Raw genomic sequence first — 56,440 nt, 5'->3', positions numbered from 1 at the left:
GCGCGTGAATCATCGATGATCAGCACTTTGTACGGTTCGTATTGGGCGACGCAGGTCAGGACTTCGATTTTTTCCAGCAGGCTCGAGGCTTCGAGGGTACCCGTCAGAAATTCCTGGCCGCCGGCACGCACGGCCGCGAGACGGGTCGGGGTGTCGGTTTCGAGCAGGCTGAAGAACAGCAGCGGCAGTTTGTGCTCAAGGCCTTCTTGGGCTTCGGCCGCCAGTTTCAGCCCCATGCCGGTGCCACAGAAGTCGACGTCCATGACGATCGCTGCGGGCAGCCGTTCGACCAGCGAGGAGCGAAATGCCGCGACACTGTCCAGCGACTGAGCGCTGAGGCCAAAAAATTCAAGCTGCTTGGCCAGCCGCTCGGCACGGTCGTGATCTTGCAACATCACGTAGATCGGCTTGCGCAGCGGTGGCAGGAAGGTTTGTTCGAGTTGGTCGCCATGGCGCAGGCCGGTGCGGGACAAACGTTGCATCAAGCGATTGAGGTCGGTAATCAGCCCGCTGCTCAGACGCCCGCGGTTGGCATCCACCGCTTCCAGCGATTGGCCGATGCTGCGCGCCAGCAGACAGTGTTCGGGTTGTTCAAACCGTTCGGCGAACCGCAGCAGGCGCAAGTTGGCCTCAGCGAGTTCCGCCATGTCGGTGGGCGACCATTCGATTCGTTGCAGGCGTTGCCATATCTCAAGAATCTGACGTGCCTGATGAATTACCCGCTGGGCAAAGTGGTGCTTGAGGCGCTCACGGCTGGGGTCTTCTGGCTCGGTCATATCCTGACTACTAGTTAGGGTGCATGCTGAGATCGACTGGTGGCCCTATGCTAGCACCTCTTTTCGATTGCACGAGTGCCGTAGGTCAATAAACTGCACAGCCACGTGATTCATTTTCTGACTGCTGGGTCGCATGGCAGGATAGCTGTGCTTCATTGATAGTGCCCGCTTGATGCGCGACTATTATGCGGCGCTTCGTTTTGCGGCTGATTTAATCCGCTCAAAACGAAGCACGATGGGGTAGGGTTGTGGTCGAACCGATGAACTCAAGTGATTGAAAGGATATAGCCATGCTGGACTGGAAGAACCGCGCAGGCAGCGCGCCTGAACGTGCCGCTGAACCCAAGTCGGCAACCCGCAGCTATCTTGGTGGCTTGCTGTTCAGCCGTGCCTTGGCCACGGTGGTGGGGCTGTACCTATTGGTGGCTATGGCCGTGGGTTGGTACTGGAGCCGCGAGCCGGCACTGTTTCCGGTTCAGCAGAACGCTCAAGTGGCTGCCGAGAAGGAAGGCAAGCAGATGGTCGTCGGTTACACCACGGTGGAAACCCTCAAGACCGTTGCCGGTACGCTGCTGCACAAACCCGGTGGCTACCTCTCCAATGATCGCTTTCCGCCGGGTATCTGGCTGGACGATATCCCTAGTTGGGAGTATGGCGTGCTGGTACAGGTCCGCGACCTGACCCGAGCCCTGCGCAAAGACTTCGCCCGCTCGCAATCGCAGTCCGCTGAAGACGCTGATCTGGCCAAGGCCGAGCCGCGCTTCAACTTCGACAACAAAAGCTGGGTGCTGCCTTCCAGTGAGTCCGAGTATCAGGAAGGCATCAACTCCCTGAGTCGCTATCAGGCGCGCCTATCCGATCCGAGTCAGAAAAACGCGCTGTTCTATGCCCGCGCCGACAACCTGAACAACTGGTTGGGCGATGTAGGCACCCGTTTGGGTTCGCTGTCGCAGCGCCTGTCGGCCAGCGTTGGCCGGGTCAAGCTCAACACCGCGCTGAAAACCGAAGTCCTGGCGCCGGGTCAGGTGCCGCAGGTAGATGAAGAGGTGGTGGAAACCCCTTGGCTGCAGATCGACAACGTGTTCTACGAAGCCCGCGGTCAGGCCTGGGCGTTGTCCCACCTGCTGCGTGCCATCGAAGTCGACTTCGCCGATGTACTGGCGAAGAAAAACGCCACGGTCAGCGTGCGTCAGATCATTCGTGAGCTGGAAGCATCCCAGGAGCCGGTATGGAGCCCAATGATCCTCAACGGCAGCGGCTTCGGTGTGCTGGCCAACCACTCGCTGGTCATGGCTAACTACATTTCGCGGGCCAACGCGGCGGTTATCGATTTGCGTCAACTCCTTTCCCAAGGCTGAGTCATGGTCGAGACCTCTATAGAGGCTGCGCATCGCGCGGCCTCGGATGCTGAACTCATCGCTTGGGTCGATGAGCAAGACAACTTGCTCGGCGCCCTGGTCCGGTCCGATCTGCGCGAGCGTGGGCTGATCGGGCGCGGCACTTACATCATGCTGTTCAATTCCGCCGGCGAGCTGTGCGTGCATCGGCGAACCCTGAGCAAAGCCATCTATCCAGGTTTCTGGGACGTGGCGGCAGGCGGCATGGTCCTGGCGACAGAGACTTATGCTGAATCGGCGGCCCGTGAACTGGAAGAAGAGCTGGGGGTGAGCGGTGTGGAATTGACCGCACATGATCACTTTTTCTTTGAAGATACCGGCAATCGCCTGTGGTGTTCGGCGTTCTCGGCGGTCTGGGACGGGCCATTGCGTTTGCAACCTGAAGAAGTGCTGGAAGCGCACTTCATGCCGATCGACCAGGTGATGCAGGAAATTGCGCAAAAGCCCTATTGCCCGGACTCTTTGGCTGCCTTGAAACGTTATCTGCGCTCACAGGGCGGACACGTCGCAAAAGATGCATAAATTGGCGCCGATTGGCTCTTAGCAAGTGCGCTTTTTGCCGTTACACTGCGCGACCTTTTCAAGCTGGACCGGAATTGCCCGGTTCAGTAGCGCTGCCCCTGCCTGAGTGGGGCTTCGCGGTCGATGGCACTTGCCAAAGTGCTTCGACCAGTCTTTGTCCTCCCAAGAGGATTGCCGGTGGCCAAAAAAGCCGCATCCTTCGCCGCCCTTGGTGGCCTGGTATTTTCCACCGACGCAGGTCGACATTGCCCGGACTGTAGCCAGCCGGTGGATGCCTGCATCTGCAAACAAACCGTTATCCCTGCCGGCGACGGCATTGCTCGCGTGCGTCGCGAAAGCAAGGGCCGTGGCGGCAAGACGGTGACCACCATCACCGGCGTGCCGTTGGCCGAAGATGCGCTCAGTACGCTAGCCACTACGCTAAAGAAGCGTTGCGGCACCGGTGGCACGTTGAAAGACGGCGTCATCGAGATCCAGGGCGAGCATGTCGAGCTACTCTTGGCAGAGCTGATCAAACTCGGTTTCAAAGCGAAGAAGTCCGGCGGTTAGCAGCCTCTGTGAAGACCACCCCGACTTGATGCAGTCCTGATCCGATTCAGGTTTGCCGTCGTCTCCATGGTTTTCACAGAGCCTGTTCAAACCGGTTTCTAAACTCCGTGCTGTAAGCGAGGTCTATCCCCCTCGAATGCAGGCTAATCGTCATTTTCATTCTTTAGACTGCGCCAGCCTGATCTCAGGTGACGCTCTATGACTTCATTTATAGGGGACTTCGATGTCCGTACGACGCACACGCAAAGACGATGGCAGCCAATGGACAGTTGCGGACAGCCGCAGTGTTTATGGGATTCGCCATTGGGGGGCCGGGTATTTCGCGATCAATGACGCCGGTCGCGTCGAAGTTCGTCCGAACGGCCCGAGCAGCGCGCCTATCGATCTGTTCGAACAAGTCGAGGAACTGCGTAAAAGCGGCCTGTCGTTGCCGCTGCTGGTGCGCTTCCCGGACATTTTGCAAGACCGCGTACGTCAGCTGACCGGTGCGTTCGACGCCAACATCGAGCGTCTGGAATACCAGAGTAAGTACACCGCGCTGTACCCGATCAAGGTTAACCAGCAGGAAGCGGTGATCGAGAGCATCATCGCCACCCAGGACGTTTCCATCGGTCTGGAAGCCGGCTCCAAGCCGGAATTGCTGGCGGTACTGGCGCTGGCGCCCAAGGGCGGGACCATCGTCTGCAACGGTTACAAGGACCGCGAGTTCATTCGTCTGGCGCTGATGGGCCAGAAGCTCGGTCACAACGTGTTCATCGTGATCGAGAAAGAATCCGAAGTCGGTCTGGTGATCGAAGAAGCGGCTACGCTCAAGGTCAAGCCCCAGGTCGGTCTGCGAGTGCGTTTGTCGTCCCTGGCCTCGAGCAAGTGGGCTGACACCGGTGGTGAGAAATCCAAGTTTGGTCTGTCCGCGGCGCAACTGTTGTCGGTGGTCGAGCGTTTCCGCGCGGCCGGCCTGGACCAAGGCATTCGTTTGCTGCACTTCCACATGGGCTCGCAGATCGCCAACCTGGATGACTACCGGCACGGCTTCAAGGAAGCGATCCGTTACTACGGCGAATTGCGCAACCTCGGTCTGCCGGTGGATCACATCGACGTTGGCGGTGGTCTGGGTGTCGACTACGACGGTACCCACTCGCGCAATGCCAGCTCGATCAACTACGACATGGATGACTACGCCGGTGTCGTGGTCGGCATGCTCAAGGAATTCTGCGACGCGCAGAGCCTGCCGCATCCGAACATCTTCTCCGAGAGCGGGCGCTCTCTGACCGCCCACCACGCCATGCTGGTGGTTCAGGTGACTGACGTCGAGAAGCACAACGACGACGTGCCGCTGATCGACAACAAGGAAGAACTGCCGGAAACCGTGCAATGGCTGGTTGACCTGCTGGGCCCGACCGACATCGAGATGGTCACCGAGACCTACTGGCGCGCCACGCACTACATGAGCGACATCGCTACCCAGTACGCCGATGGCAAACTGACTCTGGCCGACAAAGCCTTGGGCGAACAGTGCTATTTCGCGGTCTGCCGTCGCCTGCACAACTCGTTGAAAGCCCGTCAGCGCTCCCATCGTCAGGTGCTCGACGAACTCAATGACAAGCTCGCCGATAAGTACATCTGCAACTTCTCGGTGTTCCAGAGCCTGCCGGACACTTGGGCGATCGGCCAGGTGCTGCCGATTCTGCCATTGCACCGTCTCGACGAAGAGCCACTACGTCGTGCCGTGCTACAAGACCTGACCTGCGACTCCGATGGCAAGATCAAGCAGTACGTTGATGAACAAAGCATCGAAACCAGCTTGCCGGTGCATGCGCTGAACGACGGTGAAGATTACCTGCTGGGGGTTTTCCTGGTAGGCGCCTATCAGGAAATTCTCGGGGATATGCACAACCTGTTCGGTGATACCGACTCGGTGAACCTCTACCAGAACCCGGATGGCAGCGTGTACAGCGCCGGTATCGAAACCCACGACACCATCGAAGACATGCTGCGTTACGTGCACTTGTCCCCGGAAGAGCTGATGACCCACTACCGGGACAAGGTTGCCTGCGCGAATATCAGCGCCGCCGAGCGTACCCAGTACCTCGACGCCCTGCGCCTGGGTTTGACTCGTTCGTCTTACCTGTCTTCTTGAGGTCATAAGCAGTTGCTTCAGGCTGTCTGAAAATGCACTGTAACCCGTGTGTTTTTTCAGATGGCCTGGTGCGATGTTTCCTTTTCAGAAAGAGCGCCTCAATAGCTTGCGCAGTAGCTGGCACGAGATCTTCTATTGAAGCGTTGCACATTCAAGTGGCTGTCCGGCCTGGCGCTTACAGGGTTGCTGTTGGCGGCAGTGACGGCGTGCTCGCCCCTCAAACTGCTCAACTCGCTGACCCCCAGCAGTACGTTCAACAAAACCTCAGGCATTGCTTACGGCAGTGATCCGCGGCAGAAACTCGATGTCTATACGCCAAAACAGGGTCTGAAAAGCGCCCCGGTCGTGGTGTTTTTTTATGGCGGTAGCTGGAACAGCGGTTCACGCGACGACTACAGCTTTGTCGGTGAGGCACTGGCTTCCAGAGGGATAGTGACGGTTGTGGCCGACTATCGACTTTATCCACAGGTACGCTATCCATTGTTCCTTGAGGATGGGGCTCAGGCAGTGGCATGGACCCATGAACATATTCACCAGTTTTCCGGTGACCCGCAGCGGCTCTACTTGATGGGGCACAGCTCAGGCGCATACAACGTCGCCATGCTGGCACTCGACCCCGATTTTTTGGGCGCGGTTGGAATGACACCGCATAACCTCAGCGGCTGGATTGGTCTGGCGGGGCCTTACGATTTTTTACCCATAGTGAATCCCGAGGTCCGTCCGGTGTTTTTTTATCCAGACTCACCGCCCGATTCGCAACCTATCAACCATGTCAGTCGGGGCGCGCCGCCGGCCTTGCTGATGGCCTCGCGCGACGATGATGTGGTCAATCCAACACGCAATACGGGTGGTTTGGCGCGCAAGCTTCGCCTGGCCGGTGTTCCGGTACAGGACCTCTATTTTTCCCACACCAGCCACGCGACGCTGGTGGCCGCGATGTCCCGTCCACTGCGTCGATTGGCGCCGGTGCTGGATGAGGTCGCTGCTTTTATCAATGCCACGCCTGTTCAGTGAGTGGCGCTGGACCAGCCATCGCTCTTGTTTATGTGCCAGGCAAATGCCCCGAGGGTCAGGCTTCGCAGCAGCATGAACAACAGAAACGCCAGCCACAGACCATGATTGCCAAAGCCCCGTAGAGCCCAGGCAAACGGCAGCACGATGATCACGGTCAGCAGCATGCCGTTGCGCATTTCCCTGGCGCGAGTGGCGCCGATGAACAGGCCGTCGAGCAAGTAGCTCCAGACCGCAATCAGCGGCAGCGCCGCGAGATAAGGCAAATAGATGAACGCTGTTTCGCGCACGCTCTGGATGTTGGTCTGCATTTCAATGAACAGATGACCAGCCAACAGAAACAGCACGGCGAAGCCCACACTGGCCAGCAATGACCAGCCACAGGCCACCACCAGCGAGCGGCGCAGGGCCTGGCGGTCATGGGCACCGATGGCATGTCCGCACAGGGCTTCCACGGCATGGGCCAGACCGTCGAGGGCATGGGCTGTGAGCAGTAAACCGTTGAGTAGCAGGGCATTGGCCGCAACCGTCGCGTCACCCAGCCGTGCACCCTGTACGGTGATCAGGAAGAACACCGACTGCAGCGCCAGGCTGCGAATGAAAATGTCCCGATTGACCGCCAGCAGCGGTCGCCAGCTTTGCCACAGCGCCAGCGCGGCCCAGACAATATGGCCGGGGTAGGCGCGCAAGGCTTTGCGGGTCATGGCCAGACCGATCAGCGCGCCGGTCCATTCGGCGATGACCGAGGCCCGTGCCGAGCCGACCACACCCCATTCCAGACCGAGGACGAACCACAGATTCAGCGCGATGTTCACCAGGTTGGTGCTCAGCAGGATCGCCAGCGGTGCGCGGGCGTTTTGGGTGCCGAGGAACCAGCCCACTAACGCAAAACTGGCCAGCGCCGCCGGCAGGCCGAACAGCCGGGTATGGAAAAAGTCCCGGGTCATTTGGTCGAGTTCAGCAGAGGGTTGCATCAGGCTCAGGGCGACACTGCTTAGCGGTACGCCAATGGCACCGAGCAGCAGCGCCAGGCCCATGGCCAACAGCAAGCCTTGTAGCAGGACTTGTCGAAGTGCTGTGCCATCCCCGCGTCCGGCAGCCTGAGCGGCAAAACCGGTGGAGCCCATGCGCAGAAAACCCATGGCCCAGGCCAGAAATAGGTACAGGTTGGCACCGATAGCGACAGCGCCGAGCTGGTGGGCATGGGGCAGATGGCCGATCACCGTGCTGTCGACCAGAGCCACTAGCGGAACGGAAATGTTCGACAGAATCATCGGCGCCGCGAGCGCCCAGACACGGCGATGAGTCAGGCGGTGGCGCCAATCGGTGATCAGGGTGGACATGCAGGCTCCTTGTTGAGCCGGCATTGTAGCGGCAGATCCAGAATTGGCGTTGTTCCCTTCGCGGGCAAGCCACGCTCCCACAGGATGTGCGCAATCCCTGTGGGAGTGGGCTTGCCCGCGAAGACTGCAGTACAGGCGCCACTGTTTTCAGAGCCCCCCCTCCCTCTATCGGTCAATGTGACCGGTGTGACAGGCGGTTTGGCACCAGTGATATATAGTTCAACCCTTCGATACTCCTGCCAATGAGTGCCTCATGCTTAACAAAGGATTGTTTCTGGCCTGTGCGCTGGCGCTGCTAAGCGCTTGCGATTCGTCGACTTCCGATAAAGCGCCGTCCACTGCCGCACCCGCAGCGGCGGTCACAGCACCCAAGGCCAAAACGGTACAGGACGTTGCTGTTCTGAAGCAGCGCTACGCCGGTCGCGAGTTAAGCGTGGTGGACGTTTCCGAAGTTCAGCTCGATGGCGCCAGCACGCTGTCGGTGAGTTTTTCGGTGCCGCTGGACCCTGAGCAGAAGTTCGATGAAAAACTGCACTTGGTGGATAGCAAGAGCGGCAAGGTCGACGGTGCCTGGGAGCTCTCCGATAACCTGATGGAGCTGCGCCTGCGTCACCTTGAGCCTCAGCGCAAACTGGTGCTCACCGTCGATGCCGGTCTGCGCGCGGTGAACGACACCAAACTCTCCGCCGACTACGTCAGCCGACTGGAAACCCGTGACCTGCAGTCCACCGTAGGCTTTGCCAGCCGTGGCACCTTGCTGCCGACCCGTTTGGCCGAAGGGCTGCCGGTGATCGCGCTGAACGTCAACAAGATCAACGTCGAATTCTTCCGCATCAAACCCGAAGCCCTGCCGGCCTTTCTCAGCCAATGGGGCCGCAACACCAGCCTGCAAAGTTATGAGTCGCGCGAACTGCTGCCGATGGCGGATCTGGTCTATGGCGGCCGCTTCGACCTGAACCCGGCGCGCAATACCCGGGAAACCCTGTTACTGCCGATCGCGGGCCTCAAGCCGTTGCAACAACCCGGCGTCTACCTGGCGGTGATGCGCGCTTCCGGCACTTACAGCTACTCGCAACCGGCGACCCTGTTCACCCTGAGTGATATCGGTCTGTCGGTGCATCGTTACCAGAATCGTCTGGACGTCTTCACCCAAGCGCTGGAAGGCGGCAAGGCACTGGATGATGTCAGCCTCGAACTGCTCGACAGCGACGGCCATGTAGTGGGCCAAGGCAAGACCGAGAAGGGCGGCCATGCGCAATTGCCGTTGCCGAAAAAAGCCGAAGTACTGCTGGCTCATCAGGGCGAGCAGACCAGCCTGTTGCGTTTGAACAGCGCCGCACTGGACCTGGCCGAGTTCGATATCGGCGGGCCGCAAGCCCATCCCCTGCAATTCTTTGTATTTGGTCCGCGCGACCTGTATCGCCCCGGCGAAACTGTGCTGCTCAACGCCTTGCTGCGAGACAAAGACGGCAATGCGGTCAAACCGCAACCGGTGAGCGTCGAAGTTCGTCGCCCGGATGAACAGGTCAGCCGCAAGTTTGTCTGGGACGCTGATGCGTCGGGTCTCTATCAATATCAACTGCAACTGGCCGGCGAAGCGCCGACCGGGCGCTGGCAGCTGGTGTTCGATCTGGGCGACGGCAAGCCGCAGCTGTATGAATTCCTCGTCGAAGACTTCCTGCCTGAGCGTCTGGCCCTTGAGCTCAAAGGCAGCGATGGCCCGATCAAACCGGCCGATACCGCCGAAATCAGCGTCAACGGCCGCTATCTCTATGGTGCACCGGCCTCGGGCAATCGCCTGAGCGGCCAGGTGTATGTGCGGCCGCTGCGTGAGGCGGTCAAAGCCTTGCCCGGTTATCAGTTTGGCTCGGTCACAGAAGTAGAGTTGAGTCAGGATCTGGAACTCGACGAAACCGCGCTGGACGCCAATGGTGAAGCGGTTATCTCCCTTGAAAGCAAATGGGCCGAAGCCAAATCGCCGCTGCAACTCATCGTTCAGGCCAGCCTGCAAGAGTCCGGCGGCCGGCCGATCACCCGTCGCGTGGTGCAACCGGTATGGCCGGCGGATCGTCTGCCGGGACTGCGAGGGTTGTTCGAGGGTAAAGAAACCAACGGCGACGGCCCGGTCGAGTTCGAGCTGCTGGTGGCCAACAATGAAGGCCAGAAACTGGCGGCGGATAACCTTAAGGTCCGCTTGGTGCGCGAACGCCGTGACTATTACTGGAACTACTCGGAGAGCGATGGCTGGAGCTATCACTTCAACGAAAAATTCCTCAACCTTGACGAAGAAACCGTCAGCATCAAGGCCGGCGACACCGCGAAAGTCAGCTTCCCGGTGGAGTGGGGCCCTTACCGCGTCGAAGTCGAAGACCCGCAGACCGGTCTGGTCAGCAGCCTGCGCTTCTGGGCCGGTTACCGCTCCCAGGACAACGCCCAAGGCGGCGCAGTGCGTCCAGATCAGGTCAAATTGGCGCTGGACAAGCCGGCCTACGGCGATGGCGATACGGCCAATGTGACTGTCACCCCGCCGGCTGCCGGCAAAGGTTATCTGTTGGTGGAATCGGCCGACGGTCCATTGTGGTGGCAGGAAATCGACGTGCCGGCCGAGGGCAAAAGCTTTGCGGTCACACTCGATCCGAAATGGTCGCGGCATGATCTGTATGTCAGCGCGCTGGTGATTCGTCCCGGCGAACGCAAAGCCAATGTCACCCCGAAACGCGCGGTCGGTGTGCTGCACCTGCCGCTGGATCGCACCCAGCGCAAACTCGGCCTGACCCTGAATGCACCGGAAAAAATGCGTCCGAAACAACCGCTGACGGTGAAGATTCAAGCGAAAAATGCCGACGGCAGCGTACCGAAACAGGTGCACGTGCTGCTGGCCGCCGTGGACGTGGGCATCCTCAATATCACCGAATACCCGACGCCGGATCCGTACTCCAGCCTGTTCGGTCGCAAGGCGTATGGCGCCGACCAGCTGGATGTTTATGGGCAACTGATCGAGGCCGGTCAGGGGCGTTTGGCCAGCCTGGCTTTTGGTGGTGACGCGGCGCTGGCCAAGGGTGGCAAGCGTCCCGACACCAGCGTGACCATCGTTGCCCTGCAAAGCGCTCCAGTGACTTTGAACGAGCAGGGCGAAGGTGAAGTCAGTGTCGACATCCCCGACTTCAACGGCGAACTGCGTCTGATGGCCCAAGCCTGGACTGACGATCGCTACGGCATGGCCGAAGGCAAAACAGTGATCGCCGCGCCGCTGATCGCCGAACTCTCGGCACCGCGTTTCCTCGCCGGTGGTGACCAGACGAAACTGGCGCTGGACCTGTCGAACCTCTCGGGCAAGGCCCAGAACCTGACGGTGCAACTGAGCGCTGAGGGCCAACTGAGTTTGCTCGGCGAGGCGACTCACAGCGTGCAGCTGACTCAAGGTCAGCGCACTACTGTGCAGATTCCGGTGCAGGCACTGGGCGGTTTCGGCCAGGGTAACGTCAAAGTGCTGGTTGACGGTCTGGACCTGCCGGGCGAGAACCTGCCGCCGTTCACTCGCGAGTGGACCTTGGGTGTGCGTCCGGCCTATCCGGCGATGCTCAAGCACTACCGCGCGGTGCTCAAGGATCAGCCGTGGAACTTGCCGGAGGGTGAGTTGGCGGCTTTCGAACCGGCCGGGCGTGAAGCCTTGCTCAGCCTGTCGAGCCGACCGCCGTTGAACCTGGGTGAGCAGATCCGTGCGCTCAAGGCCTATCCCTATGGCTGTCTAGAGCAAACCGCCAGCGGCTTGTACCCTTCGCTGTATGCCGACGCTGCGAGCCTCCAACGCCTTGGTCTTGCAGGCGAGCCGGACGCTGATCGCAAACGCAAGATCGAGCTGGGCATCGAACGCCTGTTGGGCATGCAGCGCTACAACGGCAGCTTCGGTTTGTGGGGGGCGGACGGTGAGGAAGAGTACTGGCTGACCGCCTATGTCACCGACTTCCTGCTGCGCGCTCGCGAGCAAGGTTTCACAGTTCCGCCCCAGGCACTGAAAAAGGCCAACGAACGGCTGCTGCGTTACGTTCAGGAGCGTAACCTGATCGAAGTGAACTACAGCGAAAACGCCGAGCACACGCGCTTCGCGGTGCAGGCTTATGCCGGTCTGGTATTGGCCCGCAGCCAACAGGCGCCACTGGGTGCGTTGCGCAGTCTGTTCGAGCGTCGCACCGATGCCCGTTCCGGTCTGCCGCTGGTGCAACTGTCCATCGCCTTGCAGAAAATGGGCGACCAGCCACGTGCTGATCAGGCATTGATCGCAGGGTTGGCGGCGTCACGCAACAGCAAGGACTGGCTCGCCGATTATGGCAGTCCGTTGCGCGATCAGGCGCTGATTCTGGCACTGCTGGAGGAGAACGACCTGGCCAAGGGCAAGCGCGAAGAGCGTCTGTTCGAGCTGTCCGATCAACTGGCGGCCAACCAATACCTGTCGACTCAGGAGCGCAACTCATTGTTCCTCGCCGGTCGTGGATTGCTGGGCAAGCCCGAAGCCAACTGGACTGCGCAACTGAGCAGCGGCGGTGAAGTCCGTGAGCTGAGCAATAACCAACCGGGTCTGAAACTTGAAGGTGCGCTGCTGGCATCGCCGCTGTCCTTGCACAACGAAGGCAAGGAGCCTGTGTATCAGCAACTGACCATCTCCGGTTATCCACAACAGGCGCCGATAGCGGGTGGCGAGAACCTGAGCATTCGCCGCGAGTACCTGGGCATGAACGGCCAGCCGTTGGACCTCAAGGCCTTGGCCAGTGGCGATCTGGTGTTGGTGCATTTGGCGGTCAGCGCCAAGCAGCGAGTGCCGGACGCGTTGGTGGTGGACTTGTTGCCCGCCGGTCTGGAGCTGGAAAACCAGAATCTGGCACAGAGCGCCGCGAGTCTGGAAAACGCCAGTAGCAAGGTCAAGGAATGGCGCGTGTCGATGCAAAACGCCAGCCTCAAGCATCAGGAGTTCCGCGATGACCGCTACGTGGCGGCGATGAACCTGGACGGTTACGGCACCACGCACCTGCTGTACCTGGCGCGCGCCGTCACCCCCGGCACCTACCGCGTACCACCGCCGCAAGTGGAGTCGATGTACCGGCCGAACTGGCATGCCGTAGGCGAAACACCGCCGGAGATGGTGATCAAAGGGCGGTAGGGGAGATGATCGTTCCCACGCTCTGCGTGGGAATGCCTCACTGGACGCTCTGCGTCCGCTCTTGTGACGCAGAGCGTCACGGGCTGCATTCCCACGCGGGAGCGTGGGAACGATCGGTGTCAGAGAGGGATGCGCTCATCAATGAATAATCCAGCTCAACAGCCACAATCCCAGCAGTAACCAGATGATCCCCATGATGATCGAGGCGCTCATAAAGGCGCGGATCGCCGAGTACAACAGCATCAGGCCGACGATCAGTGCGAGGATGTTGATGATCGAGGTGTCCATGCCCAGCGTGCGGGAAAGCCCTTCGACAAAATTGCTGCCGGCGTGCGTCAGGATATTGAACAACCCACTGAGCCCATCGACGATAAACCGGATGACTGAACCGAGCGCCTGGCCGAGCCATTCGAAAAAGCTTTCTACCTGCATGTGTGCGTCCTGATGAAAGGGGTGGCTTGGGTGCCAGACCTGAGCCTTGGGCCATTATTTACGCTGGCGAGTTCCCTTAAAGCATAGAGGTTCGTGGGTTTGAGTTTTAGATTAGTTATGCAGCGCCGCTGGGTCAGAATCCTGCGAGGGTCGGTCATGACCTTGCTGCTTCTGATCGCGCTGCTCTGGCTCGCCGACCGCCTCTGGCCCTTGCCCTTGCCCAAGGACGATCTGGCGCGTGTGGTGCTGGCCGAAGACGGCACGCCGCTGTGGCGCTTTGCCGATGCCAATGGCGTTTGGCGATACCCGGTGGAGACCCATCAAGTTTCGCCGTATTACCTGGACGCATTGCTGACTTACGAGGATCGCTGGTTTTATCGGCACCCCGGTGTGAACCCCTTGGCGCTGGGGCGCGCCGCGTGGCAGAACCTTACCGGCGGGCGCGTGCTGTCGGGTGGTAGCACCTTGTCGATGCAGGTCGCGCGGCTGCTTGATCCGCACTCGCGCACGCTGTTTGGCAAGCTGCGGCAGCTCTGGCGCACTGCGCAGCTGGAATGGCACCTGTCCAAAGATCAGATCCTCAACCTGTACCTCAACCGCGCGCCGTTCGGTGGCACCCTGCAAGGTGTCGCGGCGGCCAGTTGGGCGTACCTGGGCAAATCACCCCAGCAATTGACCCACGCCGAAGCTGCGCTGCTGGCGGTTCTGCCCCAGGCGCCGAGCCGTTTGCGCCCGGACCGCCACCCGGCGCGGGCGCAAGTGGCGCGCGATAAAGTCTTGCGACGGTTGGCGCAGTTCCAGGTCTGGCCGCAATCAGCGGTGAATGAAGCGCTGGAAGAACCCTTGCTGCTGGCCCCGCGTCTGGAGCCAAGTCTCGCGCCGTTGCTGGCGCGGCGGCTGAACCGTCCGGACAGCCCGCCGTTGATCCGCACAACCCTCGATGCCACGTTGCAGCGACGCCTCGAAGACTTACTACTGGGCTGGCGTGCGCGCTTGCCGGAGCATACGTCTGCAGCGATTCTGGTGGTCGAAGAAGAGACCATGGCGGTACGCGCCTACCTCGGCTCGGTGGATATCAACGACACCCGACGCTTTGGTCATGTGGACATGGTCAGCGCCATGCGCTCGCCCGGTTCGACCCTCAAACCGTTCCTCTACGGCATGGCCATGGATGCCGGGTTGATTCATTCCGAATCACTGCTGCAGGACGTGCCGCGACGCTACGGTGACTATCGGCCGGGTAATTTTTCCATGGGTTTCAGCGGCGCAGTGTCGGCCAGCACCGCGCTCGCTACCTCGCTGAATCTGCCGGCGGTGCAGTTGCTCGAAGCCTACGGGCCGAAACGTTTTGCCGCCCAGATGCGCATCGGCGGTGTGCCGCTGACGCTGCCGCCCTTGGCCGAACCGAACCTAGCGTTGATTTTGGGCGGGGCCGGCAGTCGTCTGGAGGATCTGGTCAGTGGCTACAGCGCTTTCGCCCGTGGCGGCAAGAGCGCCAACATTCGTTTGCAGCCCGACGATGTGCTGCGTGAACGACCGATGCTATCGCCGGGCTCGGCGTGGATCGTGCGGCGGATTCTCAGCGGTCAGGCGCGACCGGATCGTGACCCGCGCGCCGAGCTGGTGCAGCGCCCGGTGTTGGCCTGGAAAACCGGTACCAGTTATGGCTTTCGCGATGCCTGGGCGATTGGCGTCGGCCCGCGTTACCTGATCGGCATCTGGATCGGTCGTCCAGACGGCACGCCGGTGCCGGGGCAGTTTGGCCTGGCCTCGGCAGCACCGCTGATGTTGCAAGTGCACGACGTGCTGATCAACCGCGACAGCCAGCGGGGAATCACTCCCCCGGTACAGCCGGTGCCGACGAACATTGGCGTGGCGGCGATCTGTTGGCCATTGGGCCAGCCGATGAGTCGTAGCGACCCCAATTGCCGTCGCCAGCGTTTCGCCTGGACCCTGGATGGCACCACACCGCCAACATTACAGGCCCTGGACCAACCGCTGGGCGTCGGCTTGTTGGAGAAAATTTGGGTCAACGCCAAGGGCCTGCGAGTCGACGCAAAATGCCCGGGTGCCATGGCCCGTGAGATTGCATTGTGGCCGGCGCCGTTGGAACCGTGGTTGCCGAGGGTGGAACGTCGGGAAGCGCGTTTGCCGGCCAACGACCCAGACTGCCCTGGGCCGATGCTGTCGGCCGCGTCGCCATTATCGATTGTCGGCGTGAGCGAAGGCGATCAACTGCGCCGCCCGGCCGCCAGCCAGGAACTGCTGCGCTTGAAACTCTCGGCCCTGGGCGGCAGCGGTCGGCGCTGGTGGTTCGTCAACGGCGCACCGTTGGGCGACAGCGCGAATCAGGACAGCATCAACGCGACCTTCGATCAGATCGGCCGCTACCAGCTCAGCGTGCTGGATGAAGGTGGGCAGACGGCACGGGTCGAGTTCAGCGTCGTTGATTAGACTGCTATCGCGAGCAGGCTCGCTCCCACAAGAGCGCTGCGGTACCTGTGGGAGCGGGCTTGCTCGCGATCTGTCGCGAAGCGACAGCAATGTTCGGTGCTTGCCTTCATTCGCCATCCACCCGAAGCTATACGCCTTCAGGAGAGCCCGATGAACCTTGACGAACTGACCAAACGCCTACACTCCATCCGCGACCGTAACGACTGGCGCCAATTCCATAGCCCGAAAAACCTGGCCATGGCCGCCAGTGTGGAAATGGCCGAGCTGGTGGAAATATTTCAGTGGCTCAGCGAGGACCAATCGCGGCAATTACCTGCCGACAAACTCGCCCATGCCGGTCAGGAAGTGGGTGACATCGTGCTTTATCTATTGCTGCTGTGCAGCGAGCTGGGGCTGGATATGGAACAGGTGGTGCGCAGCAAGCTGGCGGACAGCGAACGGAGGTTCAGCTAATGAGTGACCGTCATTTCGACCAGTTGGCGACCCGTTTCGCCGAGAAAATCTACGGTGGTGCCAAAGGGGCGATTCGTCTCGCGGTGCTCCAGGCCGATTTGGCCGAGACCCTGCCGGACCGACCGCTGCGCGTTTTGGACATCGGCGCTGGCCTTGGTCACATGTCGCTCTGGCTGGCCCAGCGCGGGCACCAGGTAACGCTGGCAGAGCCTGCCGAACCGATGCTCGAAGGCGCCCGCCAGCGTTTCGCCGAGGCCGGGCAAACCGCGACCTTTATTCAGGCACCGTGGCAGGATCTGCTCGGGCAGCTCACCGAACCTTACGACCTGGTGCTGTGCCATGCGGTGCTGGAATGGTTGGCCGAACCCCATGCAATTTTGCCGGTGCTGCATCAGCTGACGACCAAGGACGGCTGGCTATCGCTGGCGTTCTACAACCGCGATGCGTTGATTTATCGCAACTTGCTCAAGGGCCACTTCCGCAAGATGCGCAAGAACGACATGGCCGGTGAAAAGCAGAGCCTGACGCCGCAGCGGCCCCTTGATCCGCGGGAACTGGCGGCGCAACTTGAGGGCCTGTGGACGGTCGAAACTCAGAGCGGGGTGCGGGTTTTTCATGACTACATGCCGGTGGAATTCCAGGCCCGCGCCGAGATAGTGGACCTGCTGGAAATGGAGCTGGCCCACCGTCGTCACCCAAGCTTTATCGGACTTGGACGTTATTTACACTGGATCTGCCGTCCGGTTTAAGCGGCCCAGTCAGTGGAGAGTGAAATGAAACCGCGCGTTGGATTAGTCGTGTTGTGCCTTGTGCTGAGCGCTTGCCAGGGCAGCAATCCGTATGTCGCCAGCTCCAACCCGATTCCGCCGGCGCCACCCCAGGCGGCCAACACCTTCGACCGCAGCGCCTACCCGGCGCCGCAGCGAGACTACGGTCGCTACCGCAATTGGGCCTGGCTCAATGGTCGTTTGCCCACAGGCTCGGCCTGGGCCGACTCGGCGCAGATCGCCGAAGCGGTCAGCAATGGACTCGACCAGCGTGGCTTGCGCCCGCTGCATGACAATCGCCCGGCGGACCTGTGGGTCAGCGCCGATGTGCATCTGGAAAAACGCCTGCGTCAGGTACAGGATGACTATGGGTACGGCGGTTATGGCAATGGCTACGGCATGTACAACACGGTGCCCGTTGTTCGTACGTACGAGGTCAATGTGGTGGTCGTTCGAGTCGATTTGTTCGACGCCAGTAGCGGGCAGCCGGTGTGGAGCGCCAGTGCCGAAACCAGCAGCCAGGGCAGTCTGAGCGAGCGCTCCGATGCATTACGCGAAGCTGTGGGAAAGGCCATGTCGGCGTATCCTCCTAGTTAGCAACACGCCATCAGGTTCATGTCTTCGTCCGGAGAAAAATCATGTTCCGCCGTTTCGCTTTACTGGCTTTGGCTGCGCTGCTGAGTGCTTGCGCTTCCAACCAGGTCAACCACGACTTTGATGCCAGCCGCGACTTTGCCGCCTATCGTAGCTGGAGCTGGAAAGAACCCGCCCTGCAATACCGCCCCGATGATCCACGGATCAAAAGTGACCTGACCGAGCAGCGTATTCGCCAGGCAGTCAGCGAACAGCTGGATCAACGCGGCCTGCGTCCGGCGACTGCCGGCACCAAGGGCGACCTTAATGTGCAGACTTATCTGATCGTCGAAAATCGTCAGCAACAAGTAACCACCAGCTACGGTGGCAGTGCCTGGGGTGGCCCATGGAATGGCTATTGGGGCGGGCCGATGTACAACGAAACCCGTAACGTCAGCTACAAGGTCGCGACCATTCAGATCGACATGCTCGATGGCAAGGACGGCAAGCTGGTCTGGCGCGGCAGTGACGAGCAAATGCTTAGCAGCACACCGAACCCGGCAGACCGCAGCGCCGCTATACACGCGACTGTGGGCAGGATTTTGGCGAATTATCCGCCGCGGTAATCGAAATCCCGACAAAGATCGTCCGAACGCGGCCCGAATCTGCGGCCTCGTTCGGACGATCTTTTTTTACCTCCCACCGATACTCCGCCAGTCGTCTACCCTGACAAGTACTACGTCATGCCAGCATAGAATCATTCAGCCAAAAGGGACGCTTTTTACCTGATGCAGAGCTTTCTCCTATTTATTTGGTTGGCTGTCTGCGCAGTGCAGGATATTCAGCAACGCCAAATTGCCAACAGCTTGACCCTCGGTGCGACCGTCGTGGCCCTGGTGTATTTATTGTGGAACGGCGCAACCTGGCTCGGCTCCAGTTCGGAGCAGGGGGTTTGGGCGTTTTTCCTGGCGCTGGCTTTCACCTTGCCGGGCTACGCGATGGGGCGCCTGGTGGCTGACGATGTGAAACTGATGGCAGCATTGGGGCTGGCGACCGATAACATGCACCTGCTGGGAACCTTCATTGGCGCGGGCATCGCCAGTGTGGTCTGGCTGCTGATTGCTCCCAGACTCTGGCCGCTTATGAACAAAAAGCTTAAAGCCTATTTGCAATACTTCGACCCGAAAGAGTCGAAACAACAGCCCTTTGCACCGTTCATTTTGGTCGGCATGCTCCTGGCAGTTGCCTGGATACCCTAGAAACTCTGAGCTGCCAGCGTCAATGTCATGGCCACCGACCTGGCCTTCGACATCGGGCGACGTTCGCTTGCCCGCAAAGGCGGCCAGTCATTCAAAAGAGATCCAGCGTCTGACTAAAAGATCGCAGCCTGCGGCAGCTCCTGCATTGGGGGCATTGCCCTATAATGCGCGCGCCCTTTCCTCTGCTCCTCTGCTGGAGAACACTATGCCCGCCCCTGTCTGGTGGTTGCTTTGCCTGCCTTTTATTGCCGGTGCTTTTCTTCCGTTGCAGGCGGGGATCAATGGTCAATTGGCTAAACAGGTCTCCAGCGTTCTGGCGGCAGCATTGGTTTCGTTTTTTGTCGGGACTGTGGCGCTGCTGATTCTGGTCATGGTTCAACGTGAAGTTCCGACGTTGAGTGCATTGAAAAGCCTGACCTGGTGGCACTGGAGCGGCGGTCTGCTTGGCGCTTTCTTCATCACCACGGCCGCGTTTGCCGGGCCGCGAATCGGCGCCATGCTGTTCATGGCGCTAGTGCTGGCCGGTCAATTAGGCATGGCGCTGGCGCTGGACCATTTCGGCTGGGCCGGTTTTCGCGAAGCACCGATCAGTGTCGGAAAAGCCGCCGGGCTGGTGTTGATCCTGGCGGGCGTGTTCATGATCCGGCGTGGCTGAGTCGCGACCTCAGGCGATCGGTCGCCAACTACCGATCATATGTTCCAGATCCCCGGCTCCCATCAACCGAAAATCTCCACTTGAACCCGCCGCGCTGGTCAGCAGCGTCACCTCGCTGGGCAAGCGCACCGGTTTCTTGAACTCCACGGCAATGTCTACATTGGCCGTCGGCAGGTGTGTGCTCAGGGCTGCGAGGGTGCGAGCCTTGTTCCACAAACCATGGGCGATGGCCCGGGGGAAACCGAACAGTTTGGCGCTGACCGCACTCAGGTGAATCGGGTTGTAGTCGCCGGAAACCCTGGCGTACCGCCGGCCGATCTCGGTGGGAGCCCACCAGCGTGTCAGTTCGTTTAAGGCTACTGTCGGGTTTTGCGGTTCGGTAATGGGTTCGCCCGGCAACTTGACGCCTTTACACAGCATGCGGCTTTCGGCTTCCCACAGCGGGCCGAGCGGATCTTCGAGTGCAGTGATCAGGTCGAACACAACACCTTTGGCGTGAGGCTGCAGGTTCTTCATCTGGACACTGACTCGCACGCTGCCAACGCCGCCCATGGGCCGAAAAATCTGAATGCGATTGGCCAGATGAATCAACCCTAGCAGCGGGAAAGGAAAGTCCTTGGCGGTGAGCAGTTGCATCTGCAAGGCGAACGCCAGCACATGAGGATAGGTCGGCGGCAGCAAGCCGTTTTCGACAAAACCGCAGACTTTGCAATACGCCGCCAGCCGTTTGGGGTCGACATCGACCCAGCAACGCAGCCCGTCTTCGGGCAGCGTGGTGCCGGTGATCTTGCGCCGCGTGGCCGCCCGAACATACAACTCGGTCAGATGCGGGGCGCGGTTCAATGCGTGCCAGTCCACTGCCATGGTTATGCTCCCAATACGCTTTGCCCGCAGACGCGCAAGGCTTGCCCGGTGACTGCGCCACTACCTGGCTGACTGAGCCAGGCCACCGCTTCGGCGACGTCCTGAGGCAAGCCGCCCTGGCCCAGAGAACTCATGCGTCGCCCGACTTCGCGCAGGGCGAAGGGAATGTGCGCCGTCATCTGGGTTTCGATAAAGCCTGGCGCCACCGCGTTGATGCTGATGCCGCGTTCATGCATCAGCGGCGCCCAGGCCTGAGCGAGGCCAATCAGCCCGGCCTTGCTCGCGGCATAGTTGGTTTGCCCGCGGTTGCCGGCAATGCCGCTGATGGAGGCCAACAGAATGACTCGACCGTTGTCGCGCAGAGTGCCGCTGTCCAGTAACGCCTTGGTCAGCACTTGTGGCGCATTGAGATTGACCGCGAGCACCGCGTCCCAGAATTCCGGGGTCATGTTGGCCAGGGTCTTGTCGCGGGTAATCCCGGCGTTGTGCACCACGATATCGATGCCTTCGGTCAAGTTTTCGATCAACTGCGCGGCGGCGTCTTCGGCACAAATATCCAGCGCGATACTGCGCCCGCCCAAGCGTGCGGCGAGGGCATCGAGATCAGCTTTGGCGGGCGGCACGTCGAGCAAAATGACGTCGGCGCCATCACGGGCCAGGGTCTCTGCGATGGCTGCACCAATGCCGCGTGCAGCACCGGTGACCAAGGCTTTACGCCCGGCCAGCGGGCGGCTCCAGTCCTGAACCTGGGTGTCGCAGGCGTTCAGGCGCAGCACTTGCCCGGACACGTAAGCGCTTTTTGGCGAGAGGAAAAACCGCAACGCACCTTCGAGCTGCTCTTCGGCGCCTTCGCCCACATACAACAACTGCAAGGTGCCGCCGTTGCGCAGTTCTTTGGCCAGCGATCGACTGAAACCTTCCAGCGCCCGCTGGGTACTGGCCGCGAAGGGATCGCTGAGGCTTTCCGGTGCGCGCCCGAGAATCACCACGTGAGGGCTGTGATCAAGGTTTCTCAGCAGCGGCTGGAAGAATTCGCGCAGTTGCTTGAGTTGATCGGTCTGGACGATGGCGCTGGCATCGAACACCACGGCCTTGAGCTTGGGGCCGTGGCCGGGAATCCAGGCGGGCGCCACCAGAGGTTCTGGGCCGTAGCTGTAAACCGCATCGGTGAGGCGGTTGGCCAGATCGCTGACGTTCTGTGCCAGTGGCCCGCCGCCAATCAGCAGCGCACCTTCGATGGGCCGCAGGCGCCCGGCCTCCCACCGCTCCAGACGTACCGGTGACGGCAGGCCAAGGGCTGCGACCAGGCGGTGGCCGATGGCCGAGTTGGCGAAGTCGATATAGCGGTCAGACATGGAACGCTCTCCAGCAGCTGGGGTTCAAACTGTGGACCATTGATGGTCATCAGTCGTTCGATCGACGAGATACGGCCTACGCTTGTGGGTTGTACCACTCACAGAATAGGGAGCTTTTCATGACTCAGCTGCGCCGCGTTGCAATTATCGGCGGTAACCGCATCCCCTTCGCTCGCTCCAACGGTCCTTATGCCACCGCGAGCAACCAGGCGATGCTGACGGCAGCGCTCGAAGGGCTGATCGAACGCTATAACCTGCACGGTCTGCGCATGGGTGAAGTGGTTGCCGGCGCGGTGCTCAAGCATTCGCGCGATTTCAACCTGACCCGCGAATGCGTGCTCGGCTCGCGGCTGTCACCGACCACCTCGGCCTACGACATTCAACAAGCCTGCGGAACCGGCCTTGAAGCGGCGCTGCTGGTGGCGAACAAAATTGCTCTGGGCCAGATCGAGTGCGGCATCGCTGGCGGCGTCGATACCACGTCCGATGCACCGATCGGTGTGAATGAAGGGCTGCGCAAGATTCTATTGGAGGTCAATCGCAGCAAGACCACTGCCGAAAAGCTGAATGCCCTGTTGCAACTTCGCCCTCATCATCTGAAACCCGAACTGCCGCGCAACGGCGAACCGCGCACTGGGCTGTCCATGGGCGAGCATTGCGAGTTGATGGCACAGACCTGGAACATCCCCCGCGCCGAGCAGGATCAGCTGGCGCTGGAGAGTCATCAGAAAATGGCCGCCGCCTACGCTGAAGGTTGGCAGAACGACTTGATGACGCCATTCCTCGGCCTGACCCGCGACAACAACCTGCGCCCCGACCTGACTCTGGAAAAACTCGCGTCGCTGAAACCTGCGTTTGAACGCAGTGAAAAAGGCACGTTGACCGCGGGCAACTCGACGCCGCTGACCGATGGTGCGTCACTGGTGTTGCTGGGCAGTGAGGCGTGGGCGAAGGAGCGCGGGTTGCCGATTCTGGCTTATCTGCGTGACGGCGAAGCGGCGGCGGTGGATTTTGTCAAAGGTGCGGAAGGCCTGTTGATGGCGCCGGTGTATGCGGTGCCGCGCTTGCTGGCGCGCAACGGTCTGACGCTGCAGGACTTCGATTACTACGAAATCCATGAAGCCTTCGCCGCACAAGTGCTGTGCACCCTCAAGGCCTGGGAAGATCCAGAATATTGCAAAACCCGCCTCGGCCTGGACGCGCCGCTGGGCTCAATCGACCGCAGCCGGCTCAACGTCAAAGGCAGCTCGTTGGCCGCCGGGCATCCATTTGCGGCTACGGGTGGGCGGATCGTCGCTAACCTGGCCAAGCTGCTCGATGCGGCGGGGCAGGGCCGAGGTTTGATCTCGATCTGCGCCGCCGGTGGTCAGGGTGTCACGGCGATTATTGAGCGCTGATCGCAGCGCGCTGTTGCTGCTCGGCGATCAACCGATTGCGGTTGGCGTAACTTTCGGCCATCACCGAGCAGACGATCAACTGCAACGGGTGATAGATCATGATCGGCAGCAGGATCAGCCCCAGCCCCGGGTTGGTGCCGAAGATCAGCGCGGCCATCGGAGCACCGGCGGCCAGAGACTTTTTGCTGGAACAGAACACTGCGGCAATTTCGTCGGCCGGGCTAAACTTCAAGGCGCGGGCGGTACGGGTGGTCATCCAGAGGATGATTGCCAGCAGGATTGCGCTGCCGACCAAGGCACTGAGAATCACTGAGTTGCCCTGCTGCTGCCACATGCCGGAAACCATCGAGTTACAGAAGGCGGCGTAGACCAGCAACAGAATCACCAGCTTGTCGACGATATTGGTGTAGCGCTTGTGCCGAGCGAAAAACTTGCCGAACAGCGGCCGCAGTAACTGGCCGAGCACCAGCGGCAGCAGCAACATCGCGCAGAGGTCCAGCAGGGTTGAACCCAGGTCAATCCCGCCCGCGCCACTTCCCACTACAAAACTCACCAACAACGGCGTGATGAAAATCCCCAGCACGCTGGACAGACTGGCATTGAGAATCGCTGCGGGGACGTTGCCACCGGCGCTGCCGGTCAAGGCCACAGAGGACGAGATGGTCGAGGGCAGGGCGCACAAATATAAGAAGCCGAGCATCAACAACGACGGGACATGGGACCCCAACAGTTTGTCGCTCAACAGCCAGATCAGTGGAAACACCACGAAGGTGAAGCACTGCACCATGACGTGCAGGCGCCAGTTCTTCAGGCCATGGCTGATTTGTTCGCTGGACAGATTAACCCCGTGCAGAAAGAACACCAGAAACACACCTATGTTGATCACCCATTCGGCATGCATCGATCCGCCCGAAGCGCCAAAGCGTGGAAACAGGTACGACAGCAAGGTCGCCACCAGCATGCCGCACAAGAACCAGTCGGTGACCACGCGTTTGAGGTGTTTGAAGGCATGCATATCTGGCACCGCCAAGATTGTAAGAATTGATGACTTAGCCTAACGTCGGTGTAATCAGCCGTCTTGCGACATAAGGCCAATCAATGCCGACTAACGGACAACGTGGACTCGAACGGCAAATTCCCGCCCTCACGGCATTGCCACGTCCGCTGTATGCCCGTGCTGAAAGCCTCAGCGCCGGCTCCTGGACGCCGCCTCACCGCCACGACTGGGTGCAGTTTTCCTACGCGATCAGCGGTGTACTCGGTGTGCACACCGCCGAAGGCAGCTTTTTTGCGCCGCCCCAGTGGGGGATCTGGATTCCGGCTGATCTGGAGCATCAAGTGGTGACTTCCATGCGCGCGGAAATGCGCAGCCTCTATGTGCGTCGCGAGGATTGCGCATGGGCGCCTGAGCGTTGCCGGGTGCTGGAAGTGACGTCGCTGGCGCGGGAATTGATCAAGAGTTTTTGCCAGTTGCCGGTGGATTATCCACAGGGCAACAGCAGCGAAGCGCGCCTGGTGCAGGTGCTGATGGACCAGTTGGCAAGCTTGCCGGAGGTTGGATTTTCTTTGCCGCTGCCGCGCCATCCACGCTTGCTGGGGCTGTGTAACGAGCTGATCGCCAGCCCCGAGCAAAGCGTCACCTTGCACGAATGGGCGGAGCGCCTGGGGACGTCGGAGAAAACCCTGATGCGTTTGTTTCAGCGTGAGACGGGATTGAGTTTTCGTGGCTGGCGTCAGCGCATGCGCTTGTTGTCATCGCTTAGCACCTTGGAGGAGGGCGACAGCGTGACCACTGCCGCGCTGTCTTGTGGTTATGACTCAACCTCGGCGTTTATTGCGGCGTTCAAGGGGTTGTTCGGGTTTACCCCGGGGGAGTTGTTCAAACAATGACACCGCCTTCGCGGGCAAGCCTCGCTCCCACAGGTGATAGGCGATCCATGTGGGAGCGAGGCTTGCCCGCGATCGGCCGCGTAGCGGTCGTAAAACCGATGGACGCGGTGTATCTGAAAAAACGCGGTCGCTGATTTTAGGACCGCTTCGCAGTCCAGCGGGGTAAGCCCCCTCGCCACAAGTGTTCAGCTCGCTTACGTGCGGAACCTTCTCACCAAAACATCCAGCTCATTGGACAACCCCGCCAGGCTCTGGGAATCGAGCCGCGCCGAGTTGGCCAGTTCTGCCACCAACTGCGCATCACCATGGATCTGGCTGATGTGGCGATTGATGTCTTCAGCGACCTGATGCTGTTCTTCCGCCGCGGTGGCGATCTGGGTGTTCATGTCGCGGATCACGTCCACCGACTCACGGATCTGCCCGAAGCTGCTGCGCGCCAGACCAATGCGGCTGACCGACTGTTGCGACACTTCGAGGCTGGCGTGCATTTGCTGCGTGACCTGACTGGTGCGCTTGGCCAGATTGCCGAGCAGGCCGTCGATTTCCGCTGTGGAGTCGGCGGTACGTTTGGCCAGGGCTCGCACTTCATCGGCCACCACCGCAAAACCACGACCTTGTTCGCCTGCACGGGCGGCTTCGATGGCGGCGTTCAACGCCAACAGGTTGGTTTGCTCGGCGATGGAGCGGATGGTGCCGAGAATCGACTGGATGTCATTGCTGTCACGCTCCAGTTGCTGCATCGACTGCGCTGACTGCTCGATCTCCTGGCTCAACTGATCGACGCTGCTGACCGCGTCATCGATCTGCTGCTGGCCTTCGCGGGCCTGGCGCTGGCCGCTGTCGGCCGACTCGGCGGCCTGGCTGCAGGAGCGCGCGACTTCGTTGGCAGTGGCGACCATTTCGTGGAACGCCGTGGACACCATATCTACTGCTTCGCGCTGGCGCCCGGCGGCTTCGGCCATGTCGCTGGAGACCTGGGTCGAACTCTTGGAGGTGGCGAGGATCTTGTTCGCTGCCTGGCCGATGTTCTGGATCAGGCTGCGGATGGCGGCCAGGAACTGGTTGAACCAGTTGGCCAGTTGCGCGGTTTCATCGCTGCCACGGATCTGCAGGTTCTTCGTCAGGTCGCCTTCACCTTGAGCAATCCCTTCCAGGCCACTGGCAACACTGCGGATCGGCCGCACGATAAGGCTGGCGAAACTCGCCCCGACCACGGCGAAGATCACCGCCAACACCGCGGCGATGATTGCGATCAACCAGGTCAACTGGGTCGCCGAACTCATCACTTCGGTTTGTTTGATCAGGCCGATAAAGGTCCAGCCCAGCTGTTCCGACGGCCAGACGTTGGCCATGTAGCGCTCGCCGTTCAGTTCGACTTCCACCAGGCCTTTGCCGGCCTTGGCCAGCTGTGCATAACCGTCGCCGAGGCTGCTCAGGGCTTTAAAGTTGTGCTCCGGTTGCTTGGGATCGACCAGCACCGTGCCGGTGTTTTCCATCAGCATCAGGTAGCCGGTATCGCCGAGCTTGATCTGTTTGACAATTTCGGTGAGCTGCTTAAGCGTCACGTCGATGCTGACCACGCCACCCATGGCGCCCAACTTGTTGCCGATGGTGCGCACGGTGCTGACATAGGTCGTGTCGTCGGCGGCATAGTAATAAGCTTCTGTGCGAAACGGTTTGCCCGGATTGGCCATGGCAGCCTTGTACCAGGGGCGCTGACGGGGGTCGTAGTTGTTCAGCTTCGCTTCGTCAGGCCAGGAGACGTAACCGCCGGCATTGGTCCCCACGATCGCATAGGCGTAAGACGGATGGCTGGTGCCAATGCTCTCGAGCAGGGTAAAAACCTGTTTGTCCATTTCCCCTTGAGGAATGTCTGCCGCGTTGGCGCTGACGTAAGTTTTGAGGCTGTCATCAGTGTTTTTGATCAGCGGCTGGTTGGCCAGATAGTTGACGTTCTGGCTGATGCCATCGAAGAATATTTGCATGGCGTTGCTGACCTGACGAATCTCACGGCCGCTGCCGTCGACGAAACTGTCTTTCGCATCGCTGCGCAGGTTCAGCACCACCAGGGTGGCGACCAGGATGACGGGCAAGCAGGCGATGATTGCAAACGCCCACGTCAGTTTTTGTTTGATGTTCATCCGCGCTCCAGATTTTCTTATAAGCCCACGAAGTGCTGATGACTCGCGGATTAATGGCAGCCGTAACAGCCTTGCGGTGTTTTTTTGCAGTCCCTTTCACCCTGCGACGTGGGCGGTCTCCGTCAAGGAGAACCAACGCGGTCCGCTGGCGTCTTTTTTCTGGTTGTCTGACAAAAATGTGTTGTCTCTGATGACTTCGGCCGGCGGCGGGGAAAATTGAGGCCCTTCGCAAAAAATCCTACGCAGACCTGGCGCCGTGGTGTCAGCTTCTGTCGGAAATACCGTTGTATCTGGTTGCCAACAAGAGCAGAACACTCGGCTATGATTCGGGCGGTCGATCGAAATCGGCAGGTTTGGCTGATTTATCTGGCACATTGAGTGCTTCTGAGGTGTTCATAGGTCGGCAACCTCTCCCCCGTGTGAGAGGATTGCCGTATAACGAGTGACATTCGCGTGTTTGGTAATAAAGGACCCACAATAAAAGCTGATGAAGACTCCAAAACGCATTGAACCCCTGATCGAGGACGGTCTGGTCGACGAGGTGCTGCGCCCACTCATGAGTGGTAAAGAAGCAGCTGTTTATGTGGTGCGCTGCGGTAACGAGTTACGTTGCGCCAAGGTTTACAAGGAGGCGAATAAACGAAGTTTTCGTCAGGCGGCCGAGTATCAGGAAGGCCGCAAGGTGCGCAACAGCCGTCAGGCTCGAGCGATGGCCAAGGGCTCCAAGTTCGGCAAGAAAGAAACCGAAGACGCCTGGCAGAATGCCGAAGTGGCGGCGTTGTTCCGTCTGGCCGGTGCTGGCGTACGAGTCCCCAAACCGTACGACTTCCTTGAAGGCGTGCTGCTGATGGAACTGATCGCCGATGAATACGGCGACGCGGCGCCGCGTTTGAACGACGTGGTACTGGAACCGGATCAGGCGCTTGAGTATCACGCCTTCCTGATCCAGCAGATCGTGCTGATGTTGTGTACCGGTCTGGTGCACGGTGACCTGTCCGAGTTCAACGTGCTGTTGACGCCGACAGGCCCGGTGATCATCGATCTGCCGCAAGCGGTGGATGCGGCGGGCAACAACCACGCGTTCAGCATGCTGGAACGGGATGTCGGCAATATGGCGTCCTACTTCGGGCGTTTTGCGCCGCAGTTGAAGGGCACCAAGTACGCCAAGGAGATGTGGGCCTTGTATGAGGCTGGCACCTTGCACCCGGCCAGTGTATTGACCGGTGAGTTCGACGAGCCGGAAGAGTTGGCGGATGTCGGCGGCATCATGCGTGAGATCGAAGCCGCACGGCTCGATGAGGAACGTCGACAAGCGGTGCGCGCCGCAGACGACGCGCCTCCGAGCAAGGCCGAAGAGCCGCCTCCACCCTGGATGCAGTGATGGGCTAAACAAAAATCCGGCCTCGGCCGGATTTTTTGTGGAGGGTGTTTTATTCGAAACCGAGTCGTCTGCCTTCGCGGGCAAGCCCGCTCCCACAGGTTATGCGCGATCCCTGTGGGGGCGGGCTTGCCCCAATGCCAGTCAGTTAAGGAAAAGTCAGATCCGGGTGCTGTGCTCTGGTCCGAAATCCACCCCTCACCCTAACCCTCCCGGAACGCCGGACCGCCCCAGAGGGGCGAGGGAACTGATCTTGAGTGTCTGCCGAGCTGCTGCGACCTGTGAAATCGGGTCGATTATGGATTCAACGTATTACTTTCAGGTCACAGCACATCTTCAGAAACTCACATTCTGCTCCCTCGCCCCTCTGGGGCGGTCCGGCGTTCCGGGAGGGCTGGGGTGAGGGGTGGTTTTTGAGCCCGGCGAATAATCTGAAGCGCTCCTCGAAAAAATGCCGCTTAACTGACCGGCATTGGGGCTTGCCCGCGAAGGCGTCAGATCAGGCAACACCCTTCTCACAGCATCCACCCGAGGCCAGTTCCTTGAGGATCGGGCAGTCGGGTCGATGGTCGCCGTGACAGTGTTCGACCAGATCCTGCAAGGTGTCGCGTAACTGCCCCAACTCGCGGATCTTCAGGTTCAGCGCCTCGATATGCTGATGAGCCAGTGCTTTGACGTCGGCGCTGGCACGCTGTCGATCCTGCCAGAGGGTCAGCAGTTTGCCGACTTCTTCCAGTGAGAACCCCAGATCCCGTGAACGTTTGATAAAGGCCAGGGTGTGCAGGTCGGCGTCACCGTACACGCGGTAGCCGCTGTCGGTGCGATGGGCCGCCTTGAGCAGACCGATCGACTCGTAATAACGAATCATCTTTGCACTCAGACCGCTCTGACGGGCTGCTTGGCCGATGTTCATTCAGCGTCCTCCAGGTCTTTGGGTTTCCAGGTTTTCAACAGTAACGCATTGCTTACCACGCTGACGCTGGACAGTGCCATGGCGGCGCCGGCCAGAACCGGATTGAGCAGGCCGAATGCCGCCAGCGGAATCCCGATCAGGTTATAGACGAAGGCCCAGAACAGGTTCTGGCGGATCTTCGCGTAGGTCTTGCGGCTGATCTCCAGCGCCGCCGGCACCAGTCGCGGATCGCCGCGCATCAAGGTGATTCCGGCTGCATGCATGGCAACGTCGGTGCCGCCACCCATGGCAATACCGATATCGGCCGCCGCGAGTGCCGGTGCATCGTTGATGCCATCGCCGACCATGGCTACTACGCCGGTTTTCTTCAGCTCGGCGACGGTGGCGGCTTTATCGGCTGGCAGCACTTCGGCGTGTACATCGGTGATGCCCAATGCTTGAGCGACGACCCGGGCGCTGCCACGGTTGTCGCCCGTCAGCAGATGGCTGCTGATATGGCGGGCGTTCAGCGCTTGCACCGCTTGCAGGGCGCCGGGCTTGAGGGTGTCGCCAAATGCGAACAGACCGAGCACCCGGGGTTGCGGGCTTTGTTCGATGAGCCAGGACAGCGTCCGGCCTTCTGTTTCCCAGCGTTGAGCGGACTCGTTGAGTGTGCCGGCATTCAAGCCGCTTTCCTCCAATAGTCGCCGATTGCCCAGAGCGAGGCGGCGGCCATCTAACGTACCGGCGATGCCACGACCCGTCAGGGACTGGCTGGCGCTGACATCGGCCACGGACAAATCGCGTTCGGCGCAGGCGTCCAGCACGGCTTTGGCCAGCGGGTGTTCACTGCCGCGTTGCAGAGCGCCGGCCAGTTGCAGCAGGCGGTCTTCGTCACCATCGATGGCGCTGAGGTGGACGATTTGCGGAGCGCCGGAGGTCAATGTGCCGGTCTTGTCGAAAACCACCGCGCTGACTTCATGGGCGCGTTCCAGTGCTTCGGCGTCCTTGATCAAAATGCCGTGGCGGGCCGCAACACCGGTCCCGGCCATGATCGCCGTGGGCGTTGCCAGGCCCAGAGCGCACGGGCAGGCGATCACCAATACCGCGACCGCATTGATGACGGCAGTTTCCAACGGCGCGCCATACAGCCACCAACCGACCAGCGTCGCCAGTGCCAGCAACAGCACGACGGGCACGAACACCTGGCTGACTTTATCCACCAGTTTTTGGATCGGCGCCTTACCGGCCTGGGCGTCTTCCACCAGACGAATGATCCGCGCCAGGACCGTTTCCGCACCGAGCGCCAGGGTGCGCACCAACAGACGACCTTCGCCATTGATCGCACCACCGGTGACTGGGTCGCCGGGTTGCTTCGGCACGGGCAGGCTTTCGCCGCTGATCAGCGCTTCATCGGCATGGCTCTGACCTTCGATCACTTCGCCATCCACCGGGAAACGTTCACCGGGTTTGACCATGACCAGATCATTAAGGCGCAAATCGCTGATGGCGACGTCCTGTTCGCGGCCGTCGATGACTTGAATCGCCCGTTCTGGACGCAAGGCTTCAAGGGCGCGGATGGCGCTGGCAGTCTGGCGCTTGGCGCGGCTTTCCAGGTATTTACCGAGCAGCACCAGAGCGATCACCACCGCCGACGCTTCGAAATACAGGTGCGGCATGCTACCGGCGGTCGCAGTCGCCCATTCATAAAGACTCAGGCCATACCCGGCGCTGGTGCCCAGAGCCACCAGTAAGTCCATGTTCCCGGCACCGGCCCGAACGGCCTTCCAGGCAGCGACATAAAAACGCGCACCGAAGATGAACTGCACCGGCGTCGCCAAGGCAAATTGCACCCAGGCCGGGAGCATCCAGTGCAGGCCGAAGGGTTGCACCAGCATCGGCAGTACCAACGGCAACCCCAGAATGATTGCCAGCAACGAGGCCCAGCGCTCGCGATGCAAACGCTGTTGTTGATCAGTGAACGTCGATTGCTCGCTTTGCCACAGGCTGGCGGAGTATCCGGCTTTGCTGACGGCTGCGATCAAGGTCGCGGGCGGGATCTGGCCAAGCAATTCGAGGTGCGCACGTTCATTGGCCAGGTTGACGCTGACGCTCTTCACCCCGGCGACTTTACCCAGTGCTCGCTCGACCCGCCCGGCACAACTGGCGCAGGTCATGCCGGCAATCGGCAGATCGAAGGTGATTGATTCGGGCATGGGGCGTACTCCCTGTAGAAATTAACTACAGGATCAACCTTGCCATGCTGGCAAGGTCAAGCGCCATTGCATCGTCAGCAAAAACCATTCGCGGGCAAGCCCGCTCCCACAGGTATCGCGCATAACCTGTGGGAGCGAGCTTGCCCGCGAAGACGGCATAACAGCCAACTCTCAATGTGCGTCGAACTGATCAATATCCCAGCGCCGCCGGTTTCAGGTACATACCTGCCTGGGTCATGGCGATACGGAATTTGAGGATCTGACCCGCCTTGAGGGTGATGTTCTGCGAACCAGGCGCCAGCATCCCGGGGTTGCAGCCCGGTGCCTGGCCCGGCAACAGCTTGAGCCGTAGCGAAACGCTGCCTGGTGGCAAATTGAACGAAGTGCTCTGCTCCTGGAACAGTCGCGCGGACAACTGATCCTGGATGTACACACCGATCTCGCAAGAGGTCGCGACTTCCAGGCGTTCGCGGGAAATAATCAGCACGCCGTAATCTTCTCCGGCGGCACAGGCCATTTGCGCCGTACCGAAAAGGCTGAGGATGCTGAATAGGCTAAAGGCTGACCAGCGCATGGGCTGAATCTCCTACTGTTGTGTCATTGATGGCGCAGCTTGGCCGAGCACGGCACCGATTGCCAGCCCGGCAGATCAAAGCAGAACTTGACCTTGCCATCGTGGCAAGGTCAAGGATGGCCACATCCCTCATTCAAGGAGAAGCCTCATGCAAGTATTCAACGTTCAAGGTATGTCGTGCGGCCACTGCGTTCGGGCCATTACTCAAGCGCTGCAAGACAAGGACCCGGCGGCCAGTGTTCAGGTCGACCTCGCTGCAAAAGAGGTGGGCGTTGAAAGCGCTCTGTCGACAGAGGAAGTGATCGACCTGATCAGCGAAGAAGGTTACGCGGTGACGCTGGCCTGAGTCTTTTTATTAGTTAGCGACCTATCGGAATGTTCAAGGCATCCAAGCGCGGCTAGACTGTCGGACTGCTGACTGACGCGAAACCTGGATGCCAGATGAACTTGCGCACAATTATGATTCTCGGCGCGTTGAGCGCCTTCGGCCCGCTGGCGATTGACTTCTATCTGCCGGCCTTTCCGGCAATGGCCCTGGCGTTTGGTACAGATGAAAAACACGTTCAGCTGACGCTGGCAGCTTATTTTCTTGGCTTGTCCATCGGGCAACTGGCCTATGGTCCGGTTGCGGATCGCTTCGGTCGGCGGATTCCACTGCTGGCCGGGGTCACGCTGTTTACCCTGGCGTCCCTGGCCTGTGCGTTTGCGCCTAGCCTCGACTGGCTGATTGGCGCGCGTTTCGTCCAGGCCTTGGGCGGTTGCGCGGGGATGGTGATTTCCCGGGCGGTGGTCAGTGATAAGTGCGATGCAGTGGCGTCGGCCAAAGTCTTTTCACAATTGATGCTGGTGATGGGCCTGGCGCCGATCCTCGCGCCGATGCTTGGCGGGCTGATGGTCAACCTTTATGGCTGGCAGTCGATCTTTATTATGCTGACCTTGTTCAGTGCGCTGTCTGCTCTGGCCGTGGCGCTGGGATTGCCGGAAAGCCTGCCGGCCAATCAGCCGCGCCAACCGTTGTCAGGCGCTTTGCGACAATATGGTCGGTTGCTGTCAGACAAGGTCTTTCTCGGTCATGCCCTGACCGGCGGCATCGCGATTGCCGGGATGTTTGCCTACATCGCCGGTTCCCCCTTCGTCTTCATCAAACTCTACGGCGTGCCGGCCGAGCATTTCGGCTGGCTGTTCGGTACTAACGCGGCGGGCTTCATTCTGGTGGCACAGATCAATGCGCGGTTGCTGTCCAGGCGTGGGCCGGCCTTTTTGCTGGCGCGCACGGTGTGGGTTTATCTGGCGGCCGGGCTGACCTTGCTGGGCGTCAGCGCGCTGCACACGACTCAGTTGTGGCCGTTGCTGGTGCCGCTGTTCATCTGCATCGCGAGTCTGGGCTGCATCATTCCCAATGCCTCGGCCTGCGCCATGAGTGGTCAAGGCGCACGGGCGGGCAGTGCTTCGGCAATGCTCGGGTGCTTGCAGTTCAGTGTCGCCGCCGGAGCGGCGTCACTGGTCGGGATTCTGCATGACGGCAGCGCCATGCCGATGGCCATGGTGATCAGTCTGTGCGGAATTCTTGCAGTGACTGTGGCCATGGCCACCCGCCGACTGCAGAACGCGAGAATCGCGGCGCAAGCGGCGGTCTGACTCAGCCAGCAGCTAGTTGCTGACGGTCAGGAAATCGATGGGGGGCTTGTAGTCGTGTTTCCAGGGTCGTGGCGAAGGCGCGGGCTTCGGCTTCACTGCGGAATGTCACCGCGTGCTGGTCGAGCCTGACCTGCCATTGAGGGCCTTGAGATTTTGCCAGTTCTTTTATCAGGATCTTCATTGCTGACCTCCTCATGTAAAAGACAACATTGCAAAGGACACAAGTGTAGACCCCGAATGCGTTCAGAAATATGACTGAGGTCAAGTCTCTGACTGACGGTGTCATCCGCCTCCCACACCTATTGCGGATGACTCCCACAGCTCTGTGTTTTAGAAGCCTTCGAGTACGATCTTGCCTTTGGACTTGCCGCTTTCCAGCAGTTCGTGAGCTCGACGCAGGTTGGCCGCGTTGATGGTGCCGAAGTGTTCGCCGACGGTGGTTCTCAGGGTGCCGGCGTCGATAAGCTCAGCCACGCGATTGAGCAGCTTGTGCTGTTCGAGCATGTCTGCGGTTTCGAACAGCGAGCGGGTGTACATGAACTCCCAATGCAGCGACAGGCTCTTGCGCTTGAGCTTGGTGACGTCCAGCGCCTTTGGATCATCGATCAGTGCCAGTTTGCCTTGAGGCGCCAGCGCTTCGACCAGTTGATCGAGGTGTTCGTCGGTCTGGGTCAGGCTGGCGACGTGGGTCACCTGAGTCTGGCCGGCGCGATTGAGTTCTTCGCTGAGCGGCTGGCTGTGATCGATCACCAGATCAGCCCCCAGTTCACGCACCCAGCTCTGGGTTTCGGGGCGTGACGCGGTGCCAATCACTTTCAGTGCCGTGAGTTGGCTGGCCAGTTGGGTCAGGATCGAGCCCACGCCACCGGCGGCGCCGACGATCAGCAGGCTTTGGCCCTGATCGGCTTTTCCTTCCTGGATTTGCAACCGTTCGAAGAGCAACTCCCAGGCGGTGATCGCGGTCAGCGGCAATGCAGCGGCTTGTGCGAAGCCGAGGGTTTTTGGCATGTGACCGACAATTCGTTCATCAACGACGTGCAGTTCGCTGTTGCCGCCGGCACGGGCGATGGAGCCGGCATAGAACACCTTGTCACCGGCCTTGAACAGACTGACTTCGCTACCGACGGCTTTGACCACACCGGCCACATCCCACCCCAACACCTTGGCAGCGCGGCCTTCGGGCTGGACGTTCTGACGGACTTTGGTGTCCACCGGGTTGACCGAGATGGCTTTGACTTCAACCAACAAATCCCGTGGGCCGGCCAGCGGTTCTGGCAGTTCGATGTCCTGCAGGGATTTGGGGTCGTTGATGGGCAAGGACGCGTAGTAGGCAATGGCTTTCATGGAAGCTCCCAAGGGGTAATAAAACTGGAGGGTAATATTTCGATGGGCAGATCATTGGCTATTTCTCTCGAAGATAAAACCCGCTAAAACAGCAGTCTCTTTCAATATTTTTTTGATAATGGCCGGTGATTAACGATGTTGCGTTTCGATGACTTGCAGTTGTTCGTGCGTGCGGCGGACTTGGGCAGTTTGTCTGCGGCGGCGCGGGTGATGGATATGTCGGCGGCGGTGGCCAGTGCCGCGTTGAAACGTATCGAGCAGCAATTGGGTGCCCGGTTGCTGGCGCGTTCGACCCGCAGTCTGCGTCTGACCGCCGAGGGCGAAGGCTTCCTTGAATACGCCCGGGCCGCGTTGAGCAACCTTGACGAGGGGCGTCGGCTGCTGGCCAGCGGGCAGGATCAGGTAAGCGGGATTCTGCAGCTGTCGGCACCTTCCGATTTTGGGCGCAATTTGCTGCTGCCCTGGCTGGATGAGTTCCAGCGTGAACACCCCAAGCTCACCGTGCGCTTGTTGTTGGGTGACCGGATTGCCGATCTGTTCCGTCAGCCGGTGGATATCGCACTGCGTTACGGTGAGCCGGAAGACTCAAGCCTGGTGGCCTTGCCAATTGCCCCGCAGAACCGCCGAGTGTTGTGCGCCGCCCCCAGCTATCTGGCCCGGCATGGCGAGCCTCGGCAACTGGAGCAATTGGCTCAGCATAATTGTCTGTTATTCATGCTTGGCAGCCGGGTTCACGATCACTGGACCTTTCATGACGGCAAGCGCGAAGTGGGGTTGACCGTCAGCGGCGATCGCTTCAGTGACGATGCCGATGTGGTGCGTTTGTGGGCCGTGGCGGGTGCGGGGATTGCCTATAAATCCTGGCTCGATGTGGCTGCCGATGTGCTGGCCGGTCGTTTGCGAGTGCTGATGCCGGAGTTACTGTGTGAGCGTGCACCGCTGAATTTGTTGTGCGCCCATCGCGCACAATTAAGTAAGCCGGTGAACTTGCTGCGTGAAATGATTAAGTCACGGTGTGAGACGTTATCCAGTCAATGCCCAACAGTGTTTGTCTCTGATGATTAACCGCCCTTAAATAGTGATGGGCTTTTTCGTTGTTTTCGAAGAAGTTGGTCGCTTTAGTTTGCAATATCGCCCGGTTTTCATGTCTTGGTCGGTGATACATTACGGGTCAATATGTCTCAGCGCAGTAGACGAACGATTCAACAGGGAGTTAAGACATGGAATATGCACCTTGCATCAGTCAGATTGCCACGTTGCTGGCAGACCCAAAGCGTAGCGCAATGATGTGGGCCTTAATGGACGGTACCGCCCGGCAATCCGAAGAGTTGGCGTTACTGGCAGGTTTGTCACTGTCCTCGGCCAGTGCGCACTTGGCGCGCTTGTCTGCTGGAGGGCTGTTGAAAGTCGAAGCGCGTGGGCGAAAGCGTTTTTTTCGCCTTGCCGCTCCCGAAATAGGCGCCGCAGTCGAAGCCTTGGCCAGCGCCTCTATCGCCAGTGCACCACTGGCGATGCCTGACGGATTAAAGCGCAGCATCTCCCCGGCAAAAAACCAGATACCTGCGTCCTCGCTGCTGAAGGCGCGGATTTGTCATGATCATCTGGGCGGAGAGATGGCCGCTGATCTTTATCAACGACTACTGGATGCGGGCTGGATCGAGCAGTCCCATCAACGCATCGTCGTCACCCATAAAGGCGCCAGCCAGCTTGCGGCACGGGGTATTTTCATCCAGGCGCTCGCTCAGCGAGACACGCAGATTGCCTGTTCCTGTCCTGACTGGAGCGAGCGTCGACCTCATTTGGGCGGAGCGCTGGGCGCCGGGTTGCTGCAGCTATTCATGCAGTCGGGCTGGCTGAGCATCCCGGGCGAATCACGCGCTCTGCAAATCACCGCGATCGGGCAACGTGAAATCGCCAGCTTCGCCAAGCTGACCGAGCTGGAAAAGGCCACATGATGTTTGCAGCGACGTCTGTGCTCTCGGGTTTCAAACGTCGTTCACGGGTGCAGGCAGGTCGCATCCAGCAACAACCCCGGTAAACGATCCCGCACACTCGATTCGAAGACTATCGATTCGGGGGAGAGGGTATGGGGATTCAAGGATATAGCGCTGCTGAGCGCCTGGAGCGGTTACCCATCAGTGGTTACCACCGAATCATTTTCATCATCATTGCCCTGGCGTTTTTCTTCGACTCCATGGACCTGGCCATGATGACCTTCCTGCTGGGCTCGATCAAAGCCGAGTTCGGATTGAGCACGGCGCAGGCGGGTTTGCTGGCCAGTTCGAGTTTTTTCGGCATGGTTCTGGGGGCGTCCTTGTCCGGTATGTTGGCCGATCGCTTTGGTCGCAAGCCGGTATTTCAGTGGAGCATCGTGTTATGGGGGCTGGCGAGCTACCTGTGCTCCACGGCGCAGACGATCGAAATGCTCACGCTGTTTAGAATCCTGTTGGGGATCGGCATGGGCATGGAGTTTCCGATTGCCCAATCGATGCTCTCCGAGTTGATTCCGGCCAAGGGACGTGGACGTTACATCGCATTGATGGACGGCTTCTGGCCTATCGGGTTTGTGGCGGCTGGGATTCTTTCCTACTTCCTGTTGCCCGTCGTTGGCTGGCGCGACATTTTCCTGGTGTTGGCGGTGCCGGCGGTATTTGTCCTGGCCATCCGCTTCTTCATTCCCGAGTCACCGCGTTGGCTGGAACAGGCCGGGCATCACGATGCGGCAGACAAGGTATTGCTGCGCATCGAAGAGCGGGTTCGCGCTTCGTTGAACCGGCTCGATTTGCCTGAGCCGATTCGTCTGCCACGTATTGCCATCCACCCCGTGACTTTTTTTTCGGCATTTCGCGAGTTGTGGTCACCGCTCTATCGCCAGCGCACGATGATGATCTGGAGTGTCTGGTTCTTTGCATTGCTCGGTTTTTACGGCCTCACTTCCTGGCTCAGTGCGTTGCTGCAGCAGTCGGGCTTTGCCGTGACGCAGTCGGTGTATTACACGGTGCTGATCTCCCTTGGCGGGATTCCCGGGTTTTTGATGGCTGCGTGGCTGGTGGAGCGTTGGGGGCGCAAACCCGTGTGCATCGTGACCTTGCTCGGTGGCGGGATCATGGCGTTCTTTTACGGGCAGAGCGCGGTGTTTGGCGGCAATGTCAGCTTGCTGATCGGTTCAGGATTGCTAATGCAGTTCTTTTTGTTCGGTATGTGGGCAGTGCTTTATACCTACACGCCCGAGCTGTATCCGACGTCGGCGCGAGCTACCGGATCAGGCTTCGCCTCGGCGATCGGCCGGATTGGTTCGCTGCTCGGGCCAGTGGTGACCGGGATGGTATTCCCAATCACCGGGCAGGGCGGAGTGTTTGCCTTGGGCGCGATGTGTTTTGCGATCGCCGCAGCGGTTGTCTGGCTCTTCGGGATGGAGACTCGGGGCAAGACGCTGGAGGAGTTGAGCGAGGTGGTGGCGGGCTGATGGGCGATCGTTCCCACGCGCAGCAAAGGAATGCCGCCCTGGACGCTCTGCGTCCGCTTTGGATGTGACGCGGAGCGTCACCGGATGCATTCCCACGCGGGAGCGTGGGAACGATCAATCAATGGTTTCAACCGGGTCTTACGGTTTCACCAATCGTGCATCCAGGCTGTTCTGGGCCAGGCGTTTGGCCTGGTCCTGCGTCATACCAAGATGGGTATACAGCGCGTGGAAGTTCTCGGTGACGTAACCGCCAAAGTAAGCCGGATCATCCGAGTTCACTGTGACCTTCACGCCACGCTCAAGCATGTCGAGGATGTTGTGCTGTGACATGTCGTCGAACACGCACAGCTTGGTGTTGGACAGCGGGCAGACGGTCAGCGGAATCTGCTCGTCGATAATCCGCTGCATCAGACGCTCATCTTCGATGGCGCGCACGCCATGGTCGATACGCTGGATTTTCAGCAGGTCGAGGGCTTCCCAGATGTACTCGGGCGGGCCTTCTTCACCGGCGTGGGCGACAGTCAGAAAGCCCTCGTTACGGGCGCGATCAAACACGCGCTGGAACTTGCTCGGCGGGTGACCCATTTCTGAACTGTCGAGGCCGACAGCAACAAACGCATCGCGAAATGGCAGTGCCTGATCGAGGGTTTTCTCGGCTTCTTCTTCGCTCAAATGACGCAGGAAACTGAGGATCAGACCGCTGGTGATACCCAGTTGTTGCTCGCCATCTTTCAGTGCGCTGGCAATACCGTTGAGCACCACTTCAAACGGCACACCACGGTCGGTGTGGGTTTGTGGGTCGAAGAACGGTTCGGTGTGAATCACGTTCTGCGCCTTGCAGCGCAGCAGGTAAGCCCAGGTCAGGTCATAGAAGTCCTGAGAGGTGCGCAACACATCCGCGCCCTGGTAATACAGGTCGAGAAACTCTTGCAGATTGTTGAAGGCGTAAGCCTTGCGCAGGGTGTCGACGTCGTCCCACGGTAGAGCAATTTTGTTGCGCTCTGCCAGGGTGAACAGCAGCTCAGGCTCCAGCGAGCCTTCCAGGTGCAGGTGCAGTTCGGCCTTGGGCAAGGCGTTTAGCCAGTCGTACATTATTGAATTCTCATCAGGTGCAATGACGGCATTCTACAGGCCGACGCTGAAATAATTGGCAAAACCTGACCAGCTGGTTCATCACACAGCCTCCCGTTCTCGCCGATAAGCGTAGGTGTCGGCAAAGCGCGACAGCAGGAATTCGGCACAGGTGGTCGTCGGGTATTTCGGCGGGTGATCACTGTCCTGGCAACCGGGCAGGCATTCGATGCGGGTGTCCGGGTGCGGTTCGGCAAAGAACGGCATGGAGTAGCGATCGACTCCCAAAGGGCTGATGACCCGGTGGGGCGTCGAGAGATAACGGTCGTTGCTCCAGCGCGCCATCATGTCGCCGAGGTTGACCACGAAAGTACCCTCGATCGGCGGGGCGTCGATCCATTCTCCGTGGACATTGCGCACTTGCAAACCACCGGCGGTGTCCTGATAGAGCAGGGTGATGCAGCCGTAATCGGTGTGAGCACCTGCGCCCTGTTGTGCTGCGGAACTGGCAGTGTGACGCGGCGGATAGTGGATCATGCGCAGCACGCTGACCGGCTCGACGAAACGCTGATCGAAGAAGTCGCGCTCGATGCCCAATGCCAGGGTCATGGCCCGCAGCAGGGTTTGGGCGAGGGCTTGCATGTCGGTGTAGTGTTGTTCCATCAGGCTTTCCCAGCCCGGCATGTCGGGATGCCGATTGGGGCCGCGCAAGGGTTTTTCCGCCAGCACGTCAGGGTGATCGGCCGACAGGTGCAAGCCCATGTCGAAGGTTTCTTTCAGGTCGCTGGGTTTGTTCGGATCGAGCTGCTCGGTAGCGATGGCGCCATAGCCACGATGGTGACGGGTCTGAGTGATATCGATCTTTAGCTTCTCAAAGGCCGGTAAGGCAAAGAACTGTTTGGCGCTGTCGAGCAATTGGCCGAGGCGTGTTTCTGTGATCGGGTGCCCCTTGATATAGAAGAAGCCCCACTCGCGGCAGGCGCTGTCGATCTGGTCGGCGACCGCTTGCCAGGCTAGAGGATCGTCATGGTAAAGCGCAGCGATATCGATGATGGGAAGCTGGTTCATGCTTCTGTCCTGCTAATTGATCGTTCCCAAGCTCTGCGTGGGAATGCATCCCGTGACGCTCTGCGTCACCTGGACGCGGAGCGTCCAAGGCGGCGTTCCCACGCAGAGCGTAGGAACGATCGGCACAGGTTTTCGCCTGACCCGAATTACTTAGGCAAATCCGCCTTCATGCCTTCAACGTAATAGTTCATCGACGCCAGCTCCGCATTGCTGGCACTCACGCCCGCCGCGATTTTCTCTACGCCGGCCTGGTCCTTGATCGGCCCGGTGAACGGGTGAAATTCACCGCTCTTGATGCGGGTGATGATTTGCTCCGCTTCGGCCTTCACGTCGGCCGGCACAACGTCACTGATCGGCAATTCAACCGTGCCTTCTTTCAATCCGCCCCAGTAATCCTGGGATTTCCAGTTATGGTCGATAACGCTTTGGGTCGCCTGAATATAGTGTGGCCCCCAGTTGTTGACGATGGAGGTCAGCACTGCTTTCGGACCGAAGTGCGCCATGTCCGAGGCATAGCCCACCGCGTACACGCCACGACGCTCGGCCGCCTGGATCGGTGCGGGGCTATCGGTGTGCTGGAACACCACGTCGACGCCCTGGTCGATCAGCGCGTTGGCTGCGTCAGCCTCTTTGCCCGGATCGAACCAGGAGTTGACCCACACTACTTTGATCTCGGTGCCTGGGTTGTATGTGTTCAGAGCCAGTTGAATGGCGTTGATATCGCGGATCACTTCCGGAATCGGGAAGGAGGCGACGTAGCCGATTTTTTTGCTTTTAGTCATCTTCGCCGCGAGGAAGCCGCCGACATAGCGCCCCTCGTAAGTGCGAGCCAGATAAGTACCGAGGTTCTTGTCCTGCTTGTAGCCGGTGGCGTGCTCGAAGGTCACTTTGGGGAATTGTTTGGCGACCTTCAGCGTTGGGTTCATATAGCCGAAGGAGGTGGTGAAAATCATGTCGTACTTGTCCTTGGCCATATTGCGGATTACCCGCTCGGCATCCGCGCCTTCGGCCACGTTCTCGACATAGTTGGTGGTGATCTTGTCGCCGAACTTTTCCACCAGCGCCTTGCGACCCTGTTCATGCTGATAGGTCCAGCCATGGTCACCGATCGGGCCGATATAGACGAAGCCGACTTTCAACGGATCGGCAGCACTGGCAGTCAAGCCGGCACTGAGGCCAATAGCTGCCGCAACGGCGCAAAGCAGCTTCTTCAACGGACGTTTATGCATGAATTCGAACTCTGTTTTGTTGTGAGAGGTTGGCTGGGCTCAAGGGCTTGAACAGCCCAATGCAAATAGCTGACCAACAAGACAACAAATTTCGAGTCGAGGGTGGAGCCCTTCGCGGGCAAGCCCGCTCCCACAGGATATGCGCAGACATTGTGGGAGTGGGCTTGCCCGGGAATAGGCCAGAATGTCCAATGCAGTGCATGAACTGAAATGCTGCCTGCCACTGGTGCGCTAAGGTGTAACGAAACGTTAGCGACTCACCACAGTCGGTAGCTCATCACGTCTGCTTCGCTTCATTCAGCAATAGGCCTTCAATGCTCACATTACTCAAGCAAGAGAAGTTTCTGCTGCTGGCCTTGCTTGCAGCATTCGCGGCCTACCCGCTTGAGCACTGGTTGCTGCACAGCGGCCAGATGACTGCCCTCGTCGGCGGGCTGGTGCTGATTGCCTTTATCGTCTGCGCCTCGATGCGTGTCGCCCATCACGCGGAGCTACTGGCAGAAAAAGTCGGCGACCCCTACGGCACGATGATCCTGACCCTGGCTGCGGTGCTGGTCGAGGTGGTGATCCTGGCGATCATGATGAGCAACGAAGCCTCTGCGACCCTGGTGCGCGACACCATCTATTCAGCGGTGATGCTCGACATCAACGGCATTCTCGGTCTGGCGGCGTTGATGGGCGGGCTCAAACACGGCGAACAGTCCTACAACGATGACTCGGCGCGAACCTACAGTGTGATGATCCTTACCGCCATGGGCGTTTCCATGGTGGTGCCGGAGTTCATCCCCGAAGCGGACTGGAAGGTTTACTCAGGCTTCACCATCGGCGCCATGGTGGTGCTTTACACCCTGTTCCTGCGGATGCAGGTCGGACCCCACAGTTATTTCTTCAGTTACAGCTATCCGGAAAAACGCCGCAAAAAAGAGCCGTTGGAAGACACACCTCAGATCAACCTCGGGCAATCCATTGGCACATTGGTGTTCGGTGTGGTGGTGATCGGTGCATTGGCCGAAGTGATGTCCAATACCCTTGACCTGGGCCTTGAAGGCACAGGCGCGCCACCCGTGATCACGGCGATTCTGGTGGCGGCAATTTCCGCCGCGCCGGAGATTCTCACCGCGTTGCGCGCGGCCTTGGCCAATCGCATGCAATCAGTGGTGAACATTGCCTTGGGGGCGTCACTGTCGACGGTGATCCTGACGGTGCCCGTGATGGAAGCCATGGCCCTCTACACCGGCCAACCCTTCCAGATGGCCATGACCCCGGTGCAGACAGTCATGGTCTTCATCACCCTGATCGTCAGCGCGATCAACCTCAACGATGGCGAAACCAACGCCATCGAAGGGATGACTCACTTTGTGTTGTTTGCGACCTTCATCATGTTGTCGCTGCTAGGGCTTTAAAAAGCTTCGCGGGCAAGCCCGCTCCCACAGGTAAATTGCAATCGAATGTGGGAGCGGGCTTGCCCGCGAAGGCGTCCTATCAAACGCCGCTAATCAACTGCCTCGCCGCCTGGCTGTGATCGGCAATCAACCCCTTCAGATCGAGCCCTTCAACCTGTCCGTCGATCACCCGCCATTTACCGCCGATCATCACCCGATCCGCCCGATCTGCGCCGCACAGCAGCAGCGCTGACAACGGATCATGACTGCCAGAAAAACGTAGCTCATCGAGTTTGAACAGCGCCAGATCCGCCTGCTTGCCCACTGCCAGTTCGCCGATATCGGTGCGTCCGAGCAGTTGCGCTGAACCGCGTGTGGCCCAACCGAGCACTAACTCGGGAGTGATCTTTTCCGCGCCGTAGCGCAGGCGCTGCAGGTACAGCGCCTGACGGGTTTCGAGGATCATGTTCGATGCATCGTTGGAGGCCGAGCCATCCACACCCAAGCCCAACGGCGCGCCCGCTGCGATCAAGTCCAGGGTTGGGCAAATGCCTGAAGCCAGACGCATATTCGAGCTCGGGCAATGGCAGATGCCGGTACCGGCAGCACCCAGGCGGGCAATTTCATCAGGGTTGAAATGAATCCCGTGGGCCAGCCAGGTGCGCGGTCCTAGCCAGCCGACACTGTCCAGATAATCCACGGTGCGCAGGCCGAAGCGTTGCAGGCAGAAGTCCTCTTCGTCGAGGGTTTCGGCGAGATGGGTGTGCAGGCGCACGTCGAGTGTGTTGGCCAGCTCAGCACTGGCCGACATGATTTCTGGCGTGACGGAAAACGGTGAGCAGGGCGCCAGGGCAATCTGGATTTGCGCACCGTCGCCACGTTCGTGGTACTCGGCGATCAGTCGCTGGCTGTCGGCGAGAATTACTTCGCCTTGCTGCACGGTCTGTTGCGGCGGCAACCCGCCATCGGCTTCCCCCAGACTCATCGAGCCCCGGGTGAGCATTGCGCGCATGCCGAGCTCGCGGACACTCTCGACCTGCACATCAATGGCGTTTTCCAGACCTTCGGGAAACAGGTAATGGTGATCGGCTGCCGTTGTGCAACCAGACAGCAGCAACTCGGCCAAAGCGACTTTGGTCGCCAGCGCCAACTTCTCCGGGGTCAATCTAGCCCAGACCGGATAGAGGGTTTTCAACCAGGGGAACAGCGGCTGATTGACCACCGGCGCCCAGGCGCGGGTCAGGGTTTGATAGAAGTGATGGTGGGTGTTGATGAGTCCGGGAAGGATCACATGCTCGCGAGCATCGAAAACGTGTCCACAGGCCGTGGCGGGTTGTTGCCCTATGCCGAGCACTTCGACGATCAAACCGTCTTGCAGCACCAGGCCGCCACGGGCATCAAGCGCGTTGGCAGTGAAAATGGCCAGGGGATTTTTTAACCAGATACGGGTCGCAGGCATTGGCCGGCTCCTCTGAAAAATGGGTTCAGGTTCGCCAGCTCAGTGTTGCCCTGTCTGCTGATCCAGGGTCGCCGGGGAGGGCGAAGTGCAGAGTTTACTCACATTATTGGTCGGCTACATAGGGCCGCCGATCTACCGATGAATTACCAGGGAATCGTCTCACCTCTGTAATTCACAAAATGATGCCCACCCTTGCCCGCATAAGCATTCACCTGCTCGATCAACCCACGAGTGCTGGTTTCGACATCGATGTCCGCACCTTCGCCGCCCATGTCGGTTTTCACCCAGCCCGGATGCAACGACAGCACGGTCAGTTTCTGCTCGCCCAGCTGAGTGACAAAGCTGTTGGTCATAGAATTCAGCGCCGCCTTGCTGGCTTTGTACAGCGCCAGTTCGGGGGCGTCGGGCATGGTCACGCTGCCGAGTACCGAACTCATGAATGCCAGCACACCGCTGTCCGGGCGGATCTGCCCGACGAAGCGCTGGGCCAGATTGATCGGAGCCACGGCGTTGGTGAAGAACAACTGGCCGACCTCGGCGAGGGTTGCGTTGCCTGGCGTCTGATCCTCCGGGCCTTTGACCCCGGCGTTGACGAACAGCAGGTCGAACACCTGGCCTTTAAGGCGTTGGTTCAGGGCGATGACGGCTTGTTGATCATCCATGTCCAGTTGTTCAATTTGCACCGTGCCCAGTGCCTGCAGGGCTTCAGCTTTCTGCGGGTTGCGCACCGTGGCGGTGACCTGCCAGCCGTCGGCCAGCAAGCGTTTCACCAGTCCGAGGCCCAAGCCTCTGGAGGCGCCGATGATGAGTGCGGTTTTTGCCGTAGACATGAGTGGCTTCCTTGAAAAAAAGAGGGTTATGGGTTCAATGGACAACGTTGCCCGAGCCGTTGTTGCAATTCCTGGCGTAACTCGCCGAGTTCGGCGATCCGGGTTTCGATCAGTCTCAGCTTGTCTTGCAGTAGTTGAGTGATGGCGCACTCCGGGTCTTTGGCCTTCCACAGTGCGGCCACGCTGCTTCCGATTTCGCCGAGCGTAAAACCCAGGCGTTGCGCCGTCTTGATGTAGAGCACCAGTTGCACCATCTCGGCCGGATAGTCGCGATAACCGTTGGCGCTGCGTTGGGCGGCGATCAATCCGCGTTGCTCGTAAAAACGCAGGGTGTCGCGGCTGACGGCGCTGGCCTGGGCTAATTCACCAATACGCATTTTGAAGACTCTTTGAAGCTTGACCCTGGAGCATACTCCAGGCTTTAGCCTGCGTGCTCCTTGAATAATGGAGACGCCACAATGTGGACTGCAAGCCAATACCGCCAACTGGTCCGTGCGAGCGGTTGGTACGACCTGATCGTGACCGCCGCTTTCGTTACGCCCTGGAGTTTTGTGGTGTTACACGGGTTGATGCTGAGTCTTTCCCAGGCGCTCAATCTACCCGGCGAGCTGCCGCCGTTCGAACCGATGCACATGTTGATGGCTAATCTGCTGGGCTCGATCGTTTGCGTCTGGTCGGTGCTGCGGATTCGTGATCCGCAGCAAGCGTTCGGCCGCTATGACGCGGTCGGGCGGTTTTTGTTTGCTACGTGGCAGATCTATGCATTAGCCCACGGTGCCAGCTCATTGCTGGCGATTTTCCTGTTCTTCGAACTGGCGTGGGGCATTGCTCAGTTGTTGACTGTCCGGCAGCCATCGCGAGCAAGCTCGCTCCTACAAGGATTGCGCAACACCTGTGGGAGCGGGCTTGCCCGCGAAGGCGTCAGTTCAGCCAACCCCTAATGCCCCGCCTGCCACGGCTGCCCCAACGAAACCGGTGCGTACAAGCGTGTCCGCACCGCGTCCCGCGACAGCAGGACCAACACCAGAATGGTCGCGGCGTAGGGCAGCATCGCCAGCAGGTTCGACGGGATCGCCAGCCCCAGGCCTTGGGCGACCAGGTGCAGGATGCTGGCAAGCCCGAACAGGTAAGCACCCAGCAGCAAACGCCACACGCGCCAACTGGCAAACACCACCAGCGCCAGGGCAATCCAGCCACGACCGGCGCTCATGTTTTCTGCCCACATTGGCGTATAGGCCAGCGACAGATAGGCCCCGGCCAACCCGGCCATGGCGCCGCCGAACTGCACTGCCAACGTTCGCACACGCAGCACCGGCAGGCCCATGGCGCTGGCGGCATCGGGGTTTTCACCCACGGCCTGAATGATCAGGCCGACGCGGCTTTTCAGAATCGCCCAAGCCACCAACGCAAACAGCGCAAATGACAGATAAACCAGCAGATCCTGAGCAAACAGCATCCGTCCGATCAGCGGGATTTCACTCAGAATGGGAATCGCCACTGGCTCGAAACCTGCCAGTGGCTTACCCACCCAAGCCGCTCCAACAAAACTCGACAGGCCAACGCCGAAGATAGTCAGCGCCAACCCGGTCGCGACCTGATTGGCGTTGAACACCAACGCCACCAAGGCAAACAGCGCCGACAGCAACATACCGGCGAGCATCGCCAGCAGCACGCCGAGCCAGAGATTGCCGGTGCTCAAGGCGACGATAAAACCGATCACCGCACCGAACAGCATCATGCCTTCCTGACCGAGGTTGAGGACGCCGCTTTTCTCGCAGATCAGTTCGCCCAAAGCCACCAACAGCAGCGGCGTACCGCAACGGACCATGGCGTAGAAAATATTACTCAGCAGATCGATATCCATCACAGCGCTCCTGCTTGAACATTGGCGATTGAGGCGCGTCTTGCCCAGCGCAGATTCAAGCGCGGGCGATAAAGGATCAGCACATCACTGGCCAGCAGGAAAAACAGCATCATGCCCTGGAACAGCTGAGTGATTGCCTGCGGCAGATTGAGACTCATCTGTGCGCTCTCGCCACCGATGTACAGCAGCGCCATCAGCAGGCTGGAAAACAAAATACCGATGGGGTTCAGCCGACCGAGAAACGCCACGGTGATCGCCGCGTAGCCATAACCGGGAGAAACCTGCGGCACCAGTTGGCCGATGGGCCCGGTGACTTCGCAGACGCCGGCCAGCCCTGCCAACCCGCCGCTGATCAACAGCGCCAGCCAGATCAGCCGCTTCTCGCGAAAGCCGACGAACCCGGCGGCGCGTTTGTCCAGGCCGAGCACCTTGATCTGAAAACCGACAAAACTCTTCTGTAGCAACACCCAAACGGCAACCAGCGCCAGCAGGGCGAAATACACCCCGGCATGCACACGGCCGTCTTCGAGCAACAACGGCAAACGGCTGGCATCACCGAACATTGCCGATTCCGGGAAGTTGAAACCGGCCGGGTCCTTTAGCGGCCCATGGACGCAGAACAGCAGCAAGTTCAGGGCGATGTAATTGAGCATGATGCTGGTGAGGATTTCATTGGCGTTGAATCGCGTGCGCAGCCACGCCGTCAATCCGGCCCAGGCCGCACCGCCCAACGTACCGGTGATCAGGATCAACACCAGCGCCCAGCGACTTTGCATGTCGATGATATTTACCGCCAGCGCGCTGCCGGCCAGCGCGCCGAGCAGCAACTGACCTTCGGCGCCGATGTTCCAGATCCGTGCTTGATACGCCACCGCCAGGCCCAACGCACACAGCAGAATCGGCAGGGCTTTGACCAGCAGTTCAGAGACTCCATACAGGTCGCTGATCGGTGCAATCAACAAAGTGTGCAACGTCAGCAAAGGGTCGTGACCGAGGGCGATAAACAACAGCGAGCCGCAACCGAGGGTCAGCGCCGCAGCAAGGAGCGGTGAGCACCACAACATCAGGCGCGATTGCTGACCACGGGGTTCGAGAGAAAGCAGCATGTGAAACTCCGTTAAACCGGCAAAGGTGCGTGGTGTTCAGAGGTGTCGAACTGACCGGCCATCCAGCTGCCGACTTCGCTCAGGTCGGTCTGGTCGGTTGCCTTGAGCGTCGAGAGTCGACCGCTGCACAGCGCTGCCAGTCGATCGCTGATCTGGAACAGTTCGTCGAGGTCTTCGGAGATCACCAGGATCGCCGCACCCGCATCGCGTAGTGCAATCAGCGCGCGATGGATCACCGCTGCGGCGCCCACATCCACACCCCAGGTCGGGTGTGCTGCGATGAGCAGTTTCGGTTGCTGAAGGATTTCTCGGCCGAGAATGAATTTCTGCAAATTGCCGCCGGACAGACTGCGAGCGGGTGTTTCGGCATTCGGCGTTTTAACCCCGAAACGACGAATGATTTCTTCGGCCAGTGCCTGAACCTTGCCGTGCTGAATCAAGCCATGGCTGACCAGTCCCTGTTGGAAAGCGGTCAGCAAGGCGTTGTCTGCCAGACTCAACTCAGGCACGGCACCGTGGCCCAGACGTTCCGCGGGAACAAAAGCCAAACCGAGCGCGCGTCGAGCGTCCGGGCGTAAATGGGCAACCGCTTGCCCGGCGAAACCGATGGTTGCGGCGTCAATACGAGCAAGGCATTCCTCTCCACTGAGCAGGGCCAGCAACTCGTCCTGCCCATTCCCGGCCACGCCGGCGAGGCCGACGATTTCGCCGCAACGCACCTCAAGGTCAATCTCCCTCAACGAGCAGCCAAACGGATCCGGGTTGTGCCAGGACAGATCCTGAACCTGCAGAAAGATTTCGCCACCCGCGGTTTTCGGGTAATCGGCGATCAGCCCTGCGGCGTCCCCCACCATCAATCGCGCAAGCTCTTGATCCGAACACTCGGCCGGAACGCAGTGCCCGGTCACTCGACCACCGCGCAGTACCGTGGCGCTGTGGCACAGCGCCCGAACCTCGCCGAGCTTGTGGCTGATAAACAGAATGCTGCAACCCTCGCTGGCCAAACGGCGCAGGGTGACGAACAATTCGTCGGCCTCCTGCGGCGTCAGGACTGACGTTGGCTCATCGAGAATCAGCAGGCGAATGTCCTGCATCAGGCAACGAATGATCTCCACCCGCTGGCGTTCGCCAATCGACAGGCTGTGCACCAGCCGCTCTGGCTCAATGGCCATGCCATAACGCTGCGAGACTTCGCGAATTCGCGGCCCCAGCTGCTTGGGTGTGCCTGCCGCAGCGCCCATGGCCAAGGCAATGTTCTGCGCTACGCTCAGGGTTTCAAACAGTGAGAAGTGCTGGAACACCATGCCAATCCCCAGACTGCGCGCCTGGGCCGGGGTGCGCATGGTCAACCGCTGCCCTTGCCAGATCATCTCGCCGGAGTCGGCGTGGGTCACGCCGTAGATGATCTTCATCAAGGTGCTTTTCCCGGCGCCGTTTTCACCGAGCAGTGCGTGGATCTCACCGGGTTGAATACTCAGGTCGATGCTGTCGTTGGCCAGGCAGCCGGGATAGCGTTTGCTGATATTGCGCAGTTGCAGGCGGGGCGTTTGATCAGGGATCGGCACAGGGTTTGGCATGACAGGCTCAGGGCGATTGAAGTGATGCCTGTGGGTAAAGCAAAATCCTGGCCAATGAGTCAGGAAAGCACTGAGGTCAGCGTAGTTGTGCACCTGTAGATTGTGCGATGCGATATTTTGATCCTCGATCCGGCACCACTTCAGGGCAGTCCAGTGGGTAAGGCTCAGGTTTTGCCCTTATCAAACTGGTTAAAAAATGATCAGGCGATACAAAGCGTTGCCACCTGTGCGACTTAGCCAGCCTTGCACGGGTTATCCACAGGTTGCTCCACAGTATTTGTGCGCAAGCCAAATGCACGGGCATAAGCACTGAAGGGCTTTCTTCTAAAGGTGATAAACCGCTCTAACTGATTGTTTTGCGGTTAAATTAATCGCCTTGAAGGGTGTTTGGATGAAAAATGAACAACGGCCGCAAAGCCACGTTGCAGAAGGGATGCAGGGGAATGTACTCAGGTTATCCACAGTCGGGTGCACAGCAGATGTGGGCAAGTCGTGAGAGCACTTGGTTTGTTTCTTGCCCCAAAAGATCGCAGCCTCCGACGGTGAAACGCGACCCCGCGTAGGAGCTGCCGAAGGTTCGGGCCGCGTTCGGACGATCTTTTGATCTTGTCTTTCTAGCGCTGCAACAAAATCCGCCCACGACTCAGGTCCGCCAGTTGCGTTTGCAGGATATCAATCTGCGCTTCGCCGACTGCCAGCTGCAGCTCCACGCCATTGGCGGTGAAGATTTCCTCCAGCATCAAGCCGCCGAGTTCAGCCACCCGCAGTTTGACCAGGGCCAATTCGCTGAAACCGCAGGCGCAGCGCAGTTGCACGCGACTGATCAGTGCAATGCGTTCGGCGCCTTGCAAACACTTGTTGGCGCTGCCGCCGTAGGCCCGGGCGAGGCCGCCAGTGCCTAACTGGATGCCGCCGTACCAGCGAATCACCAGCACCGCGACTTGATCACAATCCTGCGCTTCGATGGCCGCCAGAATCGGTCGCCCGGCAGTACCGCCCGGTTCGCCGTCGTCATTGCTGCGGTATTGATCGGCGAGTTTCCAGGCCCAGCAATTGTGCGAGGCATTCAAGTCGCTGTGCTGCTCGATGAACGCCTGAGCCTCGGCAGCGCTGGCGATCGGTGCGGCGAGGGCAATGAAGCGGCTTTTGCGAATTTCTTCGCGATATTCGCAAAGGCCAGCGAGGGTAAAAGGCATGCGCGAGGATCTTTTAAAGGGTTGGCTTGAGGCCGCAGCCCTTGAGAATGATACGGATCAGATTGTTGCCGGCGTCTTCCATATCCTGTTTGGTCAGTTTGGTTCGGCCGGTCACGCGACAGATCTGCGTGGCGAAGTCAGCATAGTGTTGGGTGCTGCCCCACAACAGGAAGATCAGATGCACCGGCTCGATTGGGTCCATCTTGTCGGCATCGATCCAGGCCTGGAACACGCCTGCCCGGCCCTGGAACCAGGCGCGATAGTCCTGACTGAAATACTCCGTCAGGCATTCACCACCGCTGATGATTTCCATGGCAAAGATTCGCGAGGCTTGCGGCTGGCGACGGGAAAATTCCATCTTGGCGCGGATGTAGCGGGTGAGCGCTTCGGCAGGATCGTCTTCGGCGGTCAGCGTGTTGAAGGCGCTGTCCCACAACTCGATGATGTTGCTCAGCACCGCTACATAAAGCCCAAGCTTGTTGGTGAAGTAGTAATGCAGGTTGGCCTTGGGCAGCCCGGCATTCTGCGCAATGGTGTTCATGCTGGTGCCTTTGAACCCGTGACGAGCGAACTCATCTTCGGCCGCCTTTATGATTGCTTCTTCGTTCTTTTGACGAATTCGGCTGGCAGGTTTTCCGGAATGGGCACCGGCGTGGGCTGGGACTTCAAGGGTCATGGACGTTTCCGAGCAGTTCTGTGGGTGCAACCAATGCGTTGATAGCGCACCCACAAGAATCAGACAAGCCTTGTCACCATAAAAGATCGGGTTTACCGCGTGGCCGCCAGGCTCTCCAGAAAGCTTTCCAGCACCAAATGAGGGCGACGGCCCTTGCGGGTGACCGACGCCAGGCTCAGGTCATAGAAACGCGCTTTGGGTTTCAGCGCGCGTAACCGACCTTGCTGCACCCAGAGGGCGGCGTAATGGTCCGGCAGATAACCGATGTAGCGCCCGGTCAAAATCAGAAACGCCATGCCTTCGCGGTCCGACGCGCTGGCGGTGCAATTGAGCGCCTGATAGTGCGCCTGGATCTCGGACGGCAAACGGAAGGTCGGTGCGATGGCGTCCTGACTGTTGAGGCGCTCATCGTCCAGTTGCTTGTCATCGACATAAAACAGCGGATGCCCGACTGCGCAGTAGAGCAGCGAACGCTCGCTGTACAGCGGCTGGTATTCCAGACCGGACAATGCGCTGGCTTGTGGCACCACACCCACATGCAAGCGCCCGTCGAGCACACCTTGTTCAACCTCGTTGGGGGCGATCATGCGGATCTGGATCTGCACATCGGGACCACGTTCTTTCAACTGGGCCAAAGCATGGGTGATGCGCATGTGGGGCAGGGTGACCAGGTTGTCGGTCAGGCCGATGGTCAACTCGCCACGCAGATGTTGGTGCAGGCCGTTGACCTCGGTGCGGAAACTTTCCAGCGCACTTAGTAGCTGCAAGGCCGATTGATAGACCTCGCGGCCTTCCTCCGTCAGCGAGAAACCGGCGCGACCGCGTTGGCACAGGCGCAGGCCGAGGCGCTGTTCAAGATCGCTCATCTGCTGGCTGATGGCTGAGCGGCCAATCCCTAACACGGTTTCCGCTGCAGAGAAGCCGCCGCATTCGACCACGCTGCGAAATATGCGCAACAAGCGGATATCAAAGTCACTGACTTGCGCCAACGGATCGGGGCGACGACTGCTCATAGTTTAGTGCTGGCCTGACTGAACGTTAGAAAAGTTGGATTTCACAGACTTTATCCCCGTGGCAATTTAGCTGCAAGAACGCTTTTGATCCCTACGCCGCTTATTGCCCTGCGAGGTTTTGCTCATGAACTTGCCTGAAAACGGTCCGGTCTCCCTGGCCAGCCAACTCAAGCTCGATGCTCACTGGATGCCTTACACCGCCAACCGCAACTTTCATCGCGACCCGCGTCTGATCGTGGCCGCGGAAGGCAGTTACCTGATCGATGACAAAGGTCGCAAGGTCTACGACTCGTTGTCCGGCCTGTGGACCTGTGGCGCTGGGCATACCCGCAAAGAAATCCAGGAAGCCGTTTCGAAGCAATTGGGCACCCTCGATTACTCGCCGGGCTTCCAGTACGGTCACCCTCTGTCGTTCCAACTGGCAGAGAAAATCACCGAGCTGACTCCAGGCAATCTGAATCACGTGTTCTTTACCGACTCCGGTTCCGAGTGCGCGGATACCGCGGTGAAGATGGTGCGCGCCTACTGGCGTCTGAAAGGTCAGGCAACCAAGACCAAAATGATCGGTCGTGCCCGTGGCTATCACGGCGTGAACATCGCCGGCACCAGTCTGGGTGGCGTTAATGGCAACCGCAAAATGTTTGGCCAGGCGATGATGGATGTCGACCATCTGCCTCACACCTTGCTGGCGAGCAATGCCTACTCCCGTGGCATGCCGGAGCAGGGCGGTATCGCTCTGGCCGATGAACTGCTCAAGCTGATTGAGTTGCACGATGCGTCAAACATCGCTGCCGTGTTCGTCGAGCCTATGGCCGGTTCCGCCGGGGTGCTGGTTCCGCCTCAGGGTTACCTCAAACGCCTGCGTGAGATCTGTGATCAGCACAGCATCCTGCTGGTCTTCGATGAAGTGATCACCGGCTTCGGTCGCACCGGTTCGATGTTCGGTGCTGACAGCTTCGGCGTGACTCCGGATTTGATGTGCATCGCCAAGCAAGTCACCAACGGCGCGATTCCGATGGGCGCGGTGATTGCCAGCTCCGAGATCTATCAGACTTTCATGAATCAACCGACGCCGGAATACGCGGTGGAATTCCCCCACGGCTACACCTATTCGGCGCACCCGGTGGCTTGCGCGGCCGGTTTGGCTGCACTGGACCTGCTGCAAAAGGAAAACCTGGTACAGAGCGTGGCTGAAGTCGCGCCACACTTCGAAAACGCATTGCATGGTTTGAAAGGCACCAAAAACGTCATCGACATCCGTAACTACGGCCTGGCCGGCGCGATCCAGATCGCCCCGCGTGACGGCGACGCCATCGTGCGTCCGTTCGAAGCCGGGATGGCGCTGTGGAAGGCCGGTTTCTACGTGCGCTTCGGCGGCGACACCCTCCAGTTCGGCCCAACCTTCAACAGCAAGCCGCAGGACCTTGATCGCCTGTTCGATGCGGTCGGCGAAGTGCTGAACAAGATCGACTGATTCGGCCATACAGAATAAACAGCAGGCGCGAAGCCATTCGTGCCTGTGGACAACTTTTCAGGAGCCCCGCATGAACCTCATCCAGCATTTGATCAACGGCGAACTGGTGACCGACAACGGTCGCAGCGCTGACGTGTTTAACCCGTCCACCGGCCAGCCGATTCACAAAGTACCTTTGGCCAGCCGCGAAACCGTACAAAAAGCCATCGACACGGCCAAGGCCGCGTTCCCGGCCTGGCGCAATACACCTCCCGCCAAGCGTGCCCAGGTGATGTTCCGCTTCAAGCAACTGCTTGAGCAGAACGAAGCGCGTATCGCTCAGTTGATCAGTGAAGAACACGGCAAGACCCTGGAAGACGCCGCAGGTGAATTGAAGCGCGGTATCGAGAACGTCGAGTACGCGTGCTCGGCTCCGGAAATCCTCAAGGGCGAGTACAGCCGTAACGTCGGTCCGAACATCGACGCCTGGTCCGATTTCCAGCCACTGGGCGTGGTTGCCGGTATTACCCCGTTCAACTTCCCAGCCATGGTTCCGTTGTGGATGTATCCACTGGCGATCGTGTGTGGGAACTGCTTCATCCTCAAGCCTTCCGAGCGTGATCCGAGTTCAACGTTGCTGATCGCCCAACTGCTGCAAGAAGCTGGTTTACCGAAAGGCGTATTGAGCGTAGTGCACGGCGACAAGGGTGCGGTGGACGCGTTGATCGAAGCGCCGGAAGTCAAAGCGCTGAGTTTTGTCGGCTCGACACCTATCGCTGAGTACATTTATTCCGAAGCCACCAAGCGCGGCAAACGCGTGCAAGCGTTGGGCGGAGCGAAGAACCATGCAGTGCTGATGCCTGATGCGGACCTGGACAACGCGGTCAGTGCCTTGATGGGCGCGGCTTATGGTTCTTGCGGCGAGCGTTGCATGGCGATCTCGGTGGCTGTATGTGTCAGCGATCAGGTGGCGGATGCGTTGGTGGCCAAACTGGTGCCGCAAATCAAGGCACTGAAAATCGGTGCAGGCACCTCCTGTGGTCTGGACATGGGCCCATTGGTCTCCGGTCAGGCTCGCGACAAAGTCAGTGGCTATATAGAAGACGGTGTTTCCTCCGGCGCTGAGCTGGTGGTCGATGGCCGTGGTCTGAGCGTAGCCGGTCATGAAGAGGGCTTCTTCCTGGGTGGCTGCTTGTTCGATCGCGTCACACCAGAGATGCGCATCTATAAAGAAGAGATCTTCGGCCCGGTGCTGTGCATCGTGCGAGTGAACAGCCTTGAAGAGGCTATGCAACTGATCAACGATCACGAGTACGGCAACGGCACCTGCATCTTCACCCGTGACGGTGAAGCCGCCCGGTTGTTCTGCGACGAGATCGAAGTCGGTATGGTGGGCGTCAACGTACCGTTGCCGGTTCCGGTGGCGTACCACAGCTTTGGCGGCTGGAAGCGTTCGTTGTTTGGCGATCTGCATGCTTATGGCCCGGATGGTGTGCGCTTCTATACTCGTCGCAAGGCGATTACCCAACGCTGGCCGCAACGTGCCAGCCACGAAGCTTCGCAGTTCGCTTTCCCAAGCTTATAAGTAGAAGGGTAAAAAGGCCGGCTCCCTTGTTTGAAAAAAGGGGCCGGCCTTTTGCTTTTCGGGCTTTTCGGGCTTTTATGACTCATATGACAGAATTGTGAAAATAGGTGTTGACGGCAGATTCTGGAGGCCTATAATTCGCCCCACTTCCGGCGCAGTCGAAACAGAAAACTCCTTGCTAAACAATGAGTTACGCAGTTTTCGACAGCGGTTACGCTTCCGTTCAGCGAAGCCCGAAGGAGTTAATAAAGTCGTGTTGTTTGACGTTATTAACGGTTCGATCCACTCGGTCG

At 59.6% G+C, this 56,440-nt stretch carries 48 protein-coding genes and 2 pseudogenes (1 of these 50 cut by a window edge); 25 read left to right on the top strand and 25 right to left on the bottom strand.

Annotation, left to right across the window (positions count from 1 at the left end; all coding sequences use genetic code 11):
* Positions 1–776: the 5' end (the start) of a diguanylate cyclase gene (locus ACN1C3_RS28205; protein ID WP_419119012.1), read on the bottom strand. 841 nt of this gene lie to the left of the window's left edge; only the first 776 of its 1,617 coding nucleotides appear in the window; the start codon lies at positions 774–776; its stop codon lies off the left edge, out of view.
* A 290-nt stretch (positions 777–1,066) separates the two neighbouring features.
* Here ACN1C3_RS28205 and ACN1C3_RS28200 point away from each other — a divergent pair, with 290 nt between their 5' ends.
* The 5 genes from ACN1C3_RS28200 to ACN1C3_RS28180 all read left to right on the top strand — a co-directional run bounded on the left by ACN1C3_RS28200 (position 1,067) and on the right by ACN1C3_RS28180 (position 6,395).
* Positions 1,067–2,134, top strand: coding sequence for a DUF2333 family protein (locus ACN1C3_RS28200; RefSeq protein ID WP_419119011.1), 1,068 nt, complete (start codon positions 1,067–1,069; stop codon positions 2,132–2,134).
* Between the two features lie 3 nt (positions 2,135–2,137).
* Entirely contained in the window at positions 2,138–2,695 is a 558-nt protein-coding gene (locus ACN1C3_RS28195; RefSeq protein WP_419119010.1) for an NUDIX hydrolase, read from the top strand.
* Positions 2,696–2,872: 177 nt separating this feature from the next.
* Positions 2,873–3,244 (top strand): translation initiation factor Sui1, encoded by a 372-nt coding sequence (locus ACN1C3_RS28190; RefSeq protein WP_419119009.1) that lies wholly within the window; start codon positions 2,873–2,875, stop codon positions 3,242–3,244.
* A gap of 223 nt (positions 3,245–3,467) precedes the next feature.
* Positions 3,468–5,381: an arginine decarboxylase gene (gene speA / locus ACN1C3_RS28185; protein WP_419119008.1), complete on the top strand. Its 1,914-nt coding sequence runs from the start codon at positions 3,468–3,470 to the stop codon at positions 5,379–5,381.
* Between the two features lie 159 nt (positions 5,382–5,540).
* Positions 5,541–6,395 carry an alpha/beta hydrolase gene (locus ACN1C3_RS28180; RefSeq protein ID WP_419119027.1) on the top strand — a complete coding sequence of 285 codons (855 nt, stop codon included), beginning with the start codon at positions 5,541–5,543 and terminating at the stop codon, positions 6,393–6,395.
* Here the strand turns inward: ACN1C3_RS28180 and ACN1C3_RS28175 are convergent.
* Complete coding sequence (locus ACN1C3_RS28175; protein ID WP_419119007.1) at positions 6,389–7,735, bottom strand: MATE family efflux transporter; 1,347 nt, start codon at positions 7,733–7,735, stop codon at positions 6,389–6,391. The genes ACN1C3_RS28180 and ACN1C3_RS28175 overlap by 7 nt on opposite strands.
* A 253-nt stretch (positions 7,736–7,988) precedes the next feature.
* Here ACN1C3_RS28175 and ACN1C3_RS28170 point away from each other — a divergent pair, with 253 nt between their 5' ends.
* Positions 7,989–12,890 (top strand): alpha-2-macroglobulin family protein, encoded by a 4,902-nt coding sequence (locus ACN1C3_RS28170; RefSeq protein WP_419119006.1) that lies wholly within the window; start codon positions 7,989–7,991, stop codon positions 12,888–12,890.
* Positions 12,891–13,028: 138 nt separating this feature from the next.
* Here ACN1C3_RS28170 and ACN1C3_RS28165 read toward each other — a convergent pair whose 3' ends face one another.
* The gene (locus ACN1C3_RS28165; RefSeq protein ID WP_419119005.1) at positions 13,029–13,322 is read right to left on the bottom strand and encodes a hypothetical protein; all 294 of its coding nucleotides are present in this window, start codon (positions 13,320–13,322) and stop codon (positions 13,029–13,031) included.
* Between the two features lie 117 nt (positions 13,323–13,439).
* Between ACN1C3_RS28165 and pbpC the strand changes: the two genes are divergently transcribed.
* The 7 genes from pbpC (at position 13,440) to ACN1C3_RS28130 (ending at position 19,483) form a co-directional block, all read left to right on the top strand.
* Positions 13,440–15,776 (top strand): peptidoglycan glycosyltransferase PbpC, encoded by a 2,337-nt coding sequence (pbpC, locus tag ACN1C3_RS28160; protein ID WP_419119004.1) that lies wholly within the window; start codon positions 13,440–13,442, stop codon positions 15,774–15,776.
* Positions 15,777–15,926: 150 nt separating this feature from the next.
* Entirely contained in the window at positions 15,927–16,229 is a 303-nt protein-coding gene (locus ACN1C3_RS28155) for a MazG-like family protein (protein ID WP_419119003.1), read from the top strand.
* On the top strand, positions 16,229–16,978 hold the full coding sequence (locus ACN1C3_RS28150; protein ID WP_419119002.1) for a methyltransferase domain-containing protein: 750 nt from the start codon (positions 16,229–16,231) through the stop codon (positions 16,976–16,978). The genes ACN1C3_RS28155 and ACN1C3_RS28150 overlap by 1 nt, the downstream gene beginning before the upstream one ends.
* 24 nt (positions 16,979–17,002) lie before the next feature.
* Positions 17,003–17,593, top strand: coding sequence for a DUF4136 domain-containing protein (locus tag ACN1C3_RS28145; protein WP_419119001.1), 591 nt, complete (start codon positions 17,003–17,005; stop codon positions 17,591–17,593).
* A gap of 41 nt (positions 17,594–17,634) precedes the next feature.
* Positions 17,635–18,195: a DUF4136 domain-containing protein gene (locus tag ACN1C3_RS28140; protein ID WP_419119000.1), complete on the top strand. Its 561-nt coding sequence runs from the start codon at positions 17,635–17,637 to the stop codon at positions 18,193–18,195.
* A 162-nt stretch (positions 18,196–18,357) separates the two neighbouring features.
* A complete protein-coding gene (locus tag ACN1C3_RS28135) occupies positions 18,358–18,828 on the top strand; it encodes a prepilin peptidase (RefSeq protein ID WP_419118999.1) in 471 nt (156 codons plus the stop codon).
* Positions 18,829–19,033: 205 nt separating this feature from the next.
* Positions 19,034–19,483 (top strand): DMT family transporter, encoded by a 450-nt coding sequence (locus tag ACN1C3_RS28130; protein WP_419118998.1) that lies wholly within the window; start codon positions 19,034–19,036, stop codon positions 19,481–19,483.
* A gap of 9 nt (positions 19,484–19,492) precedes the next feature.
* Here ACN1C3_RS28130 and ACN1C3_RS28125 read toward each other — a convergent pair whose 3' ends face one another.
* Together ACN1C3_RS28125 and ACN1C3_RS28120 are read right to left on the bottom strand one after the other, a co-directional pair.
* A complete protein-coding gene (locus ACN1C3_RS28125) occupies positions 19,493–20,347 on the bottom strand; it encodes a MaoC/PaaZ C-terminal domain-containing protein (protein WP_419118997.1) in 855 nt (284 codons plus the stop codon).
* A 2-nt stretch (positions 20,348–20,349) separates the two neighbouring features.
* On the bottom strand, positions 20,350–21,702 hold the full coding sequence (locus ACN1C3_RS28120; RefSeq protein ID WP_419118996.1) for a 3-oxoacyl-ACP reductase: 1,353 nt from the start codon (positions 21,700–21,702) through the stop codon (positions 20,350–20,352).
* Between the two features lie 119 nt (positions 21,703–21,821).
* Here ACN1C3_RS28120 and ACN1C3_RS28115 point away from each other — a divergent pair, with 119 nt between their 5' ends.
* Entirely contained in the window at positions 21,822–23,099 is a 1,278-nt protein-coding gene (locus tag ACN1C3_RS28115; protein ID WP_419118995.1) for an acetyl-CoA C-acetyltransferase, read from the top strand.
* Here the strand turns inward: ACN1C3_RS28115 and ACN1C3_RS28110 are convergent.
* Positions 23,086–24,114 (bottom strand): bile acid:sodium symporter family protein, encoded by a 1,029-nt coding sequence (locus ACN1C3_RS28110; RefSeq protein WP_419118994.1) that lies wholly within the window; start codon positions 24,112–24,114, stop codon positions 23,086–23,088. The two genes, ACN1C3_RS28115 and ACN1C3_RS28110, sit on opposite strands and share 14 nt — an antisense overlap.
* A gap of 83 nt (positions 24,115–24,197) precedes the next feature.
* Between ACN1C3_RS28110 and ACN1C3_RS28105 the strand changes: the two genes are divergently transcribed.
* Positions 24,198–24,989 carry an AraC family transcriptional regulator gene (locus tag ACN1C3_RS28105; protein ID WP_419118993.1) on the top strand — a complete coding sequence of 264 codons (792 nt, stop codon included), beginning with the start codon at positions 24,198–24,200 and terminating at the stop codon, positions 24,987–24,989.
* A gap of 194 nt (positions 24,990–25,183) precedes the next feature.
* On the opposite strand, the pseudogene ACN1C3_RS28100 reads toward ACN1C3_RS28105, so the two are convergent.
* A pseudogene (locus tag ACN1C3_RS28100) lies at positions 25,184–25,780 on the bottom strand (methyl-accepting chemotaxis protein); the annotation flags it as partial.
* A gap of 261 nt (positions 25,781–26,041) precedes the next feature.
* Positions 26,042–26,974, bottom strand: a pseudogene (locus tag ACN1C3_RS28095) (cache domain-containing protein); the annotation flags it as partial.
* A gap of 643 nt (positions 26,975–27,617) precedes the next feature.
* Here ACN1C3_RS28095 and ACN1C3_RS28090 point away from each other — a divergent pair.
* The gene (locus ACN1C3_RS28090) at positions 27,618–28,511 is read left to right on the top strand and encodes a PA4780 family RIO1-like protein kinase (RefSeq protein WP_419118992.1); all 894 of its coding nucleotides are present in this window, start codon (positions 27,618–27,620) and stop codon (positions 28,509–28,511) included.
* A 496-nt stretch (positions 28,512–29,007) separates the two neighbouring features.
* Here the strand turns inward: ACN1C3_RS28090 and cueR are convergent, their stop codons facing one another.
* The 3 genes from cueR to ACN1C3_RS28075 form a co-directional block, all read right to left on the bottom strand.
* On the bottom strand, positions 29,008–29,421 hold the full coding sequence (gene cueR, locus ACN1C3_RS28085) for a Cu(I)-responsive transcriptional regulator (RefSeq protein WP_419118991.1): 414 nt from the start codon (positions 29,419–29,421) through the stop codon (positions 29,008–29,010).
* On the bottom strand, positions 29,418–31,616 hold the full coding sequence (locus tag ACN1C3_RS28080) for a heavy metal translocating P-type ATPase (RefSeq protein ID WP_419118990.1): 2,199 nt from the start codon (positions 31,614–31,616) through the stop codon (positions 29,418–29,420). The genes cueR and ACN1C3_RS28080 overlap by 4 nt, the downstream gene beginning before the upstream one ends.
* Positions 31,617–31,806: 190 nt before the next feature.
* Positions 31,807–32,190, bottom strand: a complete 384-nt coding sequence (locus ACN1C3_RS28075) for a hypothetical protein (RefSeq protein ID WP_419118989.1) — start codon at positions 32,188–32,190, stop codon at positions 31,807–31,809.
* 148 nt (positions 32,191–32,338) lie between these two features.
* On the opposite strand from ACN1C3_RS28075, the gene ACN1C3_RS28070 reads away from it, so the two are divergent.
* A complete protein-coding gene (locus ACN1C3_RS28070) occupies positions 32,339–32,536 on the top strand; it encodes a heavy-metal-associated domain-containing protein (protein ID WP_419118988.1) in 198 nt (65 codons plus the stop codon).
* 95 nt (positions 32,537–32,631) lie between these two features.
* The gene (locus tag ACN1C3_RS28065; RefSeq protein WP_419118987.1) at positions 32,632–33,828 is read left to right on the top strand and encodes a multidrug effflux MFS transporter; all 1,197 of its coding nucleotides are present in this window, start codon (positions 32,632–32,634) and stop codon (positions 33,826–33,828) included.
* Position 33,829: 1 nt separating this feature from the next.
* Here the strand turns inward: ACN1C3_RS28065 and ACN1C3_RS28060 are convergent, their stop codons facing one another.
* Both ACN1C3_RS28060 and ACN1C3_RS28055 read right to left on the bottom strand, forming a co-directional pair.
* Positions 33,830–34,009 (bottom strand): hypothetical protein, encoded by a 180-nt coding sequence (locus ACN1C3_RS28060; RefSeq protein ID WP_419118986.1) that lies wholly within the window; start codon positions 34,007–34,009, stop codon positions 33,830–33,832.
* A gap of 149 nt (positions 34,010–34,158) precedes the next feature.
* Positions 34,159–35,172 (bottom strand): zinc-binding alcohol dehydrogenase family protein, encoded by a 1,014-nt coding sequence (locus tag ACN1C3_RS28055; protein WP_419118985.1) that lies wholly within the window; start codon positions 35,170–35,172, stop codon positions 34,159–34,161.
* 135 nt (positions 35,173–35,307) lie between these two features.
* Here ACN1C3_RS28055 and ACN1C3_RS28050 point away from each other — a divergent pair, with 135 nt between their 5' ends.
* The 3 genes from ACN1C3_RS28050 (at position 35,308) to ACN1C3_RS28040 (ending at position 38,638) form a co-directional block, all read left to right on the top strand.
* Positions 35,308–36,237, top strand: a complete 930-nt coding sequence (locus tag ACN1C3_RS28050) for a LysR family transcriptional regulator (RefSeq protein ID WP_419118984.1) — start codon at positions 35,308–35,310, stop codon at positions 36,235–36,237.
* Between the two features lie 155 nt (positions 36,238–36,392).
* Positions 36,393–37,127, top strand: a complete 735-nt coding sequence (locus tag ACN1C3_RS28045) for a transcriptional regulator (RefSeq protein WP_419118983.1) — start codon at positions 36,393–36,395, stop codon at positions 37,125–37,127.
* A gap of 131 nt (positions 37,128–37,258) precedes the next feature.
* Complete coding sequence (locus ACN1C3_RS28040) at positions 37,259–38,638, top strand: MFS transporter (protein WP_419118982.1); 1,380 nt, start codon at positions 37,259–37,261, stop codon at positions 38,636–38,638.
* A 138-nt stretch (positions 38,639–38,776) separates the two neighbouring features.
* On the opposite strand, the gene ACN1C3_RS28035 is transcribed toward ACN1C3_RS28040, so the two are convergent.
* The 3 genes from ACN1C3_RS28035 to ACN1C3_RS28025 all read right to left on the bottom strand — a co-directional run bounded on the left by ACN1C3_RS28035 (position 38,777) and on the right by ACN1C3_RS28025 (position 42,006).
* Positions 38,777–39,730 (bottom strand): adenosine deaminase, encoded by a 954-nt coding sequence (locus ACN1C3_RS28035; RefSeq protein ID WP_419118981.1) that lies wholly within the window; start codon positions 39,728–39,730, stop codon positions 38,777–38,779.
* Positions 39,731–39,811: 81 nt separating this feature from the next.
* The gene (locus tag ACN1C3_RS28030; protein ID WP_419118980.1) at positions 39,812–40,777 is read right to left on the bottom strand and encodes a 2-oxoglutarate and iron-dependent oxygenase domain-containing protein; all 966 of its coding nucleotides are present in this window, start codon (positions 40,775–40,777) and stop codon (positions 39,812–39,814) included.
* Positions 40,778–40,923: 146 nt separating this feature from the next.
* Complete coding sequence (locus ACN1C3_RS28025; protein WP_419118979.1) at positions 40,924–42,006, bottom strand: BMP family ABC transporter substrate-binding protein; 1,083 nt, start codon at positions 42,004–42,006, stop codon at positions 40,924–40,926.
* Positions 42,007–42,320: 314 nt separating this feature from the next.
* On the opposite strand from ACN1C3_RS28025, the gene ACN1C3_RS28020 reads away from it, so the two are divergent.
* The gene (locus tag ACN1C3_RS28020) at positions 42,321–43,409 is read left to right on the top strand and encodes a calcium:proton antiporter (RefSeq protein WP_419118978.1); all 1,089 of its coding nucleotides are present in this window, start codon (positions 42,321–42,323) and stop codon (positions 43,407–43,409) included.
* Between the two features lie 79 nt (positions 43,410–43,488).
* On the opposite strand, the gene ACN1C3_RS28015 is transcribed toward ACN1C3_RS28020, so the two are convergent.
* From ACN1C3_RS28015 to ACN1C3_RS28005, 3 genes are all read right to left on the bottom strand, one after another.
* On the bottom strand, positions 43,489–44,847 hold the full coding sequence (locus ACN1C3_RS28015) for an 8-oxoguanine deaminase (protein WP_419118977.1): 1,359 nt from the start codon (positions 44,845–44,847) through the stop codon (positions 43,489–43,491).
* A gap of 143 nt (positions 44,848–44,990) precedes the next feature.
* A complete protein-coding gene (locus tag ACN1C3_RS28010; protein ID WP_419118976.1) occupies positions 44,991–45,677 on the bottom strand; it encodes an SDR family oxidoreductase in 687 nt (228 codons plus the stop codon).
* A 26-nt stretch (positions 45,678–45,703) separates the two neighbouring features.
* The gene (locus ACN1C3_RS28005; RefSeq protein ID WP_419118975.1) at positions 45,704–46,054 is read right to left on the bottom strand and encodes a MerR family transcriptional regulator; all 351 of its coding nucleotides are present in this window, start codon (positions 46,052–46,054) and stop codon (positions 45,704–45,706) included.
* Between the two features lie 81 nt (positions 46,055–46,135).
* Between ACN1C3_RS28005 and ACN1C3_RS28000 the strand changes: the two genes are divergently transcribed.
* On the top strand, positions 46,136–46,618 hold the full coding sequence (locus ACN1C3_RS28000; protein ID WP_419118974.1) for a hypothetical protein: 483 nt from the start codon (positions 46,136–46,138) through the stop codon (positions 46,616–46,618).
* Here ACN1C3_RS28000 and ACN1C3_RS27995 read toward each other — a convergent pair.
* The 6 genes from ACN1C3_RS27995 to ACN1C3_RS27970 all read right to left on the bottom strand — a co-directional run bounded on the left by ACN1C3_RS27995 (position 46,615) and on the right by ACN1C3_RS27970 (position 53,109).
* Positions 46,615–47,541 carry an ABC transporter permease gene (locus ACN1C3_RS27995; protein ID WP_419118973.1) on the bottom strand — a complete coding sequence of 309 codons (927 nt, stop codon included), beginning with the start codon at positions 47,539–47,541 and terminating at the stop codon, positions 46,615–46,617. The two genes, ACN1C3_RS28000 and ACN1C3_RS27995, sit on opposite strands and share 4 nt — an antisense overlap.
* Positions 47,541–48,647 (bottom strand): ABC transporter permease, encoded by a 1,107-nt coding sequence (locus ACN1C3_RS27990; protein WP_419118972.1) that lies wholly within the window; start codon positions 48,645–48,647, stop codon positions 47,541–47,543. The genes ACN1C3_RS27995 and ACN1C3_RS27990 overlap by 1 nt, the downstream gene beginning before the upstream one ends.
* 11 nt (positions 48,648–48,658) lie before the next feature.
* Positions 48,659–50,224 carry an ABC transporter ATP-binding protein gene (locus ACN1C3_RS27985; protein WP_419118971.1) on the bottom strand — a complete coding sequence of 522 codons (1,566 nt, stop codon included), beginning with the start codon at positions 50,222–50,224 and terminating at the stop codon, positions 48,659–48,661.
* Between the two features lie 614 nt (positions 50,225–50,838).
* Positions 50,839–51,420: an IMPACT family protein gene (locus tag ACN1C3_RS27980; RefSeq protein WP_419118970.1), complete on the bottom strand. Its 582-nt coding sequence runs from the start codon at positions 51,418–51,420 to the stop codon at positions 50,839–50,841.
* Positions 51,421–51,433: 13 nt separating this feature from the next.
* Entirely contained in the window at positions 51,434–52,096 is a 663-nt protein-coding gene (locus tag ACN1C3_RS27975; protein WP_419118969.1) for a TetR/AcrR family transcriptional regulator, read from the bottom strand.
* 92 nt (positions 52,097–52,188) lie between these two features.
* On the bottom strand, positions 52,189–53,109 hold the full coding sequence (locus tag ACN1C3_RS27970; RefSeq protein WP_419118968.1) for a LysR family transcriptional regulator: 921 nt from the start codon (positions 53,107–53,109) through the stop codon (positions 52,189–52,191).
* Positions 53,110–53,233: 124 nt separating this feature from the next.
* Between ACN1C3_RS27970 and ACN1C3_RS27965 the strand changes: the two genes are divergently transcribed.
* Positions 53,234–54,583 carry an aspartate aminotransferase family protein gene (locus ACN1C3_RS27965; protein ID WP_419118967.1) on the top strand — a complete coding sequence of 450 codons (1,350 nt, stop codon included), beginning with the start codon at positions 53,234–53,236 and terminating at the stop codon, positions 54,581–54,583.
* A 70-nt stretch (positions 54,584–54,653) separates the two neighbouring features.
* Positions 54,654–56,147: a CoA-acylating methylmalonate-semialdehyde dehydrogenase gene (locus ACN1C3_RS27960; RefSeq protein ID WP_419118966.1), complete on the top strand. Its 1,494-nt coding sequence runs from the start codon at positions 54,654–54,656 to the stop codon at positions 56,145–56,147.
* Positions 56,148–56,440: the final 293 nt, after the last annotated feature.

The organism is Pseudomonas sp. H11T01, from assembly GCF_048515765.1.
In the GTDB taxonomy this organism is placed as follows: domain Bacteria; phylum Pseudomonadota; class Gammaproteobacteria; order Pseudomonadales; family Pseudomonadaceae; genus Aquipseudomonas.
This window is presented reverse-complemented; position numbering and strand designations above follow the sequence as displayed.

What these genes read in the sequence shown, in the direction of transcription:
- ACN1C3_RS28200 (WP_419119011.1), top strand. Translation starts at nt 1,067, where the DNA reads ATGCTGGACTGGAAGAACCGCGCAGGCAGCGCGCCTGAACGTGCCGCT.
- ACN1C3_RS28195 (WP_419119010.1), top strand. Translation starts at nt 2,138, where the DNA reads ATGGTCGAGACCTCTATAGAGGCTGCGCATCGCGCGGCCTCGGATGCT.
- speA (WP_419119008.1), top strand. Translation starts at nt 3,468, where the DNA reads ATGTCCGTACGACGCACACGCAAAGACGATGGCAGCCAATGGACAGTT.
- ACN1C3_RS28175 (WP_419119007.1), bottom strand. Translation starts at nt 7,735, where the DNA reads ATGTCCACCCTGATCACCGATTGGCGCCACCGCCTGACTCATCGCCGT.
- ACN1C3_RS28170 (WP_419119006.1), top strand. Translation starts at nt 7,989, where the DNA reads ATGCTTAACAAAGGATTGTTTCTGGCCTGTGCGCTGGCGCTGCTAAGC.
- ACN1C3_RS28165 (WP_419119005.1), bottom strand. Translation starts at nt 13,322, where the DNA reads ATGCAGGTAGAAAGCTTTTTCGAATGGCTCGGCCAGGCGCTCGGTTCA.
- pbpC (WP_419119004.1), top strand. Translation starts at nt 13,440, where the DNA reads ATGCAGCGCCGCTGGGTCAGAATCCTGCGAGGGTCGGTCATGACCTTG.
- ACN1C3_RS28155 (WP_419119003.1), top strand. Translation starts at nt 15,927, where the DNA reads ATGAACCTTGACGAACTGACCAAACGCCTACACTCCATCCGCGACCGT.
- ACN1C3_RS28150 (WP_419119002.1), top strand. Translation starts at nt 16,229, where the DNA reads ATGAGTGACCGTCATTTCGACCAGTTGGCGACCCGTTTCGCCGAGAAA.
- ACN1C3_RS28145 (WP_419119001.1), top strand. Translation starts at nt 17,003, where the DNA reads ATGAAACCGCGCGTTGGATTAGTCGTGTTGTGCCTTGTGCTGAGCGCT.
- ACN1C3_RS28140 (WP_419119000.1), top strand. Translation starts at nt 17,635, where the DNA reads ATGTTCCGCCGTTTCGCTTTACTGGCTTTGGCTGCGCTGCTGAGTGCT.
- ACN1C3_RS28135 (WP_419118999.1), top strand. Translation starts at nt 18,358, where the DNA reads ATGCAGAGCTTTCTCCTATTTATTTGGTTGGCTGTCTGCGCAGTGCAG.
- ACN1C3_RS28130 (WP_419118998.1), top strand. Translation starts at nt 19,034, where the DNA reads ATGCCCGCCCCTGTCTGGTGGTTGCTTTGCCTGCCTTTTATTGCCGGT.
- ACN1C3_RS28125 (WP_419118997.1), bottom strand. Translation starts at nt 20,347, where the DNA reads ATGGCAGTGGACTGGCACGCATTGAACCGCGCCCCGCATCTGACCGAG.
- ACN1C3_RS28120 (WP_419118996.1), bottom strand. Translation starts at nt 21,702, where the DNA reads ATGTCTGACCGCTATATCGACTTCGCCAACTCGGCCATCGGCCACCGC.
- ACN1C3_RS28115 (WP_419118995.1), top strand. Translation starts at nt 21,822, where the DNA reads ATGACTCAGCTGCGCCGCGTTGCAATTATCGGCGGTAACCGCATCCCC.
- ACN1C3_RS28110 (WP_419118994.1), bottom strand. Translation starts at nt 24,114, where the DNA reads ATGCATGCCTTCAAACACCTCAAACGCGTGGTCACCGACTGGTTCTTG.
- ACN1C3_RS28105 (WP_419118993.1), top strand. Translation starts at nt 24,198, where the DNA reads ATGCCGACTAACGGACAACGTGGACTCGAACGGCAAATTCCCGCCCTC.
- ACN1C3_RS28090 (WP_419118992.1), top strand. Translation starts at nt 27,618, where the DNA reads ATGAAGACTCCAAAACGCATTGAACCCCTGATCGAGGACGGTCTGGTC.
- cueR (WP_419118991.1), bottom strand. Translation starts at nt 29,421, where the DNA reads ATGAACATCGGCCAAGCAGCCCGTCAGAGCGGTCTGAGTGCAAAGATG.
- ACN1C3_RS28080 (WP_419118990.1), bottom strand. Translation starts at nt 31,616, where the DNA reads ATGCCCGAATCAATCACCTTCGATCTGCCGATTGCCGGCATGACCTGC.
- ACN1C3_RS28075 (WP_419118989.1), bottom strand. Translation starts at nt 32,190, where the DNA reads ATGCGCTGGTCAGCCTTTAGCCTATTCAGCATCCTCAGCCTTTTCGGT.
- ACN1C3_RS28070 (WP_419118988.1), top strand. Translation starts at nt 32,339, where the DNA reads ATGCAAGTATTCAACGTTCAAGGTATGTCGTGCGGCCACTGCGTTCGG.
- ACN1C3_RS28065 (WP_419118987.1), top strand. Translation starts at nt 32,632, where the DNA reads ATGAACTTGCGCACAATTATGATTCTCGGCGCGTTGAGCGCCTTCGGC.
- ACN1C3_RS28060 (WP_419118986.1), bottom strand. Translation starts at nt 34,009, where the DNA reads ATGAAGATCCTGATAAAAGAACTGGCAAAATCTCAAGGCCCTCAATGG.
- ACN1C3_RS28055 (WP_419118985.1), bottom strand. Translation starts at nt 35,172, where the DNA reads ATGAAAGCCATTGCCTACTACGCGTCCTTGCCCATCAACGACCCCAAA.
- ACN1C3_RS28050 (WP_419118984.1), top strand. Translation starts at nt 35,308, where the DNA reads ATGTTGCGTTTCGATGACTTGCAGTTGTTCGTGCGTGCGGCGGACTTG.
- ACN1C3_RS28045 (WP_419118983.1), top strand. Translation starts at nt 36,393, where the DNA reads ATGGAATATGCACCTTGCATCAGTCAGATTGCCACGTTGCTGGCAGAC.
- ACN1C3_RS28040 (WP_419118982.1), top strand. Translation starts at nt 37,259, where the DNA reads ATGGGGATTCAAGGATATAGCGCTGCTGAGCGCCTGGAGCGGTTACCC.
- ACN1C3_RS28035 (WP_419118981.1), bottom strand. Translation starts at nt 39,730, where the DNA reads ATGTACGACTGGCTAAACGCCTTGCCCAAGGCCGAACTGCACCTGCAC.
- ACN1C3_RS28030 (WP_419118980.1), bottom strand. Translation starts at nt 40,777, where the DNA reads ATGAACCAGCTTCCCATCATCGATATCGCTGCGCTTTACCATGACGAT.
- ACN1C3_RS28025 (WP_419118979.1), bottom strand. Translation starts at nt 42,006, where the DNA reads ATGCATAAACGTCCGTTGAAGAAGCTGCTTTGCGCCGTTGCGGCAGCT.
- ACN1C3_RS28020 (WP_419118978.1), top strand. Translation starts at nt 42,321, where the DNA reads ATGCTCACATTACTCAAGCAAGAGAAGTTTCTGCTGCTGGCCTTGCTT.
- ACN1C3_RS28015 (WP_419118977.1), bottom strand. Translation starts at nt 44,847, where the DNA reads ATGCCTGCGACCCGTATCTGGTTAAAAAATCCCCTGGCCATTTTCACT.
- ACN1C3_RS28010 (WP_419118976.1), bottom strand. Translation starts at nt 45,677, where the DNA reads ATGTCTACGGCAAAAACCGCACTCATCATCGGCGCCTCCAGAGGCTTG.
- ACN1C3_RS28005 (WP_419118975.1), bottom strand. Translation starts at nt 46,054, where the DNA reads ATGCGTATTGGTGAATTAGCCCAGGCCAGCGCCGTCAGCCGCGACACC.
- ACN1C3_RS28000 (WP_419118974.1), top strand. Translation starts at nt 46,136, where the DNA reads ATGTGGACTGCAAGCCAATACCGCCAACTGGTCCGTGCGAGCGGTTGG.
- ACN1C3_RS27995 (WP_419118973.1), bottom strand. Translation starts at nt 47,541, where the DNA reads ATGGATATCGATCTGCTGAGTAATATTTTCTACGCCATGGTCCGTTGC.
- ACN1C3_RS27990 (WP_419118972.1), bottom strand. Translation starts at nt 48,647, where the DNA reads ATGCTGCTTTCTCTCGAACCCCGTGGTCAGCAATCGCGCCTGATGTTG.
- ACN1C3_RS27985 (WP_419118971.1), bottom strand. Translation starts at nt 50,224, where the DNA reads ATGCCAAACCCTGTGCCGATCCCTGATCAAACGCCCCGCCTGCAACTG.
- ACN1C3_RS27980 (WP_419118970.1), bottom strand. Translation starts at nt 51,420, where the DNA reads ATGCCTTTTACCCTCGCTGGCCTTTGCGAATATCGCGAAGAAATTCGC.
- ACN1C3_RS27975 (WP_419118969.1), bottom strand. Translation starts at nt 52,096, where the DNA reads ATGACCCTTGAAGTCCCAGCCCACGCCGGTGCCCATTCCGGAAAACCT.
- ACN1C3_RS27970 (WP_419118968.1), bottom strand. Translation starts at nt 53,109, where the DNA reads ATGAGCAGTCGTCGCCCCGATCCGTTGGCGCAAGTCAGTGACTTTGAT.
- ACN1C3_RS27965 (WP_419118967.1), top strand. Translation starts at nt 53,234, where the DNA reads ATGAACTTGCCTGAAAACGGTCCGGTCTCCCTGGCCAGCCAACTCAAG.
- ACN1C3_RS27960 (WP_419118966.1), top strand. Translation starts at nt 54,654, where the DNA reads ATGAACCTCATCCAGCATTTGATCAACGGCGAACTGGTGACCGACAAC.